The organism is Candidatus Trichorickettsia mobilis (assembly GCF_034366785.1).
GTDB lineage: Bacteria > Pseudomonadota > Alphaproteobacteria > Rickettsiales > Rickettsiaceae > Trichorickettsia > Trichorickettsia mobilis_A.
On record NZ_CP112932.1, the window covers coordinates 1,397,442 to 1,455,112 of the forward strand.

The 57,671-nt window shown below is 33.6% G+C and carries 52 protein-coding genes, 2 tRNA genes and 1 pseudogene (2 of these 55 cut by a window edge); 27 read left to right on the forward strand and 28 right to left on the reverse strand.

Annotation, left to right across the window (positions count from 1 at the left end):
• The 7 genes from atpC to Trichorick_RS06435 all read left to right on the forward strand — a co-directional run.
• Positions 1–203: the 3' portion of an ATP synthase F1 subunit epsilon gene (gene atpC / locus Trichorick_RS06405; RefSeq protein ID WP_323738168.1), read on the forward strand. It extends 205 nt beyond the left edge of the window; the window shows 203 of its 408 coding nt (coding positions 206–408); the start codon falls outside the window, past its left edge; it ends in the stop codon at positions 201–203.
• A gap of 449 nt (positions 204–652) precedes the next feature.
• Positions 653–1,045 carry a nucleoside triphosphate pyrophosphohydrolase gene (locus Trichorick_RS06410; protein ID WP_323738169.1) on the forward strand — a complete coding sequence of 131 codons (393 nt, stop codon included), beginning with the start codon at positions 653–655 and terminating at the stop codon, positions 1,043–1,045.
• 6 nt (positions 1,046–1,051) lie between these two features.
• On the forward strand, positions 1,052–1,357 hold the full coding sequence (locus Trichorick_RS06415; protein ID WP_323738170.1) for a nucleotidyltransferase domain-containing protein: 306 nt from the start codon (positions 1,052–1,054) through the stop codon (positions 1,355–1,357).
• Entirely contained in the window at positions 1,338–1,760 is a 423-nt protein-coding gene (locus Trichorick_RS06420) for an HI0074 family nucleotidyltransferase substrate-binding subunit (RefSeq protein WP_323738171.1), read from the forward strand. Before Trichorick_RS06415 ends, Trichorick_RS06420 begins: the two co-directional genes overlap by 20 nt.
• Positions 1,735–2,022: a DUF167 family protein gene (locus tag Trichorick_RS06425; RefSeq protein ID WP_323738172.1), complete on the forward strand. Its 288-nt coding sequence runs from the start codon at positions 1,735–1,737 to the stop codon at positions 2,020–2,022. Before Trichorick_RS06420 ends, Trichorick_RS06425 begins: the two co-directional genes overlap by 26 nt.
• A 30-nt stretch (positions 2,023–2,052) precedes the next feature.
• Positions 2,053–3,927 (forward strand): molecular chaperone HtpG, encoded by a 1,875-nt coding sequence (htpG, locus tag Trichorick_RS06430; protein WP_323738173.1) that lies wholly within the window; start codon positions 2,053–2,055, stop codon positions 3,925–3,927.
• Positions 3,924–5,030 carry an adenosine kinase gene (locus Trichorick_RS06435; RefSeq protein ID WP_323738174.1) on the forward strand — a complete coding sequence of 369 codons (1,107 nt, stop codon included), beginning with the start codon at positions 3,924–3,926 and terminating at the stop codon, positions 5,028–5,030. Before htpG ends, Trichorick_RS06435 begins: the two co-directional genes overlap by 4 nt.
• A gap of 9 nt (positions 5,031–5,039) precedes the next feature.
• On the opposite strand, the gene Trichorick_RS06440 is transcribed toward Trichorick_RS06435, so the two are convergent.
• A tRNA-Thr gene (locus Trichorick_RS06440) sits at positions 5,040–5,114 on the reverse strand.
• Positions 5,115–5,249: 135 nt separating this feature from the next.
• Between Trichorick_RS06440 and Trichorick_RS06445 the strand changes: the two genes are divergently transcribed.
• Both Trichorick_RS06445 and Trichorick_RS06450 read left to right on the forward strand, forming a co-directional pair.
• Entirely contained in the window at positions 5,250–5,429 is a 180-nt protein-coding gene (locus Trichorick_RS06445; RefSeq protein ID WP_323738175.1) for a hypothetical protein, read from the forward strand.
• 10 nt (positions 5,430–5,439) lie between these two features.
• Positions 5,440–6,501, forward strand: coding sequence for an anhydro-N-acetylmuramic acid kinase (locus Trichorick_RS06450; RefSeq protein ID WP_323738176.1), 1,062 nt, complete (start codon positions 5,440–5,442; stop codon positions 6,499–6,501).
• Here Trichorick_RS06450 and Trichorick_RS06455 read toward each other — a convergent pair.
• Positions 6,461–7,192, reverse strand: a complete 732-nt coding sequence (locus tag Trichorick_RS06455; protein WP_323738177.1) for an alpha/beta hydrolase — start codon at positions 7,190–7,192, stop codon at positions 6,461–6,463. The genes Trichorick_RS06450 and Trichorick_RS06455 overlap by 41 nt on opposite strands.
• A gap of 691 nt (positions 7,193–7,883) precedes the next feature.
• Here Trichorick_RS06455 and Trichorick_RS06460 point away from each other — a divergent pair.
• Positions 7,884–9,188, forward strand: coding sequence for a Na+/H+ antiporter NhaC family protein (locus Trichorick_RS06460; RefSeq protein ID WP_323738178.1), 1,305 nt, complete (start codon positions 7,884–7,886; stop codon positions 9,186–9,188).
• Positions 9,189–9,313: 125 nt separating this feature from the next.
• On the opposite strand, the gene Trichorick_RS06465 is transcribed toward Trichorick_RS06460, so the two are convergent.
• The 6 genes from Trichorick_RS06465 to Trichorick_RS06490 all read right to left on the reverse strand — a co-directional run bounded on the left by Trichorick_RS06465 (position 9,314) and on the right by Trichorick_RS06490 (position 15,834).
• Positions 9,314–9,589, reverse strand: a complete 276-nt coding sequence (locus tag Trichorick_RS06465) for a hypothetical protein (RefSeq protein WP_323738179.1) — start codon at positions 9,587–9,589, stop codon at positions 9,314–9,316.
• Positions 9,590–9,809: 220 nt separating this feature from the next.
• Complete coding sequence (locus Trichorick_RS06470) at positions 9,810–10,670, reverse strand: TIGR01459 family HAD-type hydrolase (protein WP_323738180.1); 861 nt, start codon at positions 10,668–10,670, stop codon at positions 9,810–9,812.
• Between the two features lie 36 nt (positions 10,671–10,706).
• A complete protein-coding gene (gene gyrB, locus Trichorick_RS06475) occupies positions 10,707–13,142 on the reverse strand; it encodes a DNA topoisomerase (ATP-hydrolyzing) subunit B (RefSeq protein ID WP_323738181.1) in 2,436 nt (811 codons plus the stop codon).
• A gap of 85 nt (positions 13,143–13,227) precedes the next feature.
• A complete protein-coding gene (prmC, locus tag Trichorick_RS06480; protein WP_323738182.1) occupies positions 13,228–14,073 on the reverse strand; it encodes a peptide chain release factor N(5)-glutamine methyltransferase in 846 nt (281 codons plus the stop codon).
• 326 nt (positions 14,074–14,399) lie between these two features.
• Positions 14,400–15,146: a tRNA pseudouridine(38-40) synthase TruA gene (gene truA, locus Trichorick_RS06485; protein ID WP_323738183.1), complete on the reverse strand. Its 747-nt coding sequence runs from the start codon at positions 15,144–15,146 to the stop codon at positions 14,400–14,402.
• On the reverse strand, positions 15,127–15,834 hold the full coding sequence (locus tag Trichorick_RS06490; RefSeq protein WP_323738184.1) for a M48 family metallopeptidase: 708 nt from the start codon (positions 15,832–15,834) through the stop codon (positions 15,127–15,129). The genes truA and Trichorick_RS06490 overlap by 20 nt, the downstream gene beginning before the upstream one ends.
• A 121-nt stretch (positions 15,835–15,955) precedes the next feature.
• Here Trichorick_RS06490 and Trichorick_RS06495 point away from each other — a divergent pair, with 121 nt between their 5' ends.
• The 7 genes from Trichorick_RS06495 (at position 15,956) to Trichorick_RS06525 (ending at position 22,571) form a co-directional block, all read left to right on the forward strand.
• Positions 15,956–16,210 (forward strand): ribbon-helix-helix domain-containing protein, encoded by a 255-nt coding sequence (locus Trichorick_RS06495; protein WP_323738185.1) that lies wholly within the window; start codon positions 15,956–15,958, stop codon positions 16,208–16,210.
• Positions 16,211–16,219: 9 nt separating this feature from the next.
• Positions 16,220–16,417 carry a PIN domain-containing protein gene (locus tag Trichorick_RS06500; protein ID WP_323738186.1) on the forward strand — a complete coding sequence of 66 codons (198 nt, stop codon included), beginning with the start codon at positions 16,220–16,222 and terminating at the stop codon, positions 16,415–16,417.
• 129 nt (positions 16,418–16,546) lie between these two features.
• On the forward strand, positions 16,547–17,548 hold the full coding sequence (locus tag Trichorick_RS06505; RefSeq protein WP_323738187.1) for an NAD(P)/FAD-dependent oxidoreductase: 1,002 nt from the start codon (positions 16,547–16,549) through the stop codon (positions 17,546–17,548).
• Entirely contained in the window at positions 17,545–18,438 is an 894-nt protein-coding gene (locus tag Trichorick_RS06510) for a bifunctional 5,10-methylenetetrahydrofolate dehydrogenase/5,10-methenyltetrahydrofolate cyclohydrolase (protein WP_323738188.1), read from the forward strand. Before Trichorick_RS06505 ends, Trichorick_RS06510 begins: the two co-directional genes overlap by 4 nt.
• Positions 18,431–19,195 (forward strand): 3'(2'),5'-bisphosphate nucleotidase CysQ family protein, encoded by a 765-nt coding sequence (locus Trichorick_RS06515; protein ID WP_323738189.1) that lies wholly within the window; start codon positions 18,431–18,433, stop codon positions 19,193–19,195. Before Trichorick_RS06510 ends, Trichorick_RS06515 begins: the two co-directional genes overlap by 8 nt.
• A gap of 81 nt (positions 19,196–19,276) precedes the next feature.
• Positions 19,277–20,212 (forward strand): AEC family transporter, encoded by a 936-nt coding sequence (locus Trichorick_RS06520; protein WP_323738190.1) that lies wholly within the window; start codon positions 19,277–19,279, stop codon positions 20,210–20,212.
• Positions 20,213–20,294: 82 nt separating this feature from the next.
• The gene (locus Trichorick_RS06525; protein WP_323738191.1) at positions 20,295–22,571 is read left to right on the forward strand and encodes an NADP-dependent malic enzyme; all 2,277 of its coding nucleotides are present in this window, start codon (positions 20,295–20,297) and stop codon (positions 22,569–22,571) included.
• Positions 22,572–22,711: 140 nt separating this feature from the next.
• Here the strand turns inward: Trichorick_RS06525 and Trichorick_RS06530 are convergent, their stop codons facing one another.
• Together Trichorick_RS06530 and Trichorick_RS06535 are read right to left on the reverse strand one after the other, a co-directional pair.
• Positions 22,712–23,224 (reverse strand): gamma carbonic anhydrase family protein, encoded by a 513-nt coding sequence (locus Trichorick_RS06530; RefSeq protein WP_323738192.1) that lies wholly within the window; start codon positions 23,222–23,224, stop codon positions 22,712–22,714.
• Between the two features lie 14 nt (positions 23,225–23,238).
• Positions 23,239–24,120 (reverse strand): transporter substrate-binding domain-containing protein, encoded by an 882-nt coding sequence (locus Trichorick_RS06535; protein WP_323738193.1) that lies wholly within the window; start codon positions 24,118–24,120, stop codon positions 23,239–23,241.
• Positions 24,121–24,339: 219 nt separating this feature from the next.
• Here Trichorick_RS06535 and recO point away from each other — a divergent pair, with 219 nt between their 5' ends.
• Entirely contained in the window at positions 24,340–25,062 is a 723-nt protein-coding gene (gene recO, locus Trichorick_RS06540) for a DNA repair protein RecO (RefSeq protein ID WP_323738893.1), read from the forward strand.
• Between the two features lie 4 nt (positions 25,063–25,066).
• Here recO and Trichorick_RS06545 read toward each other — a convergent pair whose 3' ends face one another.
• The 6 genes from Trichorick_RS06545 to ftsA all read right to left on the reverse strand — a co-directional run bounded on the left by Trichorick_RS06545 (position 25,067) and on the right by ftsA (position 34,775).
• Complete coding sequence (locus Trichorick_RS06545) at positions 25,067–25,285, reverse strand: hypothetical protein (RefSeq protein ID WP_323738194.1); 219 nt, start codon at positions 25,283–25,285, stop codon at positions 25,067–25,069.
• A gap of 248 nt (positions 25,286–25,533) precedes the next feature.
• Positions 25,534–27,420 (reverse strand): hypothetical protein, encoded by a 1,887-nt coding sequence (locus Trichorick_RS06550; protein ID WP_323738195.1) that lies wholly within the window; start codon positions 27,418–27,420, stop codon positions 25,534–25,536.
• Positions 27,421–27,572: 152 nt separating this feature from the next.
• A complete protein-coding gene (locus Trichorick_RS06555) occupies positions 27,573–30,203 on the reverse strand; it encodes a tetratricopeptide repeat protein (RefSeq protein WP_323738196.1) in 2,631 nt (876 codons plus the stop codon).
• 359 nt (positions 30,204–30,562) lie between these two features.
• Complete coding sequence (locus tag Trichorick_RS06560) at positions 30,563–32,260, reverse strand: glycosyltransferase family 2 protein (protein ID WP_323738197.1); 1,698 nt, start codon at positions 32,258–32,260, stop codon at positions 30,563–30,565.
• A complete protein-coding gene (locus Trichorick_RS06565) occupies positions 32,245–33,147 on the reverse strand; it encodes a hypothetical protein (RefSeq protein WP_323738198.1) in 903 nt (300 codons plus the stop codon). Before Trichorick_RS06565 ends, Trichorick_RS06560 begins: the two co-directional genes overlap by 16 nt.
• A 389-nt stretch (positions 33,148–33,536) precedes the next feature.
• Positions 33,537–34,775, reverse strand: a complete 1,239-nt coding sequence (ftsA, locus tag Trichorick_RS06570) for a cell division protein FtsA (RefSeq protein ID WP_323738199.1) — start codon at positions 34,773–34,775, stop codon at positions 33,537–33,539.
• 490 nt (positions 34,776–35,265) lie between these two features.
• Between ftsA and Trichorick_RS06575 the strand changes: the two genes are divergently transcribed.
• The 5 genes and pseudogenes from Trichorick_RS06575 (at position 35,266) to Trichorick_RS06595 (ending at position 38,633) form a co-directional block, all read left to right on the forward strand.
• Positions 35,266–35,355 (forward strand) — tRNA-Ser (locus tag Trichorick_RS06575).
• 422 nt (positions 35,356–35,777) lie between these two features.
• Entirely contained in the window at positions 35,778–36,770 is a 993-nt protein-coding gene (locus tag Trichorick_RS06580) for an alpha/beta fold hydrolase (protein ID WP_323738200.1), read from the forward strand.
• Between the two features lie 122 nt (positions 36,771–36,892).
• Positions 36,893–37,369, forward strand: a pseudogene (locus Trichorick_RS06585) (bifunctional transcriptional activator/DNA repair enzyme AdaA); the annotation flags it as partial.
• Positions 37,370–37,399: 30 nt separating this feature from the next.
• Complete coding sequence (locus Trichorick_RS06590) at positions 37,400–37,942, forward strand: methylated-DNA--[protein]-cysteine S-methyltransferase (RefSeq protein WP_323738894.1); 543 nt, start codon at positions 37,400–37,402, stop codon at positions 37,940–37,942.
• Positions 37,935–38,633 carry a DNA alkylation repair protein gene (locus tag Trichorick_RS06595; RefSeq protein WP_323738201.1) on the forward strand — a complete coding sequence of 233 codons (699 nt, stop codon included), beginning with the start codon at positions 37,935–37,937 and terminating at the stop codon, positions 38,631–38,633. Before Trichorick_RS06590 ends, Trichorick_RS06595 begins: the two co-directional genes overlap by 8 nt.
• Here Trichorick_RS06595 and Trichorick_RS06600 read toward each other — a convergent pair.
• The 11 genes from Trichorick_RS06600 to Trichorick_RS06650 form a co-directional block, all read right to left on the reverse strand.
• Entirely contained in the window at positions 38,623–39,516 is an 894-nt protein-coding gene (locus tag Trichorick_RS06600; RefSeq protein ID WP_323738202.1) for a Rossmann-fold NAD(P)-binding domain-containing protein, read from the reverse strand. The genes Trichorick_RS06595 and Trichorick_RS06600 overlap by 11 nt on opposite strands.
• Positions 39,503–40,621 (reverse strand): aminotransferase class I/II-fold pyridoxal phosphate-dependent enzyme, encoded by a 1,119-nt coding sequence (locus tag Trichorick_RS06605; protein ID WP_323738203.1) that lies wholly within the window; start codon positions 40,619–40,621, stop codon positions 39,503–39,505. The genes Trichorick_RS06600 and Trichorick_RS06605 overlap by 14 nt, the downstream gene beginning before the upstream one ends.
• A complete protein-coding gene (locus Trichorick_RS06610) occupies positions 40,618–41,190 on the reverse strand; it encodes a helix-turn-helix transcriptional regulator (protein WP_323738204.1) in 573 nt (190 codons plus the stop codon). The genes Trichorick_RS06605 and Trichorick_RS06610 overlap by 4 nt, the downstream gene beginning before the upstream one ends.
• Before the next feature lie 292 nt (positions 41,191–41,482).
• On the reverse strand, positions 41,483–43,990 hold the full coding sequence (gene mgtA / locus Trichorick_RS06615) for a magnesium-translocating P-type ATPase (protein WP_323738205.1): 2,508 nt from the start codon (positions 43,988–43,990) through the stop codon (positions 41,483–41,485).
• Between the two features lie 230 nt (positions 43,991–44,220).
• Positions 44,221–44,886 (reverse strand): isoprenoid biosynthesis glyoxalase ElbB, encoded by a 666-nt coding sequence (gene elbB / locus Trichorick_RS06620; protein ID WP_323738206.1) that lies wholly within the window; start codon positions 44,884–44,886, stop codon positions 44,221–44,223.
• 447 nt (positions 44,887–45,333) lie between these two features.
• A complete protein-coding gene (locus Trichorick_RS06625) occupies positions 45,334–45,513 on the reverse strand; it encodes a hypothetical protein (protein WP_323738207.1) in 180 nt (59 codons plus the stop codon).
• 97 nt (positions 45,514–45,610) lie between these two features.
• The gene (metG, locus tag Trichorick_RS06630; RefSeq protein ID WP_323738208.1) at positions 45,611–47,140 is read right to left on the reverse strand and encodes a methionine--tRNA ligase; all 1,530 of its coding nucleotides are present in this window, start codon (positions 47,138–47,140) and stop codon (positions 45,611–45,613) included.
• 158 nt (positions 47,141–47,298) lie between these two features.
• Complete coding sequence (locus Trichorick_RS06635) at positions 47,299–48,030, reverse strand: prepilin peptidase (RefSeq protein WP_323738209.1); 732 nt, start codon at positions 48,028–48,030, stop codon at positions 47,299–47,301.
• Between the two features lie 5 nt (positions 48,031–48,035).
• Positions 48,036–48,269, reverse strand: coding sequence for a hypothetical protein (locus tag Trichorick_RS06640; protein WP_323738210.1), 234 nt, complete (start codon positions 48,267–48,269; stop codon positions 48,036–48,038).
• Position 48,270: 1 nt separating this feature from the next.
• Positions 48,271–49,056 (reverse strand): succinate dehydrogenase iron-sulfur subunit, encoded by a 786-nt coding sequence (locus tag Trichorick_RS06645; protein WP_323738211.1) that lies wholly within the window; start codon positions 49,054–49,056, stop codon positions 48,271–48,273.
• A gap of 559 nt (positions 49,057–49,615) precedes the next feature.
• On the reverse strand, positions 49,616–51,811 hold the full coding sequence (locus tag Trichorick_RS06650) for a UvrD-helicase domain-containing protein (RefSeq protein ID WP_323738212.1): 2,196 nt from the start codon (positions 51,809–51,811) through the stop codon (positions 49,616–49,618).
• Positions 51,812–52,482: 671 nt separating this feature from the next.
• Between Trichorick_RS06650 and Trichorick_RS06655 the strand changes: the two genes are divergently transcribed.
• Together Trichorick_RS06655 and Trichorick_RS06660 are read left to right on the forward strand one after the other, a co-directional pair.
• Complete coding sequence (locus tag Trichorick_RS06655) at positions 52,483–53,784, forward strand: hypothetical protein (protein ID WP_323738213.1); 1,302 nt, start codon at positions 52,483–52,485, stop codon at positions 53,782–53,784.
• Between the two features lie 123 nt (positions 53,785–53,907).
• Entirely contained in the window at positions 53,908–55,362 is a 1,455-nt protein-coding gene (locus tag Trichorick_RS06660) for an NADP-dependent isocitrate dehydrogenase (protein ID WP_323738214.1), read from the forward strand.
• Between the two features lie 200 nt (positions 55,363–55,562).
• Here Trichorick_RS06660 and Trichorick_RS06665 read toward each other — a convergent pair whose 3' ends face one another.
• On the reverse strand, positions 55,563–56,006 hold the full coding sequence (locus Trichorick_RS06665; protein ID WP_323738215.1) for a hypothetical protein: 444 nt from the start codon (positions 56,004–56,006) through the stop codon (positions 55,563–55,565).
• A gap of 430 nt (positions 56,007–56,436) precedes the next feature.
• Between Trichorick_RS06665 and pdhA the strand changes: the two genes are divergently transcribed.
• Entirely contained in the window at positions 56,437–57,414 is a 978-nt protein-coding gene (gene pdhA / locus Trichorick_RS06670) for a pyruvate dehydrogenase (acetyl-transferring) E1 component subunit alpha (RefSeq protein WP_323738216.1), read from the forward strand.
• Positions 57,415–57,416: 2 nt separating this feature from the next.
• A protein-coding gene (locus Trichorick_RS06675) for a pyruvate dehydrogenase complex E1 component subunit beta (protein WP_323738217.1) crosses the window boundary here: on the forward strand, positions 57,417–57,671 show its 5' portion. Its footprint extends 726 nt past the window's final position; the window shows 255 of its 981 coding nt (coding positions 1–255); the start codon lies at positions 57,417–57,419; the stop codon falls past the right edge of the window.

Here is a 57,671-nt window from a genome sequence, read left to right on the forward strand (position 1 = left end):
GTATAGCACAAGTAACAGAAACAGCAGTAAATATTCTCACTGAATTTTCAGTTAATTTGGCTGTTGAACAAAAAAATATAATAATAGAAAAAATTAATAATTATAAGGCTGAGTTAGCAAAAGCTAATGATCAGCTTTATATGGATCTAATTTGTAGTAGTATTGCTAGATATGAAGCGATATTAAGAGATATTCGTCAGTAAATTGGAAAGTTTTAATAAACTGAAAGAAATGAAACGAGCAGTTGCCCCGTGTCTGAGCTGAGACCAATATATGCTCGAAGCAATCCAGTATAAACATTTCATTTTCTGGATTGCTTCGCCTTCGGCTCGCAATCTGACCCATCCTCACGAAAATTGTTGCTAAGTGTGGATATATCAGGTTCCGAGCACTTAGTTTAGTGTTATCTCGAACACAGCAAGTCATCCCGAATAGACGATGTCATCCCGAACTTGTTTCGGGATCTTATGAAATCCCGATGAGATCCCGAAACAAGTTCGGGATGACTTGTTGTGTTCGGGATAACATCGTCTGTTCGGGATCGTCCACACTTAGCAACAATTTTTGTGGGGATGAGTCAGTTCAGGATCACTAGTTATGAGCAACGCTCACGATAATTAATTCTCAAAATATAATTCTCAAAATAAAGCTCATGAAACGTTTTGAATTTAAGAAGCTTATCAGAAATAAGTTGCCTGTTAGAATGATTGAAGAGAGAGTAGTTATTTACCCTAAGACTCTTAGCTATGAAGAATTTTGTCAAGCACTAAGGCATAAACTTATTGAAGAAGCTGAAGAAGTATCGCAAGCTCAAGAAGTAAAAGATATTATAGTTGAATTAGCTGACGTTTTGGAAGTAATCCATGCTTTAGCTGAGGCTTATCAGCTTTCTTTTAGTGATATTGAAAAGACAAGATTATCTAAGCGTGAGATAAATGGCTATTTTGATCAAGAAACTTATATGGATTACATAGAAGTTGATGAGAATAACCATAAAGTTATCCAATATCTACTAGATAAAAATAGACCGTATAAATTTAAGTAATTAATAATGATAGTGGCAATCAAGGATTATCAGTTTTTTAAAAAACTAATACAACTTCCTGTCATACAAGAAATATGGTTATTTGGTTCGCGTGCACGTGGTGATAATCAGGAGAGAGCGGATATTGACCTAGCTATTTATTGTCCTGATGCTAGCAATAACAATTGGTTAACAATTTTAGATATTATTGAGGCTGCAGATACGCTTCTTAAAATTGATTGTATTAGACTTGATGAGTTAACTGATATATCACCAATTAAGAACTCTATTATCAGTCAAGGAATAAAAGTTTATGAGCGAACCCAAGATTAAATTAGCTTTTGTAAAACTACAAAAAGCACTATATGCGCTTGAAATTATTGCTAAAAAACCTTTAGATGAAGATCGCCGGAATATCGATGCGACCATTCAACGTTTTGAGTTTACAATTGAGCTTTTCTGGAAACTTTTGAAATCTATCTTAGAGAGTAAAGGAGTTGAAGTTCAATACCCAAAAGATGTATTACGAGAAGCATATAAAGGATATCTTATTGATCATGAAGAACAGTGGTTACAAATGCTAAAAGATCGAAATCTTACTTCTCATACTTATGATTATGATGAAAACTTGGCTGATATTATTTATCAAAGAATTCTTACTTATGTTCCAGTATTCAAAGAGACTTACGTAAAGCTAGCAGATAAATTTAATGACGAAACTATTGATCGGTCTTAAGGTTAAGGCGAGCGCAAAATCTAATGCAATTGGCAATTATATAGAAATTAATGGTAAAAATTATTTGCAACTTTCTATTCAAGCAGTGCCGGAAGACGGGAAGGCCAATAAAGAGATCGTTAATTTTTTGGCAAGTGAATGGAAGATTGCTAAAATAAATTTAGAAATTATTAGAGGATCAACTAGTAATTTTAAAATTTTAGCAATAAAAAATATTGCGCCCGACTATTTAAATTTGATCTTAAAGCACTATATGAAGTAAATCTTAAGTAACTAAATTAGGTGCAATATTATGTCTCAGGAAAAAAAGAAATTTGATGCAGAAGTTGGTAAGGTTTTACATTTAATGATCCATTCTCTTTATACTAATAAAGAGATTTTTATGAGAGAGCTGATCTCAAATGCATCAGATGCCTGTGATAAATTAAGGTATTTATCACAGCTTGATCATAGTTTAATTGCAGATGATAGTAATTTTAAAATTACAGTCAAAGTTGATAAGGATAAACGCACTATTACCATACGTGATAATGGTATTGGAATGAATAAATCGGATTTAATCGAAAATCTCGGTACTATTGCTCGCTCAGGAACACAAATGTTTGCTGAACAACTATCTGGTGATGTTAAAAAAGATAATTTATTAATTGGACAATTTGGAGTTGGTTTTTACTCTGCTTTTATGATAGCGGAGGCTATTACCGTGACTTCAAGAAAAGCCGGAGAACAACAAGCTTATGTTTGGCATTCAGATGGTGTAGGGGAGTATACAGTAGATGAGGCTGAAGTAGAATTTTTGCGTGGTACTGAGATAGTATTACAGGTTAAGCCTCAGGAGGATACTTATCTAGATCACTTCCGCTTAAAACATATAATTAAGAGTTATTCTGATCACATCACTGCTCCAGTATATTTTGTTGATGCGCAAAATAATGAGGTGCAAGTCAATTCTTGTTCCGCTTTGTGGACAAGACCTAAGTCAGAAATTACTAAAGAGCAATATCAGGAGTTATATAAAAGCTTGTCATATGCAGCAGATGAGCCATGGTTGATTATGCATAATAAGAATGAAGGAGCTGCTGAGTTTACTAATTTACTATTTATTCCATCTAGTAAGACTTTTGATTTATTTCATCCTGATCGTAGGCGCCGAGTAAAATTATACATCAAGCGAGTGTTTATTTCGGATGAAAATATTGATTTAATTCCGCATTATCTCAGATTCTTACGTGGTATAGTAGATTCAGAAGATTTGCCGCTTAATATTAACCGTGAAACATTACAGCATAATGCAATAATTGAAAAAATAAAATCAGCCATCACTAAACGAGTGATAAATGAATTGAAAAAGAAAAAAGAAGAATCCCTAGAAGAATATCTCAATTTTTGGACAAATTTTGGTGGAGTATTAAAAGAAGGCTTATGTGAAGCGATGGCTGATCATGATAAATTACTAGAAGTTTGTGTATTCAAAAGTTATCAACTTGATAAAATGATTAGTCTTGATGAATATATCAGCCGCTGTAATCCAGAACAAAAAACTATATACTACTTAAGTGGAGATGATCCAGTTAAGTTACGCTCTAGCCCACAAATTGAAGGATTTATCAGTCGAGGTATAGATGTATTATTATTTACTGATACTGTTGATGATTTTTGGGTAAATGTAAATAGTAAATATAAAGACTATGAGATAAAATCAGTTACAAGAGCAGATATTAATTTGGAGACATCGGAAACTCAAGAAGCAACATCAAACACTAATAACCAAGATAATGAAGTTACAGAAGATTATCAGCAGTTGATCCAATATTTTAAGCAGATATTAGGAGATTTGGTGCGTGATGTAAAAATTTCACGAAAATTGACAGCAAGTCCTGCTTGTCTTGCTATTGGTGATGGGGCAATGGATATACGGATGGAACGGTTTTTAATAGAGCAGAAGCAGTTGGTGGCAACAACAGCAAAAATACTAGAACTCAATCCTAAGCATCCAATTCTTGAAAAAATAAATCAAGATGTGCTGTCTGATAAAAATAATTATGATAATGAGGAATTAGTTAGGTTGATTTTTGATCAAGCTTGTATTATTGAAGGTGAACCTGTGAATGATGCTGGAGAATTCGCTAAGAGGCTAAATAATGTACTACAACGAGTTATACTATGAGATTACTTTATATTATATTTTTTTATATTATATTTTCTCCCTTTTTGACACTAGCTCAAGAACAACAGCAAAAAGAAAATGATGTCATTATCCTAGGTCAAGCAGTATATGATACAATCTTTAAAACTACTGAACGAGAGCTACTGCCATTTGTACAAGCTCAGGAAATGTATATTGGAGATTCTAGGAAAGTTTCTTATAATGTGATTCAGGAATTAGAGCAAAGTTTTGTTCCTATTATGACTGCTCCTGGTGGTAGTGCTGCAAATATGGCTTATGCTTTAGGTGTGCTTGACGCAAAGGTTGGTTTTTATTCAGTATCATCAACAGATGCTTGGGGGACGGAGTTTGTTAAATCTTTAACTAATGTTGGGGTCAAGGATTTTACCAGATCTATTGAGAATGCAGATCAAGATGATAGTAAAACTATCTCACGAGTATTGGTCTTTATTACTCCTACTAATGCTGAACGCACCATGTTTGCATATGATGGAATATCTACTGATTTTAATAAAGTTGAGTTTGATTTTTCTGAAGTGCAAAATTACAAAGTTGCTTATATAGAAGGGTATATTTTTAGTGATCTGAATAAAAAATTCATTTTTAATTTTATTAAATTTGCTAAATCTTTAGGATTGAAAATAGCTTTTAGTCCTTCCAGTACACATTTAATAAATTCTTATCGAAATGATTTTATAAAAATAGCAAACCAATCAGATATATTATTTACCAGGCCAGCAGAAATATCAGCTTTATTTGATGGAGCTGAGAGTGAACATTCTCTTAAAAAATTAGCTGCTAAAATTAATACCATTGTTATGACTATGGGTGAAGAAGGGGCGGTTATTGTGCAGGGAGCAAAAAGAATTACTATTCCACCAATGATTCAAGATAAGAAGAACATCATCGATACTACAGGTGCTGGAGATGGATTTGCTGCGGGGTTTTTATATGGATATACACATGGGTATGATATAGAGAATAGTGGTAAATTAGGGGCATATATAGCCGCTGCTGCACTCAAACAATTATCAGCGAGACCAAGCAAAGAGATGATTCAGAAATCAATGTCTGAATTCCTCAACTCGACAAAAGTACAATAGCCATAAAAATGGTGCCGCTAGAGAGAATTGAACTCTCGACCTCATCATTACCAATGATGCGCTCTACCACTGAGCTATAGTGGCTTTGATTTTGACTTATCGTTCTTTGCCAATTGGAGTGTATTTCTGTCATATATTTACTGATAGGTCAAGGAGAATTTAAATAGCGACTGTTCCTATTATAGTATTTTTTCTAAATTTATGAGTTTTTGAATAATTATGACATTGCAACCACAAAATAAATCACCTAAAGTGGTTAAACGTATAAAAAATTTATCTAATGCTTTACAAAAAAACTTACAAAGACGTAAGCACAGTAAAAAAAATATTGAGCAAGAATCATTAGAGACTGTTTTGGAAGTAGATACGCACTTTCAAGACAAGTCCCCTCTTAAATAAGGAGAAATAATTGTTAGCCATAGGATTAATGAGTGGTACAGCTCTAGATGGTGTGGATGCTGCCTTGATAGAAACTGACGGGGAATATTATTTTAAACGCATTGCAAATTTTCATCTTTTTTACCCTGCAGAATTCCAAGCACGTTTGAAGTTATTAATTGAAACTAAGAATAATTGGTTACAATTGGAGCATGAACTTACCATATACCATATTAATTGTGTTTTAGCATTATTAGATAGAGAGAGGATACCGGCTAATCAAATAGCGGTAATTGGGTTTCATGGGCAAACAATATATCATAATCCAGCTCAAGGAATTACTTGGCAGATAGGTAATCCCCATTTGTTAGCTCAACGTACTAAGATTAATGTTGTCAGTGATTTTAGGAGACGAGACATCGCTTGTGCAGGACAAGGGGCGCCATTAGTTCCTATATTTCATCAATGTTTAATGCAAAATGAGATAAAACCGGTAGCAGTATTAAATATAGGGGGAGTAGCAAATGTAACTTATATTGACGAATCCATGTTACTTGCGTTTGATACTGGTCCAGGTAATGCTTTGATCAACGATGCGATGCTAAGATACTATAATAAGTTATATGATGAGGATGGGATAACTGCAAAGAATGGTGTAGTGCAACAACAGATAGTTTCCAGCTTGTTAGATGATGAGTTTTTTGCTGAACTTCCTCCTAAATCTCTAGACAGAAATTATTTTAGTAAAAACGAACAATTATTTAACCACCTTGATCCTGCAGATGTTATTGCTACTTTAACAAAATTTACGGTATCTTCTATAGTCGCTGGATTAAAGCATTTGCCTGCCATGCCAGAGAAGATATATGTTTGTGGTGGAGGGGTGCATAATAGCGCCATACTAACAGGTTTGCGAGCAGAGATTGGCGATATAGTTTTTAATATTAAAACCCTCGGTCTAGATGCAGACTTTATTGAAGCTCAAGCTTTTGCCTATCTTGCGGTTCGTAATTTGAAGCAATTGCCTAGCACTTTTCCTTCAACTACTGCAGTTAATCAAGAAACACTTTCTGGCGTTTTGTTTCTTGTATAGTTTCTTCAATATCCCTGATATTTGATTGTACAAATTGCTGGTTATTTGATTGGTTAGAGAATTTTAATTGCAGAAACTCACCTAAAACTTGAGTTAATTCTTCAATTTTATTACGGAAAAAATGATCTGCTCCGTTAATTAGCTTATAATCTACTTGTATATGTCTTTGTTTTGATAATTTATTTGCTAGTTCTACGACTGCTTCTTCTGAAACTATACTATCCTGATCTCCTTGGACTATAAGACCTGGAATTGGACAAGGAGATAAAAATGAAAAATCATATTTATTTACAGGTGGAGAAATTGCTATAAAATGATTAATTTCTGGTCTACGCATAATAAGCTGCATAGCAATCCAAGCGCCAAATGAAAACCCTGCTATTAAATTTATATCACTATATTGGTTATTTATTTGTAACCAATCAAGAGCTGTGGCAGCATCAGTCATTTCACCAATGCCATTATCAAAGGTTCCTTGTGAACGTCCAACACCTCTAAAATTGACTCTAAGCACGGTGAATCCATGCTCTACTAAAGTTTTATAGGTATTATATACTACTTTATTATTCATCGTGCCGCCATATAAAGGATGGGGGTGTAGTACCAACGCAAGAGGCGCCTTTTTGTTGTTGGATTCGGTATATCGTCCTTCAATGCGACCTGATGGACCATTAAAAAAAACCTCTGGCATAAATAATCTGTATCCTTAAATATTTTACATTTTTTTAAAGATTAATTGTAACATAGAATTAATTAATAAGCAATAATTTTACTAACCTAAAGCCTTATGATAGTATTAAGTTAATTTTATTTAATACTAAATAAAATATAGTAAATTAGAATCTACAATAGATATTGCTTGACTTATTATAATAAATAAAGTTAGAATAAAAGCACATTCTTATAATATAGAAATTATATCCAATGATTTCCTGGTCAGTAATTCTTCTGTTTCAATATCCTCAATTTCGAATGTGTATTTCATATTAAATACTAAACCTTTCTACATGAATTAATGGTAAATACTGATCAACTTCGCTAGTAGGGCAAAAGTGATCTAGTGATGACTTGAGTTTCTGTCATAACTCCTCGCAATTATGCTTAAGGAGCGTGGCTAGATTGACTCAATTTACTGTAATATCTAAGAGCCTGTCAGATCAGTAGATATAAGAGAGGAAGTTTTAGGAAAAACGAAGTCGAGTACCGCAAGCAGTCTTTTGGTTTGTTTCGGAACTTCGACTGCGTTTTGAGTGAGCAAAATTACCTCTTATATCTACTGATCTGACAGGCTCTAAAGTAGAGTCGTTTTAATTCATGAGTTGTCGGTTTATTTTAAAATTTTATAAATTTCTAATTATCATATATTAGCGAGTGTTTTGGTTATGCATATATTAATTAATTTTTTACCAATATTATTTTTTGTACTACTTTATGTAGGTAGTGGAATATACTATACTATTATTGGTGTAGATTACGCTTTTTATCAAGTTTCACCGATTGTTGCAATTATTCCAGCAATTGCACTAGCTTGGTCGTTGTATCGCGGCACCACTGAAGAAAAAATGAATTGTTTTCTTGATGGAGTAAGACATCGGGATATCATCACCATGTGTATAATATTTTTATTATCCGGGGCATTCGGTGCTGTAACGAAAGCTATTGGCAGTGTAGATGCTACAGTAAATTTAGCATTATCTTTAGTGCCAGCACAGTTTTTGCTAATTGGAGTGTTTATTACAGCAGCTTTTATTTCAACAGCAATTGGCACCTCTATGGGTACAATTGCAACAATCGCTCCTATTGCTGCTAATTTAATAGAACATGGTGCTTTTTCAGCGGAGGTTGGTATGGCTACTGTGGTTGGTGGAGCAATGTTTGGTGATAGTTTATCAATCGTTTCTGATACTACTATTGCAGCAGTAATGTCACAAAAGGCTGATCCGAAGGCAAAATTTAAGCTTAATGCAATAGTTTCTCTTTTTGCCTCAATAATTACGATTGTTATTTTATTATTGTTAAGTAATGACCATCATGGTAGTGCTATAATTTCTGGAAGCGAGTATAATGTTATTTTAATTACGCCTTATATTTTACTAATAGCATTACCTTTATTTGGTACAAATGTATTTGTTTGCTTAGTGGTTTCTTTGATATTTACTTGGATTATTGGCTATATAAATCAAGACTACAGCGTAATTAATTTTAGTAATGATATAGTGAAGGGTTTTGCTCATATGCAAGAAATTATGTTACTTTCTTTAATGGTTGGTGGACTATCAGGTTTTGCCGTGAAAAGTAGTAAAGATATAGCCCTTTATTTATCTGATATCATTCGTAAGAGAGGTAATAAACGAGCAGCACAGTTTGTAATTGCCAAAATAGTTTCAGTTTTTGATTTGCTATTTGCCAATAATACTGTTGCAATTATTTTTAGTGGAGAAATAGCAAAAGATATAGCGGAGAAGTACAAAATCCCTCCACACTATAGTGCTACCTGGCTGGATATTTTTTCAATAGTATTTCAAGGGATAATACCATATGGAGCACAAATATTATTAGTAAGCTCATTAGCCAATTTATCACCGGTCAGTATTATACCGCATGTATATTATTGTTATATTTTAGGTATAGTGGCAATTGCTTATATTATTTGGGTTCCTATACCAAAGAAGATCTCTGAAAACTAAGCTTATCTTCGCTCTGTTAAATTATGATATGTTAATTTAACAGAGCAAAAGGTTGTATACTACTCATTCCGGCTCAAAGCCGAAATTGGTATTATAGAGTGTTCAACTGTTTAACTTACTCAACTCTAAACTTCCTGGTGAAAATGATCAAATATACATGCACCTAATATTTCTCCAAAGCTCGGTGCTGGAATATTAGGAAAAGCGCTAATAATTTCATTACCAAATAACGCTGTTTCTGCATCATTTATAATATGTTGTGTGCTAATTAGTTCGTTTATAAATGGATTGCTGATTATATTTTCTGAAGTATATGACGACTTGTTTAATATTTCTAGAAAATTTACTTCTACTCCTCCTTTTATTATATGCGGTAAATGCAATTTTTTTTCAACATTCATAGCATATGTAAGTAAACAACGCTCTATGACGCTCATGTTATGGGATTGAAAAAAATTATCTAATTTATTAGAACCTCTGAATAGATCACCTTGCCAAGTTACATCATCTTCGGAAAAAAAACAAAATGTTGTGTTGCTAAACTGTTGAATAATATTTGGATCACCTTAATATAATATCAATATTCAAGAAGAGTTTTTTATAGTAAATTATTAAATTATGTTATTCTGTAAGCTCAATAACAAAATTTGGTTGGGCTTCAAACTTAGTTGCGCTCAGATCTATGCTATGTAACTTATCTTCTATAGTAGAGTATGATTGATGAAATTTTTTGGCATTACCGGTTAAGACTAAAGCTGAATTTATGCCAACTCTATTAGCTCCTAAAATGTCAGTTTCAAAAGTATCACCGATCATAAGAATACGATTCTTAGGCACTAATGGTAATTTAAGTATTACTTGATTATATATTTCAGTGTATGGTTTTCCGGTATATATTACTTTACCGCCAAGTTGTTCCAGTTTTTGAGCAAAATATCCAGCGCAATATCTATAGGATTCCTGCCTTGGAATTATAATATCCGGGTTAGCGCAGATATTTATTATTTTACGTGATACTGCACTCTCCAATATTTGGTCAAATTGATTTATATCCTCTCCCTCATCACGGTATAAGGTTAATAATAAAATATTAGCATCATTTATTTCGGTTGTAAGCTGACAATTCAGTTCTTGAGTAATATCATCATTACGATCAGCTCCTAAATGATAAATTATCGGCAGCTCTATTTCAAGTTTGGTGGTACTATTTTTTAGTAGCTGCCTAGCAGCTTCTCCTGATGTTATTACCATTTCTGGAGTTGTTTTAATACCCCATGAAGTTATTATTTTATGTGACCATAATTTTGAACGTGGGGCATTGGAGACAAAAAACACCTGCTTATTGGTAGAAACTGCGTTAACAACATCAACTATTCCTGGATATAATTGATCACCCTCAATAATGACTCCCCATAAATCAAATAAAAATACATCATAATCATCTATGACTGAAAAAATATTTTTATATTGTAATTGATGCATAATTTTTCCTTTATACTTCATTTTATTTCAAGTTGACTAAACGTCCAAATTCACTACATTCAAAGCATTTTCTTGTATAAATTCACGTCTAGGTTCTACTACACTACCCATCAAAGTTGAGATAATTTCTTCAGCATCATCTGTTTCATCTACTTTTACTTGTAATAAGGTGCGACGGATTGGATCTAAAGTAGTTTCCCATAATTGTTCAGAATTCATCTCACCAAGCCCTTTGAAGCGTTGTATGGTTATACCTCGCTTACTATGACCGAGAAGAGTATGTAGTAATATTGTCGGTAAAATAATATTCTTATATTCTTGTGATTTTATTATCAATTGCACTGGTTTAGTAAAAATATCATGCAAAGCTAAAGCAGAGTTTCTAATTTTTCTAAGTTCTACTGAATTGACCTGTTCATGCGATAAAGTCCTACTTTCTTTTAATCCTCTAACCAAGCGGAAAAATTCAATATAATTATCCCCCATCACTACTTGCCAATCTGTCTTATCTGGTTCAAGTTCTCCAAGGTTTAAAGTACTGGTGCAAGCAATAATCTGTTCTTTGTTGCCTACATCAAATAAATTATTATCCAGAAAATTATTTATAGCCAAACATTCTAGAATATTTTTAGGGAATTTTATATTAACTTGATCTAGAGCTGTAACAAATTTTTCTATTTGAGCAATTATTTGTTGTAATTCCTGATCCTGAACCAGATTACCGTCAGCTAATAATAAAGCAGAATCATTAATTACTGACTTAATTAAATATTCTTGAAGGGCTTGCTCATTTTTTAAATAATACTCAGTACTGCCTCTTTTTGCTTTATATAGCGGTGGTTGGGCTATGTATAAATAACCTTTATCCATTAATTCTCGCATATGACGATAAAAAAAAGTTAATAATAATGTCCTGATATGGGAGCCATCAACATCAGCATCAGTCATAATCACTATTTTATGATATCTAAGTTTTGCAATATTAAAATCATCATTACCGACACTGGTTCCAAGTGCAGTAATTAAAGTGCCAATCTGTTCAGAACCGAGCATTTTATCAAATCTTGCTCGTTCAATATTAAGGATTTTTCCTCTTAGCGGTAAGATAGCTTGATATTTTCGATCACGCCCTTGCTTTGCAGTGCCACCAGCTGAATCTCCTTCTACAATAAATAATTCTGATTTTGCCGGATCTTTTTCTTGGCAGTCAGCTAATTTTCCTGGCAAACTTGATATTTCAAGCGCTGATTTTCGCCTAGTTAATTCTCGTGCTTTTCTGGCGGCTTCCCGAGCAACAGCAGCTTCGATTACTTTGTTAATAACGATTTTAGCGTCATTAGGATGTTCTTCCAACCATTGTAGCACTTTAGTGTATGTGGTATTTTCAACAGCTGTTCGTACTTCTGAGCTAACTAACTTATCTTTAGTTTGTGATGAAAATTTAGGATCCGGCACTTTAACTGATAATACGCAAGATAGACCCTCTCTAATGTCATCACCGGAAAAACTTATTTTATTCTTTTTATTTAGACCATTAGTTTCTATATATCCACTTAAAACTCTGGTTAATCCTGCTTTAAATCCTATAAGGTGAGTACCGCCATCACGTTGTCTGATATTGTTAGTGAAGCATAGAATATTATCATGATAGGAATCATTCCATTGCATGGCAAGCTCTACAGTAATGCCAGTCTCAGGAGTATAGGTAGTTACTGATATGCAATTATGTAGCGCTACTTTTGCTCGATCTATATATTTTACATAAGCAGTAATACCGCCTTCTGATGCGAATTCTACTTGTTTTGGTTCACTACTACGGTTATCAATCAATAAAATTTGTACCCCGGAATTTAGGAAAGCTAATTCCCTTAGGCGATGTTCAAGAGTAGTAAAATTGAAATCTAAATTACTAAAAGTATCTTTTGATGGGTAAAATGTGATCTCTGTTCCTTTTTTATCTATAGCTTCACCAATTATTTTAAGAGGAGCTTCGGTCTCACCATTTTTAAAACGCATAAAATATTCTTGGTTTGATCGCCAAATACGTAATTCTAGCCACTCTGATAACGCATTGACTACCGATACACCAACACCATGTAAACCACCTGAAATTTTGTACGAATTTTGATCAAATTTTCCACCAGCATGTAATTGAGTCATAATTACTTCGGCAGCGGAAATACCTTCTTCTTCATGAATATCTACTGGTATACCTCGGCCATTATCACGTACAGTTACCGAACCATTACTATTTAAGATGACTACAATAGCATTACAGTGACCTGCTAACGCCTCATCAATAGCATTATCCACTACTTCATAAATCATGTGGTGTAGTCCGGAACCATCGTCGGTATCACCAATATACATTCCTGGTCTTTTTCTGACAGCATCCAGACCCCTAAGCACCTTAATTGAGTCAGCGCTATAATTATCTGCTTTATCTATTTCTTCGTGGTTGTTATTTGACATATTTTTAACACTTTTATACAATCAACATTCTTGCATCGGATTATATACAAGAATCATGAAAATAACAGTGTTTTCAAGAGATGATTTAATTAAAGCAGATTGCTCGTGTATGACCTGCCAGATCTTGATAAGTTTGATATACATTATAACCAGCTGTATTAAATATTTTAATAACCTGTTCAGCTTGCGAATAGCCTACCTCAAGTAATAATTTGCCATTTGGTGCTAAAAAATGTTTTGCCACTCCTGCAATTGCGTTATAGCTGGAATATCCGTCATTATCAGCAAATAAAGCTAATGTAGGTTCATGAAGTATGGTTTCGGGGGTCATAATGGAAGTTTCGTAATCAGCTATATAAGGTGGATTACTAACTATCAAATCAAATTTTTGTGGAGCAATATTGTGAAACCAGTCGCCATGAATTAATTTCAATCGGTGCGCTACATTGTGAATTTCAGCATTATTAGTAGCAATTTTTATAGCATCAATACTTATATCTATGGCCGTTGCTATTGCAAATGGTAGTTGTAGTAGTAATGTAATGATGATACAGCCACTACCAGTACCAAGATCAAGTATTCTAAATAGTGATGTCAAGATCTCTGGCGTTAACGCTAGTGCAGCATCGATTAGAACTTCAGTATCTGGTCTAGGTATTAATACTTTATTATTGACAGCGAATTTATAACCATAAAACTCTTTGTAACCAACAATGTACGCTATAGGTTCAAGTCGCATACGTCTTTTTATTGCGTTAAAAAATATTGTTAGCAATTCGGTTGATAATTCTTGGTGCTCAGCGGCAAGCAGATACTCCAATGGTTGATTTATCGAATGCCCAAGCAAAATTCGAGCCTCTAAATAAGTTGATTTTACTCCTGCTCGCTGCAATTCTTGGCTAGCATAAGCAATGGCTTGACTGATTTTCATAATTTATAATTGTGTGATAATAACGTGCTTTTCAAATATCTAAGGTCATCCCAAACACCAAAAGTCAATGCCGAACGCCCAAAGTCATCCCGAACTTGTTTCGGGATCTTATGAAGTTTTGACGAGATCCCGAAACAAGTTCGGGATGACTTTGGGCGTTCGGCATTGACTTTTGGTGTTTGGGATGACATTTCGGTGTTCAGCAATGATAAGCCTTATTGACTTTTTTGTTAACTTTATGGTAATTTTTTATAGTTATATAAATGATATTATAATATGTCAACAATAATTATTATTATATAACTGAAAATAATAATGAGAAATGTTTAATAATCTACCTTAATAAAATACAATCCTTTGGCTGGAGCAGTAGAGCCTGCTGCTTCTCTCTTTTTAGAATCTAAGACTGCTTTAATATTTTCTGGTTGCCATTTTTCTAACCCTACTAATACTAAACTACCAACAATGTTACGTACCATATGATGTAGAAAAGATGGAGCAGATAAATAAAAATTAATCTGTTCTTGGTCACATTTGATTATATCGAGTTTAGATAAAGTTTTAATTGGTGATTGCGCTTGGCAATGTTTAGCTCTAAAAGAAGTAAAATCATGTTGGCCTAATAAATAAGATACACCTTGTTGCATTGCTGATATATTTAATTTATGTCTAATCCACCATGCACGTTCTGCGTCTAATATTACTTGGCCAGGTCTATTGACGATTTTATAGATATAGTGACGTTTTATTGCTGAAAACCGAGCATGAAAATCGCTCGTCACATTTTGACAATCTATAATTGCTACTGAATGTGGTCTCATAAAATGATTCAGAGAGCGCATAATTTGGTGCGGATCACGGTAGTTAGTTAGATCAAAATGCGCTACTTGACCTAAAGCATGAACTCCAGCATCTGTTCTACCGGCAGCAATAACAATGGTGTTTGTTTTAGTCAGGCAGTAAATTGCTTCTTCCAATATTTGTTGAATAGATAAACCATTAGCCTGGCGCTGCCATCCAGCTAGTCCGGTTCCTAAATATTCTATAGTTATTTTATAACGATATTGCTGCATTTAAATAGTAATTCAATAAATGTCCATTTTTTCTAAGCCATAGCTTAGATAATGAATAATCAGGCTCAATTGTAGATACTAGATGCCAAAAATTTTTGCTGTGATTCATTTCCTTAAGATGGCACATTTCATGGATTACTACGTACTTTAGAACTTCTTCAGAAGCAAAGACAAGCCGCCAATTAAAAGATAAATTGCCTTTACTAGAGCAGCTTCCCCATTTACTTACATTAGAAGTAATTCTGATTTTATTGTAGCGTAGTTTATATTCAGCTATTATCGGTGCTGCCAATATTACTATTTTTTGTAATAATAGATGTTTTAAGAAATTTCTTAAAACATCATGGTAGCTGTCATCTCTTGAATATACCTCAATATACTCATGCTGCAACTTGACCGAATTATCATCGGCTTGATGGTAAATTACATTATATGACTTACCAAAAATTGGAATAATATTGCTAGGAATTTGTGATGCTATAGTGGTTTTTTGTAGTTTTCTTCTAATCCAATGTTCTTTACTTAATAAGAACTTATGACCTATTTCTGCTTTTATCCCAGATGGTAGCACTAATTCTACCAATGATTTATAAGTAATCCTTATACCAATTCTTTTTGCTTTTTGACTTTCCCGGACTGGAACTTTTAAGGCTTCACCATGTTGCTCGAGAATAATATAATTTGACATTCATTGAACTTTTTAACCAAGCAATATAATCTAATAATCTCTAATGATCAATAACCCTCTCGCAGAAACTACATCATACTGTTTTTGAAAAATAAAATAATTTATTATATTATATCAGATAATGATAACTAATATAATAAATATTAATATGAGAACAATTGTTGATATACCTGATGCACAAATTAAAATTTTGTATCAGTTATCTAAAAAGAAAAAATTATCAAGGGCTGAAATTATAAGACAAGCTTTAGCTATTTATATTGTTAATGATGCGGAAAGTAAAAAGAGTTATAAATTTGCTTTCGGTATATGGAAAGAAAAGCAAGTTGATAGTTTATCATATCAACAGAAATTACGTAGCGAGTGGGATAAGTGAACGCAGTGTTTGATACTAATTACTGTAATAAATCTTAACGAAGAAGTCGCAGAAGGTGTTATAGTAATTAGAAGGGATTACAAAATCAAACTACCAGAAGCTATAATATGGGCAACTGCTAAACATACTAACAGTCTGTTAATAACTAGGAATATCAAGGATTTTCCTGCGCAAGCATCTGATATAAAAGTATCATATACTATATAACAATTAAGAGCTAAGATTGTATAGTACTAGCTGATCAGCCATATAGCCATGCGACCAATCGTTCTTTACACAAAATAAATAATTTGTTATGTATAGTGTTTGTTCTATAATTTTATCTGGATATGCGATATGCACACTACTGATGTTGTTATTATTGGAGCGGGACCTGTAGGGTTGTTTGCAGCCTTTCAGGCCGGTATGTTGGGTATGCGTTGCCATATTATTGATGCGTTGGAGCTACCAGGAGGGCAGTGTTATGCGCTATATCCAGAAAAACCTATTTATGATATTCCAGGTTATCCTAAAATTTTAGCAGCAGATCTAATTAAACAATTAGTGGATCAAGCGACGCCATTTAATCCTGTATATCATTTAAATCAACGAGCCACAGAGCTTATTACTACAGACAATAGTTTTATCATAAAAACTTCTGAAGAGTTAACTATACAAGCTAAGGTTATAATAATTGCAGCAGGAGCTGGTGCATTTGATTTTAACAAACCACCACTAACAGGAATTGAGTTGTTTGAGAACAAATCGGTATTTTATTTTATAAAAAATCGCAATGATTTTATTAATAAGAAAATTATAATTGCCGGGGGAGGGGATTCCGCGGTAGATTGGGCAATTTCTCTTGCTGAGATTGCCAATAAAGTTTATTTGTTGCATCGACGTGATAAATTCAGAGCAGCGCCGGAGAGTTTAAGACAAATTAAACAATTGGCTGATGCTGGTAAAATTACAATTATCACCGGTTATCAACTTGATCGGTTAATTGGTAGCGATGGTTACCTGGAGGCGGTAGTAGTCAAAGATCTAGATGGTAATCTTAAGACCATAGAAGCAGAGATGTTGTGCCCATTTTTTGGGTTAGCACAAACGCTTGGGCCAATTGCTGAATGGGAATTGCAGTTAAAATCTCATCATATAGCAGTAACATCGCCGCACTGTATGACTAACATCAATGGAATTTATGCTATAGGTGATATTGCGACATTCCCTGGTAAGCTCAAATTAATTCTTACTGGTTTTTCAGATGCAGCGCAAGCAGTGCATCATGCATATGCACGTGTATTTGATGGTAAGGCATTGCATTTTGAGTATTCAACAACCAAGGGGTTGCCAAGATGAAGCAATATCCATCTAATATTATTGATGGTAAACAGTATGCTGCTTTAATGTTAAAAGAATTGACGGAAAAAGTTAAGCTGTTAAAGCTCTCGTTTAATATTGTGCCAACAATTGCAGTTATTTTAGTAGGTGATAATCCGGCAAGTATAATTTATGTTCGCGGTAAATTAAAAGCGGCGGCTGATTGTGGTATGAACGCAGCTACCGTAAATTTGCCGTCAACGGTTACTAACGCAGAACTGCTAAATTGTATTACGGCATTAAATGACGATGATACTATATCAGGTATAATCGTGCAATTACCGTTGCCAACTCATATTGATCAGAAAAATATTGCTTTAGCGATAAGTCCGGATAAAGACATTGATGGGTTTCATCCATTAAATGTTGGGTGTTTATATAATAGTGCAATTTTTGATGGTTTTATTCCTCCCACTGCTTTGGGCTGTCTTGCTTTAATAAAAAAATGTGATGTTGTGCTAGCTGAAGCACATGCCGTAATTATTGGTCGTTCAAATATAGTGGGAAGGCCGCTTGCTGCATTGTTGCTTAAAGAGGATTGTACAGTTACAATCTGTCATTCTAAAACCAAGAATTTACAAAATATTACCTCTCAAGCCGATATAGTTATCTCTGCAATTGGAATTCCTGCGAAGTTATCTGCTAAATATTTTAACCCTAATGCAATCGTAATTGATGTTGGTATTACCAGACTATCTGCTGATAACTCAAAAATAGTTGGTGACGTTGATTTTTTTAATGTGTATGATAAGGTACGTTTTATTACCCCAGTTCCTGGAGGGGTTGGTCCGATGACCATTGCTTTCTTACTCTCAAACACCTTAAAAGCTTGTTGCAGGCAGCATCATCTTACTGATTTATATGTATAATTCAATCAATGCTCTCAAGACACTAATCACTGAAGCTGGTCAAATAGCTTTAAAGGTAAAAGATTCCGGTATTATTGTTAATTATAAAGCAGATAATTCTCCAGTTACCAATGCTGACCAGGAGATTAGTCAGTTTATTTATCAGGGCTTACAAATGATTGCCCCGGAAATAACGGTTATTTGTGAAGAACGATTTAAGCAACAATTGACTACTAATATTTTCTGGTTAATAGACCCTATAGATGGTACTAGAAGTTATATTAGGGGAGAAGAGAGCTATACTGTGAATATAGCTCTAATTAAGGATAATATTCCCATTATCGGCTTAATTTATCAACCAGCTACTTCTAAGCTCTATTATACTGATAGTAATCACGGTCTATGTATTGAGCAAAATCAAGTGTTGTTAAAACAAAATCAGCGCGCATCAGGAAATGATCAATATGTTGCTGTTGTGGGAGCTCAGGATTTAGATGAAAATACTAGTATCTTTTTGCAAAATCATAATGTTAGAAAAATAACAAATATTTCAAGCTCAATCAAATTATGTTTAATCGCAGAAGGAAGTGCTGATATATACCCCAAATTTGAACAAACAATGGAATGGGATATTGCAGCGGGACATGCTTTAATAATAGCTGGTGGTGGTAATATTACCGATCTACATGGACAGCAACTGATGTATGGTAAGCATAATTTTGAAAATCATCATTTTCTTGCCTTCAGTAAATACTGGCTTAATGATAAGTCTATTTAAGCAGAACTTTGCTTAAATATTAAAATTGTGATACTATGCGAATGTCCTTTAAAATTCAGCGCAATTCTAAAACATCTTACAATGCAAGATATACTCTTCAGCACTTTGCCAATTTTTTTGATTACTCTTATTGGCAGTATCATCAAAAGAAAATGGTTGGTTTCAGAGGAGTTTTGGCGAGGTTTGGAGAAGCTATCTTATTTTTTATTATTTCCTGCATTATTGTTTAATTACATTTCAACAGCTGATTTAAAATCAGTATCACTATTCAAGTTAATATTAGGATTAATTATCTCTACGAGTATTATATCTATCGCCTTAATCATACATCGTAGGCACACTAATGGCGATAAAATACAATTTACTTCAATCTTTCAGGGTTCAATACGTTATAATAACTATATATTTTTTAGTGTAAGTAATGCATTGTTTGATGCTTTTGGTCTGACGATAGTTGCGGTTATTTCTTCATACATGATTGTTTTTACCAACTTGTTATCTATATTAGTGTTTGCCAGCTTTATTTCCAATGAGAAAAATGAAAAACATCATGGTTTAAATTTTGTAATATTATCATTAAAGCTTATTTTAACTAATCCCCTTATTATCTCTAGTATTCTAGGTTTTATCTTTAATTATGCCGAGATAGAGCTAAATCTTGGGGTACAAAAAACCATATCGAGTTTTTCTGATTCAGCATTAGCCATTGGAATGTTAAATGTTGGAGCTAGTTTAAAATTTGTGGCATATAGAAAATACTATCGTCAAATATTGTTTACTAGCTTAATCAAATTGGTGTTGCTACCAATAGTTACATTTATTGTGCTGTGGTTAATGTCTATCAATGATTTGGAAAGATCAATTGGCATATTATATAGTTGTATACCTTGTGCTAGTACAGCTTATGCTTTATCTCGACAGCTTGGTGGAGATCCAGAGTCAATGGCATCAATTATTACATTTATGACTATTTTTTCAGTAGTATCGTTATCTATTTTAATGTATATTTTAGGTTGATTTTATATGTACTAAAAGTAAATAATTAATATAAAAATAAGAGAATTTACTGCAGCATCTAAAAATATAAGAGGTACAGCATATGAATGAAATAAACAAGTCAGAATATGAAAAGGCACTAAAATATCATGCTCAAGATAGAGCCGGTAAAATTGCTATTGTTCCTACTAAGCCTTTAGTTACTCAACAAGATTTGTCGCTTGCTTATACTCCTGGAGTAGCAGCTCCTTGTCTTGAAATAGCAAAAAATCTGGATAATATTTATAAATATACTGCTCGCGGTAATGTGGTTGCGGTTATATCTAATGGTACAGCGGTACTTGGTTTAGGTAATTTAGGTGCTGCTGCTTCAAAACCAGTTATGGAAGGTAAAGCTGTACTATTTAAAAATTTTGCTGATATTGATGCAATTGATCTTGAAGTTGACACTACCGACCCGGAAGAATTTATTAATGTAGTAAAATATTTGGGCTATAGCTTTGGTGGTATCAATTTAGAAGATATTAAAGCTCCTGAATGTTTTATTATCGAGGAGCGCTTAAACAATTATATGCAGATACCGGTATTTCATGATGATCAACATGGTACTGCAATTATCGCTAGCGCAGGATTAATTAATGCTGCTTATTTAACAAATCGTAGCTTTGCTGAAATGAAGATAGTAGTTAACGGAGCAGGGGCTGCTGCACTTGCTTGTATAGAATTATTAATAGCATTAGGTGCCGTCAGTCAGAATATTATACTTTGTGATACCAATGGCGTGGTTTATCAAGGACGTACCGAAGGAATGAATAAGTGGAAAGAAAAATATGCCATTGATACTAAATTACGTACTTTAACTGAAGCAATGAATGGTGCCGATGTTTTTCTTGGTTTGTCTGCACGTGGAGCGGTAACAGAAGAAATGGTTGCTGCTATGGCTTTAAATCCTATTATTTTTGCTTTGGCTAATCCTGAGCCTGAAATTACACCAGAAAGTATTAAAACAGTGCGCAGTGATGCCATTATTGCAACCGGTCGTTCTGATTATAACAATCAAGTAAATAATGTGATGGGGTTTCCTTATATTTTTCGTGGAGCATTAGATGTGCGTGCTACTACTATTAATCAAGAGATGAAAATCGCAGCAAGTCAAGCCTTGGCAGAATTAGCCAGATCTCCTGTTCCAGATGAAGTATATAAAGCTTATCCTGATCGTAAAATGTGTTTTGGCCCGGAATATATTATTCCAGTACCGTTTGACCCACGATTAATTAGCACCATTCCTGTTGCAGTGGCTGTTGCTGCTATAGAGAGCGGAGTAGCAAAGATTACTAACCTTGATTGCAAGGCTTATAAAGCTGAATTAATGAGTAGGTTAAATCCGACATCTAGCTATATGAATTTTTTATTTGAAAAAATTCATAAGCATCCTAAAAGAATTGTTTTTGCTGAGGGTGAGGAGGAAGAAGTAATTAAAGCAGCAATGATGATGCGTGATGATGCTCTTGGCTACCCTATTTTAATTGGACGTGCTCATAAAATTACTGCAATACTACATAATATGGGAACAGAACATAGTTTGGAAGGTATTTCAGTAATGAATGCAGCAATTAATCCAAATCTCAAAAAATATATTGATGCTCTTTATAGTAAATTACAACGTAAAGGGTTTTTATATCGCGATTGCGCCAAATTAGTTAAAACTGATCGTAATGTGTTTGCTGCATGTATGGTAGCTAGTGGCGATGCAGACGCAGTAGTTACTGGCCTAAATAAGAGTTATTTTAATAATTTTGAGGATATTAGCAAAGTAATACAGCCAAAGGTTGGCAATAGAATTTTGAGTTATTCAATAATGCTTGCCAAAGAACATCAAGTGTTAATTGCTGATAATGCTGTTAACGAGTTGCCGTCTTCTCAAGAATTAGTAGAACTTGCTATACAAATGGCTGGAATTGCTAGAAACATGGGTTATCATCCACGAGTTGCTTTATTATCATTCTCAAATTTTGGTAATCCTATGCGTGAAAAAGCTAATCGTATTCAAGAGGCAGTTAAAATACTCGATAATATGAAAGTAGATTTTGAATATGATGGAGAAATGTCGGCTGATATTGCCTTAAACCCAGAGTTACATAAAATTTATCCTTTCTGTCGTTTGTCCGGTTCAGCTAATGTATTGATAATGCCGGATCTACATTCGGCGGCCATTGCTACTCAATTGTTACAAGAACTAGGGGCGGGGGTATTTATTGGTCCAATACTGAATGGGTTTGAGTATTCTGTGCAAATTGTGCCTATGGGATCCAGTGCAAGTGAGATTCTAAGAATAGCTGCTTTTGCGGCCATTGAAGTGATAAATAATGGTGTTAAATAGGGGCTGTTGTGAATATAATAAGTTAATAAGAGTGGCGTCACGAGTTTAAGAGATCGTCATTGTGAGGAGTGAAACGACGAAGCAATGACAGTGGTTGTAGCTTTGTATGTAGTGTACTAACAGTAACTAGCTCACTGACTCTAGCTATATAGGTTGGCAAGTTTGACATAATTCTCATTAGTAGCGTGCATATGTTCTATTTCCGTTTCAGTAATGTAGCGAATAAATTTTGCCGGAACTCCTGCCCACAACTCTTTTGATTTGATTAATTTATTGGGTGTAATTAATGCGCCTGCAGCTACAAATCCGTATTCTTCTACTACGACATCATCCATTACGGTTGCGCGCATGCCAATAAAAGCATTGTTTTGTATAGTGCAGGCGTGGATAAGAGCCATATGTCCTATAGTAACAAAATTACCAATTTTTACTGGACCGTTAAATCTGGAAGTATGAATCACGGTACCATCTTGAATATTAGTATTTTCTCCTATTATTATAGGGGCAACGTCACCGCGTAATACACTGTTGAACCAAATACTTGATTTTGTTCCAATAGTTACTGCACCAATTATTATACATCCATCAGCAATATATGCTTCTTGATCTATATTAGGAGTGGATTCTTGATATGGAATAATTTTAAACGACATAAGACATAAGAAAATTATTGAGCAATTTGGTATTTGTTTTTTAAACTAGTAAGATCACCTATAGTATCAATTGAGATCATGCCGTCTTCTAGCATTTTGATATATTCAGCGGCTTTAGCCGAGCTAGCAGAGAAAGCAATGTATATTGGTACGGAATTTTCTTCTATTTTACCACAGTTTTTAATTTTTGAGTTTAAGTTATTGCTATCTAAATAATAATTTACTACTTCCTGGCATCCAATATACACGTCAGAAGTCTTGTCGACTATACTGTTTATGGAGTCAGCTACTGCATCAATTCCGCTTTCTACTACAAAGGACCAAGGATCACGTAAATAATTGGTAGTAATATACTGCTGTATTGAAGCATTGTGTATATCATAATCAAGTACCATGGCAATTTTTTTGCCCGCTAATGATTCTGGTTCATCATATACCCAATCAGTACCAACTCTAGTGAATACACTGTTTACGGTAAGCGCTTGAGGGGTAGTTGAAGTAATTAAATCTCTGCCGCCAATATCGTTAATACCTATCACTCCATCTATTTTACCTTCTTCTACTGCTTTTAAAGCATCAGCCCAAGGCATTAGTTTATATTCTACCTTGATTCCATAAATCTCAAAAATCTTTTGTGCCATTTCAACTAGATATCCAGGGTTTGGATCTTGAGGATTACAGCTATAAGGACAACGATTATCGGAAGCCAATATTATAGTAGGCATTTCGGCTATAGCTCTGTTTATAGGTATAATAAAAACTACTATGCAAATTATAAATAGGGCTTTTGTATAACTACTTAAAATAAGGTTATATAAGAACTCTATCATTAATTTCATAATACTATACAATGGTATTTGTGGCATGCTGGTAGATTTTACGACATTAATAGTCATGGTACCAAACTTATTGTCTTAGTGAAAAATATACGGTAAGTTATTCATTTAAGTAAGCTATAGTAGGATAAAAGGTATAGAGGTTCAATAATCTTCTAACAAAACTTACTCTGAGAGGTGATTTTGTTGAAAAAATTAAGCAGGGAATCCTCATATATTTTGCTGCTTTCTTGTTTATCAAGTTTTAAAAACTATTCTAGAATTAGCGTTGCAGATGATATGAATTTTCAGGATATCGGCATAATTATTGCAAAAAAACCTTTGAAAGAGCATAGTAGTATTATTTTATTATTTACTAAAGAGCATGGTTTACATTCAGGAGTAATTTATGAGGCTTCATATAAATCACGTTCTATCTATCAAATAGGGAATTTGGTAGATTTTCACTGGAAAGCAAGATTGATAGAGCATATAGGCAGTTCAAAGTGTGAATTAATAAAATCGTATAGTAACTATTTTATAAGTAATAAAACTAAGCTTTATGCTTTTAACTCGATAATTAATATTATCACTTTTGCTTTTCATGAACGTGAACCACATAATAATTTTTTCCTACCATTAAAGCAATATTTGGATAATTTGGCAATTAGCTTTAATTTTTTAGAATATATAAAAATTGAATTAGAAATATTAAAACACTCAGGCTATGAGCTACAATTAGAGCGTTGTGCAGTAACTAATGCTAACTATGATCTGACTTATGTTTCGCCAAAGTCAGGTAAAGCCGTGTCAACTAGCTCAGGAGCAAAATATGCTGATAAGCTATTGCCTTTACCAAAGTTTTTATCTTCTGCTATTCCGGTTGTGATAGATGAGCAATCAAAGCGGCAAGCTCTAGAGCTCACTAGTTATTTCTTCAATCGATATTTTTTTCATAATGTTCAACTGCAGTCAGTCGCTAGAAATATGTTTATCGAGCACATATTGTGTACAAAAACTTAATCTTCTATTCTTCATGCTTCCCAGTGCCAGTGAAATAATCAATAGCATTACCTATAGCACATACGGTAATTGCTAAAACTCCTGCTGTTGCAACAGGATAAGTATGATATTCTGGTTCGTCAGAAGTAAGATTATCATATGTTAAGTAACTCATTAGAGCAGATAAGGCAACAAAAAAACTGCTATAGCCTATAGCTTGAGTAGCTGAAGTAAATGATCTCATATGTTTAATCTAATGTTATTTATATTAACATATAATCGCATTTTTTAATATTTTGTCAACATTATTATTTATAATATTATTTTATCGACAGCGAGCAAAGTCCCATGCAGCTTAACCTGCACAGGACATCAGCGTTATTCTAGCGAAAGCCAGAATCCAGTTTTCTACTTTCAATTAGCTGATAAAAACCTAGTAGATTTATGGATCGCAGTCTTTGCTGAGATGACATCGTGGTTGAGTATGAAGCATTAATTTTCATTAACCTCCAATATTTCGCCTGATACTGACACTTTTATTTCTTGTTGATTATCTGATATAACAACTTTATTTTCAGGTTGAATATCTATATTTTCTGATTGAATCTCTATATCTTCATCTTCTTCACTAATATTCCCTTGATCTTTTTTATCAATAATTTCTTTAAGTTTCTGAGCAATATAAAGTTTTTTGGCATTATCACAAATTTGGGCTATGAACTGATTTGTAAGATATTCTGGATGATTATCGATGATTCTTATATTCAAGTCAGGATATAATTCGATAAATTTCTGAATGGATGCAAAATTTACAGAATTTGACGTTTCTATTCCTTCACGTAGTGCGTTAAAAGCTAATATTCTAACTATTGATATAACATCAGGAATTTTAGATAAGTTATTACCCAAGACACTATTCATTAAATAATCTTCTGTCAAATAGCCTTGCAATGTCTTGCTATGCATTGCTGACCAATCGCCCTTACTCGCTAATGCTTTTATTGGGTTAAATATACTTGTTTCAAGTCTAGCCTTTATCAATGGGATAATTGCCTCTTCAAAAAATCTATTATATTCTGCATTTTCTACTATTTGTGTTCCAAGCAATTTTTCTGTATATATGTGGGAATTTATTAATGAAGTTTGCAAAAGCTTACCATCAACAAAATATTCCGGATGAGTTTTTATTATTTCTTGGATAAGATCTGGATATTGTTGACAAAATATTGCCGCAGTTAATGGATTTTTATTATGGCTACCCATTATACCTAGGTTAATTGCTTCAAAACATAAACCTAAAGCTATTTTATAATTTTCTTCACTACATAATTCTCTTAATGTGTATTTTAAGTATCCCTCTTCTAAATACCCGGCTACTCCATAATCAATGTCTTTTACAACAAAATAACGTACATCATGCCATTTACCATTTGCCGCAGCTTTCTGAATTGGGTTTAAAATACTTTCTTGCAGTAATTGCTTAATTTTAAGTACTGAATAATCGGTGATACCTTTTTGTAAGATTAAAGAACGCGCTTCAACCTCAAAGCTATTTTCTTTACTGTTTTCTGATGATTCCTGCATAGGAGCTAGCTCAAATTTTTTCATGACATAGGCTGCTTTTTTTGACAATTCACTAGCCTTTTCTTGATCTCCTAAACTAGAATATATATTACTCATATAATCTAGAGCTTGAAATACAAGATGAGCATTCTCAGAAATATCAGCAAAATTACAAACTTTATTATATGTGAGTTCAGCACACTTTAAACCTTCAATTTTTGTATTGTAGATTTTGCTTTCTGTTCCCAATTTTGCTAAAGTTAATTGCGCTTCAAGCACATCTAAGTGAGGGGACTCAAAATTACTTTCTCTCTGTTGAAGAGAATATAATGCTAACTTGAATCCTTCTTCTAAATCACCGTAATTAGTTATAATTTTGTTTATTAAATTTTTAACTGTAGTAACTTGTTCACTACATTCTTTAAGATCTTGATATAATTTATTGGCTGATTCTAAATGGCTAACAGACTTTTGAAGTCGCAAAAATTTCATCTCCTTTACTTCATTTTCTACAGGATTATTATAAATATCTTCACCCATTGCCGCTAAACAACCTGCTTTAAGCTTTACTATATGGTTGAATGACTTGTTTGCATCATGTTCAGCCTCAAAAATTCTAATCTTATCTAAAATATTTTTAAAAATTGTTTCTCGAGATTCAAAATTTTTAAAATTATCTAAAAATGGCTGCAAAAATCCCTCTGATGCAAGTTGACCAATGTCAATTTTTAAAATCTTTTTTTGCAGCTGATCAAAATCCTGCTCACTCTCAGTTGTAACTAGAACTAATTCTTTTAAAGTTTTGTCCTTTGCCATACTACCTTCCAAATAGAATTACGTTGCAATATTGTGTATTGTTCATTAAATGTAAGTTAATTTTTTCATTATTACAACAAAACTACATTTCCGATAAAAAAACAATCAACATGTGTGATAAATAATATCTTGGCTTACAAATATGTCTTTAATCACATTACCAAACAATTACAAGGGTTTGCTTGTTCTGTTGTGAGATGACGTTGAGCTGAGCTTGATACACTAGGCACGATTAATCTACCATTAACTATGATTTCTGAAAATTGTACATCTAATGATTTAGTTAGATCTAGTTCCTGATAATTCTTATATAAATAACCCAATAGCAGACCAACATCAGCAAAGGCCAGCTGTTTTTCTGGAGTATCGTAAAGATCAGGGGCTGTTCCTACCAAACTACTCAATTTCTTTTGGATCCATAAAATAGCACTATGTGGTTGTGATTTTAAACTCTCACAATTTAATATTTGATCCTTCTTGGCACCGACTACTGCTATTACTGCTTTAGCAATACCGATACTCAAATGCGCATCAGTAGAATAAGTTCTTACCAAACTATTAATTATATTTTGCCGTTGTGATAATATTTCATTTTTATAAGCATGATAAGCATCAGTAATTATTACATCAATCAGCTTGATTGCTCCACCTAACAAAGGAACACTTTCAATTAATTTAGCACCATAATTTGCTGCCTTGGTTGCTAGCGTGCTGACGCTAGTTACCACACTCAATGCAGTACTACCAACTGCTTTTGCTTGCTCGACACGATCACTTCCTGTATCACCTCGAATTAATCCGGTTTCCATATTTCGATAAGCACCAATATAATTTAACAACACCCAATAGGCAGTAGTATAATAACCATATAGCTTTGGCGTTGCTTTAAGTGATCTCAATATTTGATTGACCTCCGCCATTTCTTTAACACCAGCTTCATCTAGTACTTCGTGTATCTTTTTAACCTCAGTCTCTAATTCTATATTTTTAGCCGTTAGTGCCTCAAGCTGGCGCTGCATTTCTAAAAATTTCTCAGTCAATTCGGCAAGACAGTTTACATCTAACGCTTGGTTAGTGCTTGTATCTAATGCATCAACAGCGTCATTAACCGCTAGCGTTTTTTCTTCTTTAAATTGAATAAATTGTTGGGTAATATCATTAATTTTTTCCTGCGCAGCAACATTACTTACGTTAAACGTTCTAAGCTTTTGTAATTTTTGTTCAAATTCGATAGCATTTCCTTGTAACTCTGTTAATTTCTTTAACAACAAATTACGGTCATTATCTAACGTTATATTAATATATTCTAAATTCTCTTGATCCAAGTTATCACCAAACTTACTCTTTTGTACTAAACCATAAGCATAATTAAAATCTTCTAGAGCTTTTGCACTATTACCTAGGCGATTGAAGAGTCTACCACGATTGCAATAATATAGGACATCATCAGGAGCTAGCACAATTGCCTTATCATAACATCGTATTGCCTCATCTATCTCACCTAAAGCAGCAATCGTACTGGCCTTGTTGTTATAATACACTGCCTCATTAGGATCCAGTTCAATTGCCTTCTCATAACATTTCAACACTTCCCTTGTCTTACCTACTAATCTAGACAAAGCAACACCCTTATTATAGTAACATTTAGCGCTAGGTTCTATTCCAAGTTCTATGCTAATTGTAATTGCTTTGTCATAGCATTCTATTGCTTCAGCAAATCTACTTAATGCCGATAAAACATTAGCTTTATTGATATAAGCAGTAACACATTGGTCATCGTCCTCGATCACCTGATCGTAGCATTTTATTGCTGCCTCAGACTCACCCAAAACATTAAGAGCAATACCTTTGTTAATAGCAGCTCCAGGATTATGAGGATTTGACTCTAATACTCGCTCAAAATAACCTACTGCTTCCTTATCTCTGCCAGTTTTAGACAGAGCAATTCCCATAAGATTACAAGTATCAGCATCAGTAGGATCTAACTTAAGTACATTCTCAAAACATACCACTGCTTTATTATACTCACCAAGTTCACACAGAGTGACACCCTTTTTAAAGTGATACATTGGCTTTTCAGGATCACACCTAATTGCTGCGATATAACAACTAAGTGCCTCTTGAAATTTACGCGATTCAAATAAAGCAAAACCTTTATTATGATAAGCTGCTCCATTATCGGGATCAATCTTAAGTGCTTTATTATAAAAAGCAATTGCATAATCAACATTACCTAAATCAAAATAAATGGCGCCTAAATTTATGTAAGCATCAACATAATTACTGTTAAGACTAATCGCATTAGTATAATAACTTACAGCTTCTGTTTTTCTACCTTCTATATAGAACTGATTACCCTTATTAAACCAAAATTTTGGATCTTGTTCATTCTCTTCAATCATCCCACCACGGAGACGTGGTTGGAGATCCAAGCTAAAATCACCGTTACTTAAAATACTAGCTCTAGCATAAGTGGTTGCAGCATTTGTGATATGCTTAAATTCTTCTACATTAGCTACACTTCTTAGTACTGATGGCCAATTTTCTCGCGTAAGATCATGACACATATCCTGACCTCTATCGTATAGATATGCGGCAACAGCATTTGACGGCGAATAAGTAAGTACTACCTGCTGTTGTTCGTTTATAGGCAAGATTCGCGTAATATCATGTGGCAATGATGTTTTGACTGAAAGCGATGAAAGCGATGGTTGTTGTTTTAGCTGCTGTTTAGAAAAATTGTTATTATGATTTTTATGATCAATTAAATTTAACTTACTCATAAATACCTCATCTCCATAATTTAATAACAAAATCAGCTATTCTCTAACAAAGATAATATTTTTACCTTAGAGTATGCCATTTGCTAAACCTAATATACCATAAGTTGTATTTTCAACAACTAAATTATATTAAAATATGAATTATAAATTGTATCTCATACATTAATAACATTTGTGCCAAAATATCAAATGTCATCTAGTACTCATCATAATATAATAGTGAAAATACTCAGGTTTCTGACGAAAGTAGAAATGACATCGAGAGAATTAAAAAAAATCGTGAATTAACTGTTCACAGAGACTAATGCGTATGGTTCATTGAACACTCTCAGAATATTTTATTACAAAGATTAGTTAATTCAAGAATCTTGATCAACATTTATAAGTAATTTGTCATTATCCTGAGTGCTGATGCCATGCTGAGTTTTATTCCAGGCAAAGGGTTTTCTAATAATTTCCCACATCGCTTTATAGCTAGCCACGCTGTGCAAGATAAAATACAATGGCCAAAATATTAGTCCTAAATAATCAAGCAAATGAAATCTTTTTTTGTTTTCAGATTTATTATTGGCATATAGTGCATATAAAGCAGCGCTATAGCTATACACCAAAGCAAAAAAACTATTGATTAACCATAAATAATCAATAGTTGGGTTGCTATTAATGATTACTATAATGATCAGCCAGGGGAAACAATAAAAGCTGTAAGTAGAAAGTCCAATAAAAATATAAGTTACAATTATTTGCAAGTAAGTAAAGGTAGTTCGTTTAGGTTTATAAGCAACAAAAATAGCGAATGTTTGAATGAATCCTTTGATCCAACGTGATCTTTGATTAATCCAGTTATCAATTGTAATTGGGGCTTCTTCAAAAGTATAGGAATCAATTATATGAGTTTTATAGCCATGTGCATATAACCTAATACCAAGCTCTGCATCCTCAGTGACATTATATGCATCCCAATATCCAATTATGCGCAAGATATCTGCTTTAAAGTGATTGCTAGTTCCACCTAAAGGTACCGGAAAATTGTATAAGCTTAAGCCTTTAAGCAAATATTCAAACCAAATAGTATATTCTATACTGAAAAATTTAGTTAATAGGTTTTCATGAGCATTATAAAAACTTAGTTTTGCTTGGATACAAGCAAATTCTTTAGGTAATTGTTGAAATGCGTTTACTACTTTTAGCAGTTGATCTGGTTCGGGCTGGTCTTCAGCATCATAAATTGTAACATATTCTCCTCTAGCATAGGTAATAGCATAATTAAGAGCTTTTGGTTTAGTGCGGGGGATCGAGTATGGTACGATCAGTACCTGGATATAAAACGGCAAATTGTAATTAGCTAAGAGGTTTACTAATAAATAATCATCTGCTTCAATAATTATTTTTATATCTAGTAGATGCTTGGGATAATTTAAAGAGACAAGGGAGTTGATTATCGATTCAAGTTTTGCTGCTTCTTGATATAACGGCACTAAAATTGTATATGTTGGCAATTTGATCCTGCTGGCTCTATCATTTTGAGATAGTGGAATTAAAAGATCGCAATTGTTAATTATTGATTGTTTAAACAAAAATATCTTCAACATATTTTGAGTAAAATAACAAAGATTATTCAATAAATGAAAGATAGTAGTAGATTCAAATAAACATGAGAAAAACAATATGTTAAAGCCTATAGTTATCTTTAAAAAATTAATATTTTTTGTAGTTGGAGTAAAAGTAATAAAATCTAGCCAATATTTAGCTTTAACGGTATTTAAATGGCTAAAATTTTGCTCTAGAATTAAATGGAAATCATGTTTTTTAATTAATGTAATTTTTAATGTAGAATTCAGTAAATTAGGTAAGATATTACAATTATTTACAGCAATAAACTGTTGACCATTATGATCAATATAAACAAAAAAGCCTTGATTAACATACTTAGCAATATTTTGATAATTTATAACTTTAATGGAGGTATTGGCATCAATGATCTTAATACCATGCTTTTGAGATACTATATTTATAGTTAATTCATTATCTAAGTTATTGATTATATTTCTGTCCATATTGAAAATACTGTGCCAGATATTTTATAGTTCTTATAATTTAAACTACGGTTCCAAAAATATCCAAAACTTATAGTAAAATTATTTTGCCTTACAGTATCAAAATTAATTTCTTTTGCAATTGAAAGTTGTTCATAAATAGTGTCATTATAGGTAGAACCATAATTATTTCGAAGATAATATTTAGAAAAATTGGTTAGCATAAGGCCATATGGTAATTTAATACTCTCAGAGACTGTAAAACTATAATAACGTTTTTTATGGGCGTTTGAACTTATTCCATGACCAAGTGCAATTGCACTATCCACAATCAATGTAAACTTACCTCTAGTAGAGGTGGTGCCGGTTAGAAGTGCAGTTTCATAAAATAACTCCTGAAACGTTGTTGATTCTTTATGAATACAAATTTGAGGTTGTATTGAAAAAATATAAGAATTACGTTCTAACAGCTTGAATTTAGCGAATATATCTGCTGAATTTGCATAGGAAGCTATATATTTTGTGGATCCTGAATCAAATTTATTGTCTTTGTGTAGCGCTTTGATACCAAAGCTTATCTTATTGTTTAATAAGCCATATTCTACCGATGAGCTGTACATTTGTTCGTCATTATACGAGGTAAGTAGAGCTGCTGCTTTACTCAAATAATCGATATCTTTTTGTATTTCTAAGTATTGAATTGAATTAGGAGAAAGTTTGTTCTTGTATCGATATTCTGTCAGTGAATAAATAATTTCTTGGATCTCTCTGAATGTTTTTGCTCTACTTTTTTTATTTTTTATAGATCGTTGATCTATGGTATGCACAGCAGCATGATATTTATAGTTGCCAGCTTGTGGTAACCAGGCTGAGGCTTTCGTTGTGTTATGATTAGCAATAGTGAACATGATTATTGCTAGATAGATATTTCGAAGCATAAAGAAATTGGTATACTCTGCAAAATGAGTTAGGCTTTGTGAACAAAATTTTATGGAGATTATTTATAATGGTTTTTAGTTGAAAAATAATAAAGATTTTGCAGGAATAGCTTATCTATTTCAAAAAATCTTTGTTATTTTGCAGACAAAAAATACATAAATAAGCCCATTAAAACTTTGTACGCAATACCTAGGTATTGCGTAGATAGATATAGTTTGAGCTTGTCAGATCAGTAGATCGAAGAGGTAATTTTGTCGTCAAAATTTGTTTTCGTTCCTAATATACCAAGAATATACTACGGTACTTTACTTTGTTTTTTCTAAAAATTCCTCTCTATATATACTGATCTGACAGGCTCTTAGAGATTGGCCTTAAGCCATATTAAGGTTTTTTTAAACCAGCTACTATTTTCGTTAATATTATGAAGATTCAAAGAATTTTTTTGTTGCCGATGAGCGTGATCAGTAACCATACCAATAGCAGTTGCATACATTTCGAGGTTAGAGGTTTCGATTTCAGCTAAACCATTAGGTTTACTGATACGTACCGGTCTTTCAAAAACAGTACTTGCAAGCTCTCTAATTGATTTAAGTGCAGCACCGCCTCCGGCCAATACTATCCGTCGTGCAATTAAATAATCAACAGCTGCTTGATCACATTGCTGCTTAACCATAGATAAAATTTCTTCTATTCTTGGATTAATTACAGCAGTTAACTGACTTACGCTAATAACCATATTAGGATTATATTGATTATCAGGTTCAAACTCTTCGATGCGTAAAGGTATATCTGGTTCAAAAGGTGAGAGTAGGGCGCTACCATATAGTATTTTTAGCTTTTCTGCGGTATTTATATTAACGGAGAATACTTTCGCTATATCATTGGTTATGTGCCAACTTCCTATAGTGATATAATTAGAATATATTAATTTATTAGCCAGAAAAATTCCAACGGCAGTAGTTTTTGCACCTATATCGATAATGATAGCTCCAAGATTTTTTTCATCATTTGATAAGCAGGCAATGCCAGTGGCATATATTGATAAGATAATATTACTTACTTCAATATGACATTTAGCCAAGCAATTGGTCAGGTTAATTAATACGTTTGAGCTAGCAGTAATGATATGTAATCTACAACTTAATTCTTTACCAAACATTCCAATCGGATTTTCAACAATATGATGATCATCGATTAAAAATTCTACTGGAAAATAATGGATAATTTCCTGATCTTTAACTTTAAATTCTACTAACATTTTTTGTAATAGTTTTTTAATGTCCTGTATGGTTATCTGCGATCCAGAGAGTTTAATTTTATGATTTGTATAATGCGATTTGGTGCCAGCTCCTGATAATGAGATTGATATTCGTTTAATATTTTTGTTACAGTCTTTTTCGATAGCATAAATAGCATTAATAATACTAGATTCAGCGGCTTGTAGGTCAGTAATAACACCTGATTTAATACCAACGGCATGATGTAAATTATGACTTAATATTTTAATTTCACTTTTTTTATCAATATGTGCCGCTATGGCTGCAATTTTACTGCTGCCAAGGTCAAGTGCCACAAAATTCAATAATTTAGCTTTCATATTTAATATTGTTCTGGATAAATATTAGATCAGCTTGTAGAAGTATGTATTGTTAGGTATTTAATATAGATTAACTATGCTTAACATTCAAGAAGCTTCTATCAAAATAAAGATCATAAGTAGAATATTTCTAAATAATAAGCTAAAAAAGGACTCAGTTAACTTTGTGTTTTAACTAATTTTAAAAATTTAATCGCTATTAATATTGAGATATAGCTTAAATCAATAAGGTAGTAACTTTTTTGCTGTTATTTGTGAGTTCACGGTTTTTGAAAATACTTTCTAATATCGTCCCTGCAATATGTCATACCTACAATATATGTTTCAGTATTGTATTAGGTTCACAACTCAGTTCCAGAACAACACTTACAAACAACAGCAAAAAAAGTTACTACCTTATCGATTCAAACTATAAGTGCTGGTAAAGATAAATTTATAATGAAACCATTTTCACTTGCAACATTTTGCAGAATCTGGTATGTATCCTCTTGGATAGGTGTCCGAGTGGTTTAAGGAACTAGTCTTGAAAACTGGCGTGCGGGCAACCGTACCGTGGGTTCGAATCCCACCCTATCCGCCAGCTTTCTTAAAGAGAACTTTTCTCACGTCTTTTTTTAGCATCAGCAGGCCTCAAAACCTCAGTATCCATGAGCTTTCCAGCGTTTTAGTGTTGCATTAGACCCGTACCTTACTTTCTCCAATTTCATCATTTTACCCTCTCTATCTCCGATACATGCGAACACTCCCGATGAAGGTACGCATGTCCTCAAACCCTCTATTTACCTGAGTTTTAAAGGTTGATCCTTTTTGCGGCCTTCATTTTTAGAGAATAAAAGCCGAAGTAGCGATGGGGATTCGAAACGGAGAAAATGAGGTAGATCAAAGGATGGAAAGCAGTTTCCACTATCCTTCCAACAAGAAATATGTTATGTTTACATATGTTATGCGCCTCTCTTTTTTATTGTGGGGTTTAGCAATCAGAAATTCTTATAGAGGTTGTAAATGGGCATCATTCGTAAATTACATGTTTTAGTCGCTTGTACGCTGCTTTTATTCGCAGTTACCGGATGCCACAACATTAAAGATAACAATGCTATCAGTAGCCATCAGCAGGTATCTCCATTAAAATCAGGATACATCTCTGTTGAGAGCGGTAAATTATTTTATCAAAGATTTGGAAAGGGAGATCCAACAATAGTAGTGCACGGTGGCCCTGGCTTGGATCAAAGTTATCTGTTGCCTCAAATGTTAGAGCTCGCTAAAGATCATGAAGTGATTTTTTATGATCAAAGAGGTTCTGGGCGTTCTTTAGAAACTAGTATCGACCCTAAATATATAAGCAGCGACCAATTTGCCAAAGATTTAGAAACACTAAGATTAGAATTAGGTTTAAAAAATGTAGCTATTATTGGCCATTCATGGGGCGGTTTTCTATCCATGAATTATGCTATTAAGTACCCAGATAATGTTTCATCTTTGATACTAGTTAGCTCGGCTCCGGCTAATTATGAAGACCAAAAAGCTTTTGCTGATGAGTTTAATAAAAGAACGCAAGGCATAAAACATAAGATTGATCCGCTCTTCAATGACAAAACTCTGAGCGCACTTAACAGGAAACAAATCAACCAGGCATATCGTGATTTATTTTCTGTATACTTTAAAGAAGCTTCAAACGTCCATAAATTAACATTAGATATGAGCAAAGAATCTGCAATTGGTGGATTTAATGTATTATCACTTATGTTAAAGACAACGTATTTTACTCCTGATTCTAATCTAGTACCAGCCTTAGGTAAGCTTAATGTGCCAACTTTTTTAATTATACACGGCAATCAAGACATTATTCCTGTTGGTAGTGCGCTAACTATACAAAAAGCTATCCCAGGCTCTAAAGTTGTGTATCTAAACGATTGTGGGCACTTTCCTTACATAGAAAAGCCAAATGAGTTCTTCTCATCTATTAGGTCCTTTTTGTCTGAGGTGGGGAAGCAATAAATTTTTCATATAAAAAATCAATGCCTGAATTTCGGTCGCACGATTTTCTGGAATCGTTATAGTAATCCTATAGTGATAAGTGATTACACTTCTAGCTCAAGCGACATTAATGTAGGATATAAATGATAACAGACGCTCAAAAACAAGAATTCTATCAAGCACTTCTTGATAAGAACGCACACTATGAGGGTGTATTTTTTGTAGGAGTTCAAACAACAGGTGTATTTTGTCGTCCAACATGCCCTGCACGCAAACCAAAATTTGAGAATTGTGAATTCTATAAAACAGCACAAGAAGCATTGATAGCATCGTTTAGGCCATGTATGCGCTGCCGCCCACTATCTCATCCAGGTCAAGTATCAGATTTAGTTCGTACCCTCGTTGATGCCGTTGAAGCTGATCCATCAAGGCGCTGGAAAGATCGTGATTTTGAAGAGTTGTCAGTAGATGCATCAACGGCGCGTCGTCAATTCAAGAAAAGGTTTGGAATGACGTTTGTTGAATACGCGAGATCAAGACGGATGGGTCTTGCGATGAAACAAATACGCGCAGGAGATGCTGTAATTGACGCTCAACTGAATACAGGGTATGAATCCAGCAGCGGGTTTCGAGATGCTTTTTCTAAAATTATGGGAGCTGCACCTACAAAATTTACCCAACACAATAAAATACTCAAGGCATCTTGGCTTGATACAAAGCTTGGCCCTATGATTGCAATTGCAGATGATGCCGGTCTTTACCTTTTAGAATTTATCGACCGGCGCGGTTTAGAGCGTGAGGTTGAAAGGCTTAGACTCAAAACAAAAGTAGCTATTATCCCGGGCGTTACTGACCCAATCAACTCCATTAGACTTGAACTGGAGTTTTATTTCGATGGAAAGCTTAAAGTATTCAAAACACCGCTAAATCTTCTGGGTAGCTCCTTTCAAAGGAGCGTTTGGGAGGAACTCATGCGCATTCCTTATGGAAACACACGAAGTTATATGGCGCAAGCAGCATCTATTGGCAAAAATAGAGCTTATCGCGCTGTTGCAAATGCTAATGGTGCCAATCAACTGGCGATTATCATACCATGTCACCGCATCATCAATAGCAATGGTGATCTTGGCGGATACGGAGGTGGTATCACACGCAAAAAATGGTTGCTTGAGCATGAGGCAAGCCATGTCTAATGCAATACAAAATTTGAAGAAAACGTTACACGCCTCTATTGATTCAACTCCAGAAAAAGTATCAATTTACTTTAAAACAAGCCCAAGAAGTTATGCTGAGCACGATAGCTTTATAGGCGTGACGGTACCTACTTTACGAAAAATTGCAAAAAGTTTTTTATATGTAACCCTGGAAGATTTAGGTCTTTTGATACAATCAAAAATCAATGAAGAAAGATTATTAGCGCTTATTATTTTAGCTGCGCAATACAAGTCTGGAGCCCTAGCCCAAAAAGAAGAAATCTATCAATTTTATGGAACCAATATACGCCATATCAATAATTGGAATTTGGTGGATAGTTCTGCGCATCTTATTATAGGGGCGCATCTTTTTGAGCGAGATCGTGATGTCCTTGAAGAATTAGCAGCGTCTCAAAACTTATGGGAGCGCAGAATAGCAATTGTCTCAACCTGGTATTTTATCCGTCAATCTGATTTAGAATGGACGTTTAAGATAGCCAAATTATTACAAAATGATTCACACGATTTGATCCATAAAGCTGTGGGCTGGATGCTCCGCGAAGCAGGCAAAAAAGATGAGGCTCGATTAATCTCGTTTCTTTGTGATCACGCAAAACAAATGCCTAAAACCATGCTAAGGTACGCTATGGAAAGGCTATCTAAAGAGCAGAAAGAAGAAATCAAAGCCTAGACAATACGAATTCTGCCATAGCTACGTCCTGTGCCCCAATACCGGAAAAATCTGCAATTATTATTTTGGCATTTTCAGCAATACCTGATTTTAGTACTGCGCCTAGCTCCATCAGCGCATCTTTAGGAACAATACCTGCTTTTAATGCCCTGGAAACATCACCAAATTTTGCCGCTTGCATTTTGCTATCAACAATCACTATATCAGCTTCAGAGAAAAGCTGTAGCGATATCTCACTTTTATGTTCATCATCGCTACCAAGCCCAATAATCGCTTTATTTTTGCTTTCTGGAATAGTGTGAATGATAAGCTCGAGAGAGGCGGTAGTCGTAAAAACTACATCGCATTTTGCTATTAAATCTTCTGCACTGTTGCATGCAAACTCACCAATAGCTAAAGCTTTAGCTTTATTGCGTGCATAGAGCATAACGTTGACTTGAGAGTATTTTATTATTAACAATTCATATAACTGTTTGGCCAGATTACCGCCACCAATAATTCCAATATTTTGAGCCTTCCACGGAATTAGATCGAGTATAATAATCCCTGCAATTGCCGTTCTGAGAGTTGTTAAATAACCTTTATCTTGCAGTATAGCCTTCAGCTCACAACTGGCTACATAAAAGATGAGCATCGTCCCATTATTACCGAATTTACTACTGCCAGCTATTTTGATCGCAAAATTTGAACTGCCTTGCCTATAACCACCTTTAATATGACAATCACTTTCTTCTTGCAGAAAAATAAACTGCATAGGCAAAGGCACATCATACAAACCGGCAGAATAATCCATAAAAGCAGTTTTTTGAGAATTGATTAGTTCTTCAAGATCGCGCGCTATGCTGATGCTGTTTTGGATCTGATCAAGGTTAAATATTTTCATGATGCAAAAATTCTTTTAACTGATCAAGACATTCCAGCATGTTTTTCCTACCAAATCCTATACGGAAATGGTTACTCTGATAATCATATATAGATGCAGGCATTAGAAGCACGTTTTGCTTATTTACTAATCGTTCACAGAAAGATTCAATAGAATCTTTGCTTTTATATTTCACAAAGCCAATACATCCTCCTTGTGGGCGAACCCATTCAAAAAGATTGCTGTATTCTAAGAAAAATTGGTCGAGAAGTTTGAGGTTATCAGCAACAATTCTGTTATTACGCTCTAAAATTGTTTTTTTAGATTTAAGTGAAATCAGGCTCAAAATTTCAGCAGGCGCACTATTACAGATAGAAGTATAGTGCTTCATTTGTTCTATTTTTTTGAGTATCGCTTTATCTTGGGATGCAATCCAACCAATCCTGAGGCCTGCCATACCAAATGCCTTACTCATAACACCAAGAGATAAAGCTTTATCATAGATGCATGCAGCAGGAGATGCCAATGGATTATTTGGAGCACCAAGCAGCCTATAAACCTCATCGGAAAATAGCCAAATACCTTTAGCTTGGCATATATCTATAAGCCTTTTTAGCTCTTCCTCTTCTATCACTTGGCCAGTAGGATTATGCGGAAAATTAATGATAATACACTTTGTATTTGGTTTTATTGCATCGTAGGTAGCGTGTAAGTCAATTCGCCAAGCATTTTCTTCTTTCAGCTGTATTGCTGTAATATTGACACCCTTGGATTTGGGGATTTCAAGTAATGACTGATAGCAAGGTGTTAAAACAATAACGTGATCGCCTTCTTCAATTATAGCATTTAGAGCGCAAAATATACCTTCTTCAGCACCTGCAAACATCAATATATTTTCCGCGTTAAACTCATTATATAATTCCTGCGCTACAGTTTCGCGTAAGACTGGAAGGCCAGGAGCCTCAGTATAGCCAAGACGTAGATGATTCCATAGATCCCGCTCTTGCGCATCTGCCATAGCTATAATCTCGGACATTGCAAAACTCTCTGCATCAGAACAACACAGCAGATACTTCGCTGAAAACTCATAACGAGCCAGGTACTCCTCTAATTTAAAAACATTCATTTATTCCTCCATTCTTTTAAATATTTAAATATGGTAGCTCTGCCTAACCCTAGGACTTTTGCTACATAATCTGCTGCATTTTTCTCACTAAATGCACCAAGCTCAAATAAATGCTTTACAAGAGCCTTCTTGTCATTTTGGGACAAGTGATCAAATGAAAGGTTATTATTTTGTAGAAAGCCATGAATACTGATGTGCAATTTTTCCTGCCAGTCATTAGCAAAAAGAGACTGAGGTTGATTGCACATCTGTAGTAATGCGCTACTTAAATCCTGCATCTTGTTAAATATTGAAACATCGCAATTGATGCAAAGCATCCATTTTTCTTCAAGTAACACTGAAATAGATTTGATAAGCCGTCCATCAAAATTAACCTTAGGATAGACTATTTGATCTATATGCTTTAGCTCATCTGCATCTAGCAAACTTGCATCACCTACTTTGCGCTTAGAAAGCTTGCCATTAATATAAGTAATACTGTTTTGATTGATATCATGGATGACGACTTCAATCAAAGGATCCATAAGCCGCACAATAGCATCACATAATGGAATGTAACTAGATAACATTGTCTATACCTCATAGTCTATATAATGAAGTATTATACACTATTTAGTACGGGTTATCAAGAGAGGTAAGACTAAAAAGTCTATATAAAAACTGTGAGGAACTTACTTACTATGGTGGTTCCTTTTGTCTAGACAAAAGGAACCACCATACAATCTCTATGAATCATACAAAACGTAGACACTCTACTATCGCTTACAACATACCTGTATTATTTGAACAAAATTTATTGTCAATCGCATAATTCAGTGTCCGGAAAATTAGTGCAAGATCACAATCAGTTGGTAGCTAAAATTAAAACAAGGGATGTTTTCTTAGAAATTTTATTTTTATTATTTGAACAATAAAAAGGTACGTACTCACCACTCCTACAATAAATGATAATAAATAGTTATTTATAGTTACAAAACCAAGGTACTTAGCAAATGGAGCGCAAGTTAAAATAAAAGCCAGAATAATTACTAGTATTGCAACTAGAATTAAAGCCAATGAAGGTTTAGAACTAAGTAAATCATTTTTTGTTCTTAGTATAAATATTACTAATATTTGAGAAACAATAGATTGTAAGAACCAAATAGTTCTAAAAAGTTCTGGTTCAACCTTGAATACATAAAACAAAACATAGAAAGTAATTAAGTCAAAAATTGAGCTTAGAGAACCAAAAATCAACATAAATTTATATATTGGTTTTATTTTAAGCTGATGTGGTTTTTTTAGATAATCTTCTTCAACGTTATCAAAAGGGAGAGGAATTTCCGAGATGTCGTATAAAAGGTTATTAATAAGAAGCTGTAGTGGTAGCATAGGTAGAAATGGAAGGAATGGGGCAGCTAAAGCCATGCTAATCATATTACCAAAATTTGAACTGGTAACCATCATTATATATTTCATAATATTAGCAAACGTTTTTCTACCAATAATCACTGCTTTGTATATTCCATTAAGGTTATCATCAAGCATTATTATATCTGCAGATTCTTTAGCTATGTCTACTGCTCCTGCTACCGCTATGCCTACATCTGCTATATGCAGTGAAGGAGCATCGTTGATACCGTCTCCCAAATAACCAACTACATTCCCACGTTCCTTAAGTGAGAGAATAATCCGGCTTTTTTGCGTTGGCGATATCATATAAAATAAATTAACATATTCTATTTTGGCACTAAGTGTAGCGTCATCCAAGGCTTGAATTTCAGCGCCGCTTAACGACAAATCAATTTTAAGATCAAGCTTGTCGCATACATCTCTTGCCACTAGCTCACTATCACCAGTTATAACTTTTATCTGAATGCCATTTTCACGCAACAAACCTAAAGCTGGTTTAGCAGTGGATTTTGGTGAATCAACAAAAGTTATTAGCCCTGCAAAAATAAGCTCATTTTCATCTGCTATAGTGTATTCATTTTTTAAGTTATCTATTATTTTATATGCTATTGCTAAAGTCCTATAACCTCGTCTGAAATAATCTCTATAACTATTTTGCAATTGCTGTTTAGCTTTTTGATCTATAACTCTTACCTCATCTGATACCTTATAATAATTACAGCTAGTAATTACGGTTTCCGGGCTACCTTTCGTAACAAGCATTCTTTCTTTATTATTTTCTACTATAACTGATAATTTTCTTCTTTCAAAATCAAATGGCAGTTCATCAATTTTCTGGTAATGACTTACATCGAATGTTTTATGTGATATTATAGATTTATCCAATGAATTATGACCTTGTTGAAAGTAGCTATTTAAATAGGCAAACTTCATAACCTCTTCATTACTCACTCCATCAAATGTAACATATTCTTTTAATTTAACTGCTCCTTCAGTTAAAGTACCGGTTTTATCAGTACATAATATATTCATACTTCCTATATTTTGCATGGCTATTAATTTCTTAACTATCATTTGCTCTTTAGCCATATTTCTTACTCCTACAGCCATGGTAACAGTTGAAATCATTGGTAATAATTCAGGAGTAAGGCCAACAGCCAAGGCAATAGCAAAGATAAATGATTCCAGGAGTGTTTTATGAAGAATGAAGTTAACCAATAATACTAATAGAGTACACAAAGTACTAATACGCATTAAAAACAGCCCTAAATCTTTTATCCCAATCTCAAATGCTGTAGTATGAGTCCTAGAAGCAACGGTCCGGGCTATTTTTCCAAATTCTGTATCAAGTCCTATACGACATACTATTGCCTTGGCTGTACCTGATATAGCAACACTACTCATAAATAACATATCAGCAAAATTTATAGTATTGTTATTATAATTAAGGTCTAAATCATATGCTTCTCCTGTAAAAGTAGATTTATTTACCGATAAATTCTTTGACTCAATTACTCTACAATCCGCAGGTATGATATCTCCTGCAGCCAATAAAATAATATCTCCTGGCACCAATTGATCAGCATAAATTTCTTGCTTTTCATTGTCTCTGATTACTGTACACTTTAAAGCAACAAGTTTTTTTAAGGATTCAATAGTATTAAAAGCTTTGTATTCCTGATAAAAATCAAGAGTTACACTTACAAGTGTAATTAAGGAAATAACAATAAAACTAGGAGTGTCTTTTAAATATAGAGAGATAACTCCAACTACTAATAATAGTAGTATTAATGGATTCTTAAAACGCGATAAAAACTGAATAATCAATGTATATTTTTTGGAGCTTTTAATTATATTAGAACCAAATCTCTGAACTAGCTCTTTGGCTTCATTGGTACTTAACCCATTATAATTATTAGTATTAATACATTGCTTTAACTCGTCCATAGATATTTCCAACCAAGAAATATCAATCATATAATCTTATCTCCCATATTATACTTCTAATCTTATTTGATTTAAGTTTAGCTTCAATTAATAATAACAAACTTTTGTAATTCACCAGGGTAAGTGTAGTGGTTTGTTTTCGAAATGATATTGGATTACTTCGATTATAAATGGTCTCAAGCAAGATGGGTTAATTATCACTTTATTTCCTTAACTTGACGCGTATGGTTTGTTGAACGTTCTCTACTGATGTTTTGCCTTCATTCAACAATAGTGTTATTATGCATCTTAAGGATTTTATTAACTAACTTACTAATTCCCCTATGTATTTGAGTTGCCGAGGCGTTTAACATAAAAGCAGGAGTAGTGACTAGTTTATTTTCTTTATCTATAACTATATCTTCAGCTAAACAAATTTCCTCTATTGCATCCAATTTAGTAATAAGTTCATTTTTGTCACCAAGAGTAATTCTAATTTTAGCATGATTTTTTAATACTGCTGCTAAAATCGCAGGGGCAATACATATTCCTCCAATAGGTTTTGATGATCTATGAAACTCGATAATGATCTTTTTCAAGTCTTCGATTACTGTAACGTTTTCATTTTTAAAGGCTAAATCAGATAAATTTGTTGCTGCTCCAAAGCCGCCTGGCAATATTAGAGCATCAAAATCTTGTACCTGCAATTTATTTAGTGCTTCAATTTTTCCACGAGCAATACGTGCCGATTCAACAAGTACATTCCGCTCTTCAGCAACTTCTTCTTTAGTTAAGTGGTTGATGACAGAATGTTGTTTTTGATCTGGAGCAAAAATCTTAGTATCTACATTATTTTTATCTAGCTCAAGTAACGTAAATACTGTCTCAAAAATTTCGGCTCCATCCAAAGCACCACAGCCTGAAATTACTACAGCAACTCTTATCATAATTTCCTCAATTTAATTATTATATTCTTAAATGCAATTTTTTAGTACACATTATTGGTATAGTTAACATGAGCATAACTCCCGGTCTTATCACAGTTGATAGTACCGTTTAATTTACATGTAATATTTAGGATATCTTACTTATAGCCGCCAATAATTTTTTACTAATATATAATTTCGTCATAAATTTGCTTGAGTCAAATACAAAATCAGTGATTCACGTGAGTATGATTAATCATGAAAAAATTGCGGTAGTCTAAGAGGCTGTCAGATCAGTAGATCTAAGTGGTAATTTTGCTCACTCAAAACGCAGGCGAAGCTCCGCAACAAACAAGAGACTGCTTGCGGTGCTCGTCTTCGTTTTTTCTAAAAATTCCTCTATTATATCTACTGATCTGACAGCCTCTAACATTCTGGTTTTCAGAAGAAGCAATAGCCAAATGCTAACTAAAACCGTGGAACTCTTTGAGCTACTCCACGATTAATACTATCAACATTATAACTTATAGAATCTTTTGGATCAGCTTTTTGCTTAACAATTTCTTCTTTGACTAGTGGCTTTGTTGTGTTGCTGCAGCCAAACAAAAATAATAATGACGCTATAAAAATTATGGATCTTTTACTCATATAATATTACTCTGATAACTTTGTTAATACCTCTATAGTGTATATATGGGTTTTTTAGTTGTCAAGTAAAGTTACCTTAACTAAGTTTAGCAAGATATTATCCTATTCTAGGAAAAACAGGTGTTGGAGGTAATAACTCACTACTAGAGGCAATCGCATAATTTTTATTTAGGTAAGTAAAGCTTCTTTGCGAAGAGGGAATTCCTAATTGATTAAGCATTATGTTAGCTGACCATGGAGTAAATGGTTGTAACATAATAGCAATAAATCTTAAGGTCTCAAGTAATACAAATAATACTAGTTTTGTTTGATTAATATCCGTAAGAACTAGTTTCCACGGGGCTTGTTTATCAATGTAAATATTTGCTTGTTCACTAAGAATTATTATATTATTTAAGACATTATTTATTTCAAGTGATGCCATTAATATTGCGTTAGACTGAGGCATCTGTGCTGCCATTACCAGAAGGGGTAAATTATAGGCTTGTTCAAGTTGATTTGAGTCAATCTCGGGAACTTTGCCTGCCATATATTTATGTACCAAGCTACTAGTACGCTGCATTAAATTTCCTATTTTATTAGCCAGTTCACTATTGACTCTGTTAATTAGATTCTCCGGTGAATAATTACCATCAGCGCCAAAGGTAATTTCGCGCATTAAAAAATACCTTACTTGATCGACACCAAATTCATTGCTAAGCTTGAAAGGGTCAATGACGTTACCAATAGATTTTGAAATTTTTTGTCCCTGATTAGTCCACCATCCATGAGCCATAATAGATTTTGGCGGTTCTAATCCAGCTGCCATTAAGAATGCCGGCCAATATATAGCATGAAACCGTAAAATATCCTTACCTACTATGTGAGCATCTGCCGGCCAATATTTATGATATTTGCCTTCCTGATCCTCGGGATATCCAAGTGCTGAAATATAATTAATGAGCGCATCAAGCCAGACGTAGATTACGTGTTTTTCATCATTAGGTACTTTTATTCCCCAACTGAAGCTAGTACGAGATACTGATAAGTCTTGTAAGCCGCTATTAACAAAATTGATGACCTCGTTACGTTTAGATAATGGTCTGATAAAATCAGGATTAGCTTCATAAAATGCTAATAATTGATCTTGCCATTTGGATAAAGCAAAAAAATAACTTGGCTCACTTACCCACTCAACATCAGCACCTGTCGGAGCCTTGCCTTCAGCAGTTAGCTCTGTTTGATCATAAAATGCTTCATCACGAACTGAATACCAACCATCATATGTTCCTAGATAAATATTACCGCTATCTTTTAATCGTTGCCAGAATTTCTTAACACTTTCTTGATGTCGAGGTGAGGTGGTTCTAATAAAATCATCATTAGAAATATTCATTACTGTCATTAATTTATAAAAACTTGCCGAGGTTTGATCGGTAAAGCTTTGTGGATCAAGCCCAGCCTTAGCTGCAGATTTTTCAACTTTCTGACCATGTTCGTCAGTGCCGGTCAAAAACATTACGTCAAAACCGCTTAAGCGCTTAAATCTTGCAATAACATCTGCTGCAATAGTAGTATAAGCATGACCTATATGAGGTACGTCATTGACATAGTATATTGGGGTAGTAATATAATATTTATTATTCATTAGACCTCTTGTACAACTATAGCTGGTTTATAATTTTGTCGTCAAAATTTGACTCAGGTTCTTATATACTCAAAGACACTTGCGATCCTCGGCTGCATTTTTGTCTGAAAAATTCTGTAACCTTCTAGGTTATACAGGAGATCTAATGTACTTTTCCATTATGTTTGATTCAGAAATAAAATAGCATCTGATATTGTGATACAGAAGAGAGTGAGAATACTTAATGAATATAAGTCCAATTGTTTCCAAAAACTCCATAAAATACATAACATTGTAATAATTAGCATATACAACGTTAAGTCTTCCTGGGAGCACCAAACGCTGGTTAACATTAATATATTAATTATACATTTAGAACGAAAAGTGTCATTAAATTTACTATTTAATAAAAATAAACTAATAATAAAAGCAATAGATATAGTTGATAACCATAATATAATGGTTTGTTCAGTTAAAGTGCGGTAAATAGCGCCCCAAAATAACATAGATATTGTAATTATTTGTGGTATAGCCTTATGTTCGCGATAAATAAGTATATTCAATAAGCAACTGACTCCAAAGCCAAATATCAATATATATAAATCGGTAATTCCATTAAATAAATAAAAGCAGCTATTGGAAAGAATGACTGCGCTGATTTCTAAAATAAAATATTGAGTTGGAATATTAGAATTACAGTAGTTACATTTCCCAAATGTACTAAACCAGCTTAACAATGGTAAGTATTCATGAGGCTTAAGTAAATGACGACAATAAGAACAGAAGGGAGGCTGATCGCAGTTTTGATTAATACCGCAAATAGTAATATTACGTGGTAAACGATAAAATATGGTCGTAGCAAAATTACCGATAAGTAATCCAAAAACTGTAACTATTATATATTCTAGCATTAAGCTTATATTTCTTCACCAAGCTTAGCATTAGCGAGATCTGCATCTGATTTTTCTGATGCTTGTCCAAGTATTACAGTTTCATAATTGTAGAATTTGCTTAGTTGTTCTTGTATTTGTGCTAGTGATTTTATTTGGTAGGTATATGATGACAATACTGTCCCCGACACTGTACCATTGTTATTTGATAAACCTTCAGTGTTTTCTGTTTTATTATTAGATTGATGAACTTTTTTCATTCTAAGCACCTTGGCGTTGAACCATTAATTTTTTGATTTCTGAAATGGCTTTTGCCGGATTTAGTCCCTTAGGACAGGTTTTTGTACAATTCATAATAGTATGACAGCGATATAATTTGAATGGATCTTCTAGATCATCCAGACGTTCACCTGTGTATTCATCTCTAGAATCAGCAATCCATCTATATGCTTGTAATAATACTGCCGGACCTAGATATTTTTCACTATTCCACCAATAGCTTGGGCACGAGGTAGAACAGCAGGCACACAATATACATTCATATAACCCATCCAATTTCTCGCGATCCTCCGGAGATTGTAATTGTTCACTTCCTGCTGGTTTTGGACTATCAGTTTTAAGCCATGGTTGGATGGATTCGTATTGAGCATAAAAATGCGTCATATCGGGTATCAAGTCTTTGATAACTTGCATATGTGGTAATGGATAAATTTTAATATCTCCTTGAATCGAATCTATTGGCTTAATGCAAGCTAACGTATTTGTACCATCTATATTCATAGCACAACTGCCGCATATACCTTCACGGCATGAACGTCTAAAACTTAAAGTTGAATCTAGCTCATTTTTAATTTTTATTAAAGCATCAAGTACCATCGGACCACATTGATCTCTGTCGATTTCATATGTATCCATTTTTGGATTTTCTTTTGTATCAGGATCATATCTATAAATCTTTAATTTTTGCGGAGTTTTTGCAGCATCAAGGCCAACATGCATTTTTCCTTCTAGTATTTTTGAGTTTGGCGGTAGCCTAAGTTCAGCCATGATTACCTTTTTAAGTATATTATATAACCAATAGATCTTTCATTTTCTTGATACAAGATCTTAACCTCAATAATAGCATCCTAGTTTAGTAATTCAAGTTTATGTTGTAGACAGCTTAAAATTTATATTAGTGCAGTAACAAATAGATTCCACTAGATTCCACATTTAGATTGAATTAAGTTACGCGAGTTGTCAATTAACAATTTAGTTATAACTGAAACAGTAGACTTCTTGCATAACCTAGAAGGTTACGGAATTTTTCAGACAAAACTTGTCTCCGTTCCGCAAAGCAGTCTCTTGTTTGCTGTGGAACTTCGACTGCGTTTTGACAACAAAATTACCAACCAGAATAGATTATGCAAGAGGTCTAGTGGAATTAGCTAATAAAATAAACCATGCTCTGAACTTGTTTCATGATCTCATGATAATGAAAGGAGATGCTAAAATGAACTCAGTATAACTTCATAAAATGACTACGGACTCTTATACTTTATATACTTTACATCAGTATCTTATCATCAAAATCTCTATTATGATTATTATAATTCAGTAAGCTATGTCAATTACTTAAAAAGTCTTTCTTGATTTTTTTAATAGTTTTGTCATTTGTAAAAACTACTTCTAGAACATCATCTATTTGACGTATTACTACTCCAACACCAAATTTAATATGTGTAACTTTGGAGCCTGGTCGTAGTATATTTTGCTCGGCTGTAAGAAGAGGTTCTGGTGGTTTTGACAGTTGATTAAATTTACTGTCCTTATATGGTTGTGGCGGTGATATACCGCTTTTTTTACTGACATAATTTAATTGGTTGGTTGAAATTGACCGTATGCAAACTTCTTCAGCTATTTCTGCCAAAAACCTAGAAGGTAATGAGTCTAGTATTTCATTATACATTCTCCGTCGTTCAGCAAAGGTGATATATAATAATTTTTTAGCTCTAGTAATGCCAACATAGGCTATACGTCGTTCTTCCTCTAAACCTTTTTCTTCTGTCAGTGATTTTTGGTGAGGAAATATACCTTCTTCCCAACCAGGTAGAAATACAACTTCAAATTCCAATCCTTTAGCAGCGTGTAGGGTCATTACACTGATTGCTCCACCAAAATTTGACTCTAATGAGTCATTGGACATCACTAAGCTAGCATGTTCCAGAAACTCATATATATTATCAGCAACCGCTATAGCACTGAGCATTTCGTTGATATTTTCTATACGAGTGCGAGATTCCTCAGTTTTTTCCTGTTTTAACATCTCAAGATAACCAGATTCAGCCAATATTGCTGACGTCACAGTTACTGCTGATTCATTTTGCATTCGTTGTGCCCACTCAGTTATTTGCGTAGTTAGTTGTTCTAAATTTTCTTGAATCTTATTTTTGAAAATTTGTTGTGGTAGCATTTGTTTAATGGCACACAACATTGAAATATTATTAGTTGTTGCATAGTCTTTGATAGTTTTAAGTGTAATATTGCCGATCGCTCTTTTAGGAATGTTAATAATACGTTCTAAAGCCAAATTATCATTATTGTTTAAGGTAATTCTAATATAAGCCAGGACATCTCGTATTTCCATTCTTTCATAAAATCTGACTCCACCAATGATCTGATATGGCAGAAGCTTATTAATCAGAGCTTCCTCAAAAGCTCTTGTTTGAAAACCGGCGCGGACTAATATTGCGATCTGATTTGCTTGATAACCATAAGTTGACATTAGTTTTTCAGTTTCGCTGACTACAAATCTTGCTTCTTCTAAATCATTCCAACAGGAAATAATTTTAATTTTTTCCCCGGTATTATTTTCTGTCCATAATGATTTGTCGTGGCGATTTTTATTATTGTTGATTAATCCTGATGCCGCAGCTAGGATCTCTGAACTAGAGCGGTAATTCTGTTCAAGCTTAATCACTGTGGCATTAGCCCAGTCGCGTGAGAAACGCATGATATTGCTTATTTCTGCTCCACGCCAGCTATATATGGATTGATCTTCATCGCCAACGCAGCATATATTCCTAGAATTAGAAGCTAACATTCTAGTCCATAAATATTGCACAGCATTGGTATCCTGATATTCATCAATCAAAATATATTTAAATTTGTTTTGATAATATTTCAACAGATCAGGGTGATTGATAAAAAGTTCATTGTTATAAAGTAATAGATCGCCGAAATCTACGGCATTGGCCGCGATTAGCTGGTTTTGATAGGTAGTATAGATATTTTTTGCTACTTTTTGTACATCAGATTTTAGATCATTATTTGAAACCTTAGCTGGTAATAAACCTTGGTCTTTCCAGCGAGCAATAATGATTTGCAGCAATTTAGGAGTATAGGTTTTAATATCAATCTCACTAACAATTGCGATATCTTTAATTAACTTAGTTTGTTCATCCTGGTCAATAATAGTAAAATTAGTGCTTAGATTAGAGTCAAAAATACTAATATGGCTACGGAGAATTTTTGCTGCAATCGAATGAAAAGTGCCGATATTAAGACCATAACAGTTGATCATACCGCAAATACGTTCGTGCATTTCTTTTGCAGCTTTATTAGTAAAAGTTACTGCTAATATATTTTGTGGCTCTGCTAATTGCTGACTTATAATATTAGCAATTCTGGTGGTTAATACTTTAGTTTTACCGGTGCCTGCTCCAGCTAGTACTAGGAGCGGACCCTCAGTATGAAATACTGCCGCACACTGCCTGTCGTTTAAATCATTGGCTAAAAGTTGTAAATCTGTAGAAATAGTCATAAAATTTTTTATTTGAAAATATTTATATACTCTTCATAAATGAAAAGTTGTTAGTAACTAAAAGACGTCTGAGCTTAGTCACTGTAAGCTTTGTGGTAATCCAAAATAAGCGGCTTTCGGCCATTTATCTGTTGCTTCGTCGCGCCTAGGATCCTCGCAATGACTAGTACTAGCCTAGCTAGCTGTGTAATAAGGCCATACAGCGCTCAGCTCAGCTCAGACGAGTCATGACAATTTTTCATTTACAAGGAGTATACACATTTTTATTCTGACATTGAAATAGTTAGCTTCGTGTTAGTTTCACATAATCAATAGCGCTTATCATAATTAACTAAATAATTAAGTATGATAGATAATCAAAGCATATAAGTAAATTATTTTTGACACATAAAAGTATTAGTGCCTTTTCCTTTCTTTGGCCAATCAATAAATTTTATTAACCATTATATACAAATCTAAATATATTATATATTATTATATAAAATACTTGTAATAATATTTATTATAATTATAATAATGCTAATTTTTCTTAATACTTTCTAAGGTAATGTAGTTTTTATAGAAAGCTTAAAAATTACATATTATTTAATAGAACATTAAATAATTAATATTAAGTGAAAGTTAATTAGAAAAATATTAAAATAACCTTAGTAATTAAAAAAATTAATCAAATGAAAAAATTTAAAGAAAACAAAAAAAATATCGATAAACTCGAATCTCTATCGATAACTTTTATTAAAGCATTAAAAGAACATAATAAAAAGCAATCATTAAATAAATTTACAGAAGAATTGTGTAGAGAATCGCAATATATTAATCAGTTGCAAGCATTTGACTGTTTTTCAATGATTAATCACATTTTAATTAATCCAGAAAATTCACATAAAATATTGCTTAATACATTATTTCAAACACCAGCATTTACCAAAAAATTATTGCAATATTTAGATTCGGGAAATGCTCATGAAATTATGTGTACAAAAAATGCCATTAAACAAGCGCTAAAGAAATGCCCTGAGATAATTGAAAATTTAGTAACTTCAATCACCTCGGTTAGCTCATTAGAAAATATCTTAAAAATTTTGAATTTAAAATTATTGGAACAGCAAACAGAGTTGGAACAGATATTAGTAAAATATGATTTTTCTCCAGAGTGTCAATTAATATTAGAAGAGGCATTAATAGCAACTAATCCTAATTATATAGGTAATGCACCAACTATCCTTGCGAAAACTGAGATTCCAGTTATTCAAAAGATTATCAATAATATACATACTAATTGTGACATGAGTAATAGTATAGAGAAGATAGTAGAGAAAATTACCAAGGTTTATAATTTGCACCCAGTTATGCAAAAAATTTTTGAGGGAGCTAGTGATTATAAAATATATATTATGGATCTCGAAGAGGGTATAGCTGGTCATAGTAATTGTTTGGGAATAACAACACCGAATGGTAAAGTACATATTGTAGCTAGCAAAGAAGCTCTAGCCGGTGATGATAAAGCTCTAACAAATTTTGTGGGTTCAATTGTTCATGAATTAGTGCATGCAGCTTGTTATGAGTTTTTTCATAACAATGCATATCCTTATTCTGCATCATATTCAGAAACAACACCAACAATAAAGTTTGTAGAGACACTACCGTTGTTGATTCAGTTGTTTGGTCATATCATTGTCGATAATTACAATAAATCCAGTTATAATGCAGAAGGTATAGCTTATTTTATTGGTCAGTATGTTGAAACTTGCCTTACATTGGGAATAGAGGCATCGAGCTTTGAAGAGTTTGCGAGTCTACATTATAGTCAAGCAATAACGACAGATCAAACATATATAGACCTTTTTAATTATCTGGATCATAATTTTATCATGAGTATAGATGATACTCTCAATAAAAGTAGTGTTAGTAGTTATGAAAGTAGCATAACTGGAGCTATCGATATCTACAATACTTTTGATTGTCAGTTTTAAGGGAGTAGATGACGACTTTGACACACTATAATCTGCGCTCTTGCTGTTTTATCTGATTTCACTTTATAGAATTTAGATCCATATGTTATCCTATTAATAGCTTAATTATTTTAGAGGTAAAGTATGTCGGAATTTACACCAGTTACTGTAGCAAGAGGCGATGGTATCGGTCCAGAAATTATGGAAGCGGTTTTACGCATTTTAAAGGAATCAGAAGCAAAAATACGTATTGAAGCTATTGAAATAGGAGAAAAACTATATCAGAAGAATTATACTTCTGGTATTGCTGGAGATACCTGGGAATCGCTAGCTCGCACCAGAGTGTTGCTGAAAGCTCCAATCACCACTCCACAGGGTGGTGGTTATAAAAGCTTAAATGTTACCTTACGTAAAGCACTGTCGCTTTATGCCAATGTACGTCCTTCAATCTCCTATCATCCATTTGTTGAGACCTTGCACCCCAAACTGGATTTAACTATTATTCGTGAGAATGAAGAAGATTTATATGCTGGAATAGAATATCGTCATACTCATAATATGTATGAATCGATAAAACTAATTAGTCGCGTTGGTAGTGAGAAAATTATTAGATATGCTTTTGAATATGCGATAAAAAATAACCGTAAAAAAGTCACTTGCTTTAGTAAAGATAATATCATGAAATTTTCTGATGGTATTTTCCATAAGGTATTTGATGAGGTTGCCAAAGAATATCCACAAATTAAACCTGAACATTATATTATTGATATTGGAACAGCAAGGTTGGCAACAGCACCTGATTTGTTTGATGTGATTGTAACATCAAATTTATATGGTGATATTATTTCTGATGTTACATCGGAGATTTCAGGTTCAGTTGGACTTGCTGGCAGTGCTAATATAGGAGAATACTATGCAATGTTTGAGGCTGTGCATGGATCAGCGCCTGATATTGCAGGTAAAGATATAGCTAATCCTTCAGGATTGCTAAATGCTGCAGTAATGATGTTAGTGCATATTGGACAAGGTAAAATAGCTGCTACTATCGAGAATGCTTGGAAAAAGACCATAGAAGACGGAATTCATACTACAGATATTTATAATGATCAAACTAGCTCTAAAAAAGTAGGAACGCAAGAATTTGCAGCAGCAATTATTAAAAGATTAGGTGAGGTACCAACTACCTTAAAAGCAGTAGATTATTCATCAACACCAAAATTAGAACAATCTACTAAAGTTTACACAATTAATACCAAAGAAATTAAGGTGTTAGTTGGAGCAGATATTTTTGTTGCTATGAATGTATCATCTGCTCATGATGTTGCTGCTAAAATTCAAAGCATCAACTTACAAGGTCTGGAATTACAAACTGTAGCTTGTAAGGGGTTGAAGTTATGGCCACGAGATGAGCGTTTTGAATTGTTGTCTGATCATTGGTGCTGTCGTTTTGTAGCTAAAACAGCGGGTGAGACAATCAAGCATGTAACAATAGCTAAATTACTTGAGGCTTTAAGTTTAGCTGATATTGATTTTATTAAGGTAGAAAATTTGTTTGAGTTTGATGGTAAGAAAGGATTTTCGTTAGCTCAAGGAGAATAGTATAGTATTATGAGAGTGGTCAATGAATTATAAGCATTAAGTTAAGAAAAAGATACAATACAAAACAGCCTTGCTTGAGTATCGCTTCGTCTGAGCTGAGACCATTTATGGTTGAAGCAATCCAGTAAAATATGTTCGTTTATTTCTTGGATTGCTTCAGGTTTTGCGTCTCGCAATGATGACAACAATTTATTAGATCTCTAAATCAATTCAGTGTGAGAATTGTTCACTTTGTTCTGCAGTTGACTTAAATGTATCGTTGATGCAGAAAGCAGATTCGGTATTTCATCTCTATAAAAAAATAAAGTAGATTTAATTTTTTGTTGCTTCTCTTGATAAATTTCCTGATATATGCAGAGTTTGATTAGCTGTATTTTCAGGAGAGTACCGATGAAACAACAAGACAAAATATTCTCAGCTAAGAGGTAAGTTTCTGGATCGATAATTATTGTTAGCGGTTGTTGCTGTTCTTTTATTAATTGCGTAAGTATATCTAGAGCGATTGTACTGTTTTTATGGTCGTTATAAATGGTTTTTATAATTTCTAGCCCATACTCACTACAACTAGCATTGAGATTTTGTAAAGTTTTTTTATTAATATCTAAAAATGATTTATTTAAAAAGATTATTGCTTTGTTTGACATGATAAATTATCCCCATATAGATTATAAATAAAATCTGACCACCAAGAGTAATTTTTGAAAAAATCCTGGTGATCGGGGAGGTAAGAAAACTGCTAACAACAGTCTATGATGACCTTTAAGCATGGCTCTGGACATACGCCACCATCTCCCCGACCATAAATAATAGTCGAGGATTAGATCGTTTAACGGTTAATGACACCGTGTTAGAAAGAAGTTCTTACACTCCTAGAATAGCCGGTTGCTATTCTTACGCTGATTTTAAACAAAGCTATCTATAAGTCAATTGATTTTGTAGCTCACTTATGAGCATTTGCTTGACAATTTTGGTATCGATAGTCATATTGTTACTAACTTTTTGAAGAGTGCTTGCGCGTCTCAGGTGAGCGGTTTAGCGGTGCGGTCATCCAGATTTTTACTTAAAAATATAAATATGATTAATATTAAAAAGCATAAATTAAATAATACGCAATATTTGCAAGCATATGAAACAATGCTGCTACTGAGACGTTTTGAAGAAAAATGCGGTCAGTTTTATGGTATGGGATTGATAGGAGGTTTCTGTCATTTATATATAGGCCAGGAAGCAGTAATTACCGGTATAGATATGGTTAAATTACCTAATGATAGTACTATTACCAGTTATCGCGACCATGCTCATATCATTTTATCCGGTACTGAACCCAAATATGTGCTAGCAGAATTAATGGGCAAGAGTGGTGGATGCTCGAAAGGTAAGGGGGGATCTATGCATATGTTCAATGTTGCCGGTAGATTTTATGGCGGTCATGGGATAGTAGGGGCGCAAGTGCCAATCGGTACCGGACTTGCTTTTGCTGAGAAATATTTGGAGTCGACAAATATTTGTTTTACTTTCCTAGGTGATGGTGCAGTTAATCAGGGGCAAGTATATGAAGCAATGAATATGGCTGCATTGTGGAAATTACCGGTTATTTACATTATTGAGAATAATGAATATTCAATGGGTACCTCGGTTAAGCGCTCTACTGCGATGACTGATTTATATAGAAAAGGTGAATCTTTTGGTATTCAAGGATGGCAAGTGGATGGGATGAATGTTGAGACTGTATATTCTGTCGCTAAACAAGCGGCAGAGTATGTAAGAGATGGAAAAGGACCGATTATTCTAGAAATGAAAACCTATCGCTATCGTGGTCATTCAATGTCTGATCCTGCTACTTATCGTAGTAAAGATGAGGTTGAACAATATAAAGATCGCGATCCTTTGACTGAAATTAAGCAGAAAATTTTAGACAAAAAATATGCCTCAGCAGAAGATTTAAAATTGATAGAAAAAAAGGTAAAAGAAATAATTCAAGAGACAGTAAGTTTTGCAGAACTCTCTCAAGCACCTGCAGAGCATGAACTTTATAGTGAAGTGTATATTTAAGTATGAAACAAATTACAGTACGTGAAGCATTACGTTTGGCAATGCGCGAAGAAATGCTAAGAGATAATAATGTATTTATTATGGGTGAAGAGGTTGCCGAATATAACGGAGCTTATAAGGTAACTCAAGGATTACTCGATGAATTTGGTTCTAAAAGAGTGATCGATACACCGATAACTGAGCATGGTTTTACCGGTCTTGCAATTGGCGCAGCTTTTGCCGGACTTAGACCTATTGTTGAGTTCATGACTTTTAAT

Excerpts from the sequence above, each read along its gene's own strand:
- Trichorick_RS06410 (WP_323738169.1), top strand. The coding sequence starts at position 653 with ATGAAACGTTTTGAATTTAAGAAGCTTATCAGAAATAAGTTGCCTGTT.
- Trichorick_RS06415 (WP_323738170.1), top strand. The coding sequence starts at position 1,052 with ATGATAGTGGCAATCAAGGATTATCAGTTTTTTAAAAAACTAATACAA.
- Trichorick_RS06420 (WP_323738171.1), top strand. The coding sequence starts at position 1,338 with ATGAGCGAACCCAAGATTAAATTAGCTTTTGTAAAACTACAAAAAGCA.
- Trichorick_RS06425 (WP_323738172.1), top strand. The coding sequence starts at position 1,735 with ATGACGAAACTATTGATCGGTCTTAAGGTTAAGGCGAGCGCAAAATCT.
- htpG (WP_323738173.1), top strand. The coding sequence starts at position 2,053 with ATGTCTCAGGAAAAAAAGAAATTTGATGCAGAAGTTGGTAAGGTTTTA.
- Trichorick_RS06435 (WP_323738174.1), top strand. The coding sequence starts at position 3,924 with ATGAGATTACTTTATATTATATTTTTTTATATTATATTTTCTCCCTTT.
- Trichorick_RS06445 (WP_323738175.1), top strand. The coding sequence starts at position 5,250 with ATGACATTGCAACCACAAAATAAATCACCTAAAGTGGTTAAACGTATA.
- Trichorick_RS06455 (WP_323738177.1), bottom strand. The coding sequence starts at position 7,192 with ATGCCAGAGGTTTTTTTTAATGGTCCATCAGGTCGCATTGAAGGACGA.
- Trichorick_RS06460 (WP_323738178.1), top strand. The coding sequence starts at position 7,884 with ATGCATATATTAATTAATTTTTTACCAATATTATTTTTTGTACTACTT.
- Trichorick_RS06465 (WP_323738179.1), bottom strand. The coding sequence starts at position 9,589 with ATGAATGTTGAAAAAAAATTGCATTTACCGCATATAATAAAAGGAGGA.
- Trichorick_RS06470 (WP_323738180.1), bottom strand. The coding sequence starts at position 10,670 with ATGCATCAATTACAATATAAAAATATTTTTTCAGTCATAGATGATTAT.
- gyrB (WP_323738181.1), bottom strand. The coding sequence starts at position 13,142 with ATGTCAAATAACAACCACGAAGAAATAGATAAAGCAGATAATTATAGC.
- prmC (WP_323738182.1), bottom strand. The coding sequence starts at position 14,073 with ATGAAAATCAGTCAAGCCATTGCTTATGCTAGCCAAGAATTGCAGCGA.
- truA (WP_323738183.1), bottom strand. The coding sequence starts at position 15,146 with ATGCAGCAATATCGTTATAAAATAACTATAGAATATTTAGGAACCGGA.
- Trichorick_RS06490 (WP_323738184.1), bottom strand. The coding sequence starts at position 15,834 with ATGTCAAATTATATTATTCTCGAGCAACATGGTGAAGCCTTAAAAGTT.
- Trichorick_RS06495 (WP_323738185.1), top strand. The coding sequence starts at position 15,956 with ATGATAACTAATATAATAAATATTAATATGAGAACAATTGTTGATATA.
- Trichorick_RS06505 (WP_323738187.1), top strand. The coding sequence starts at position 16,547 with ATGCACACTACTGATGTTGTTATTATTGGAGCGGGACCTGTAGGGTTG.
- Trichorick_RS06510 (WP_323738188.1), top strand. The coding sequence starts at position 17,545 with ATGAAGCAATATCCATCTAATATTATTGATGGTAAACAGTATGCTGCT.
- Trichorick_RS06515 (WP_323738189.1), top strand. The coding sequence starts at position 18,431 with ATGTATAATTCAATCAATGCTCTCAAGACACTAATCACTGAAGCTGGT.
- Trichorick_RS06520 (WP_323738190.1), top strand. The coding sequence starts at position 19,277 with ATGCAAGATATACTCTTCAGCACTTTGCCAATTTTTTTGATTACTCTT.
- Trichorick_RS06525 (WP_323738191.1), top strand. The coding sequence starts at position 20,295 with ATGAATGAAATAAACAAGTCAGAATATGAAAAGGCACTAAAATATCAT.
- Trichorick_RS06530 (WP_323738192.1), bottom strand. The coding sequence starts at position 23,224 with ATGTCGTTTAAAATTATTCCATATCAAGAATCCACTCCTAATATAGAT.
- Trichorick_RS06535 (WP_323738193.1), bottom strand. The coding sequence starts at position 24,120 with ATGACTATTAATGTCGTAAAATCTACCAGCATGCCACAAATACCATTG.
- recO (WP_323738893.1), top strand. The coding sequence starts at position 24,340 with ATGAATTTTCAGGATATCGGCATAATTATTGCAAAAAAACCTTTGAAA.
- Trichorick_RS06545 (WP_323738194.1), bottom strand. The coding sequence starts at position 25,285 with ATGAGATCATTTACTTCAGCTACTCAAGCTATAGGCTATAGCAGTTTT.
- Trichorick_RS06550 (WP_323738195.1), bottom strand. The coding sequence starts at position 27,420 with ATGGCAAAGGACAAAACTTTAAAAGAATTAGTTCTAGTTACAACTGAG.
- Trichorick_RS06555 (WP_323738196.1), bottom strand. The coding sequence starts at position 30,203 with ATGAGTAAGTTAAATTTAATTGATCATAAAAATCATAATAACAATTTT.
- Trichorick_RS06560 (WP_323738197.1), bottom strand. The coding sequence starts at position 32,260 with ATGGACAGAAATATAATCAATAACTTAGATAATGAATTAACTATAAAT.
- Trichorick_RS06565 (WP_323738198.1), bottom strand. The coding sequence starts at position 33,147 with ATGTTCACTATTGCTAATCATAACACAACGAAAGCCTCAGCCTGGTTA.
- ftsA (WP_323738199.1), bottom strand. The coding sequence starts at position 34,775 with ATGAAAGCTAAATTATTGAATTTTGTGGCACTTGACCTTGGCAGCAGT.
- Trichorick_RS06580 (WP_323738200.1), top strand. The coding sequence starts at position 35,778 with ATGGGCATCATTCGTAAATTACATGTTTTAGTCGCTTGTACGCTGCTT.
- Trichorick_RS06590 (WP_323738894.1), top strand. The coding sequence starts at position 37,400 with ATGGGAGCTGCACCTACAAAATTTACCCAACACAATAAAATACTCAAG.
- Trichorick_RS06595 (WP_323738201.1), top strand. The coding sequence starts at position 37,935 with ATGTCTAATGCAATACAAAATTTGAAGAAAACGTTACACGCCTCTATT.
- Trichorick_RS06600 (WP_323738202.1), bottom strand. The coding sequence starts at position 39,516 with ATGAAAATATTTAACCTTGATCAGATCCAAAACAGCATCAGCATAGCG.
- Trichorick_RS06605 (WP_323738203.1), bottom strand. The coding sequence starts at position 40,621 with ATGAATGTTTTTAAATTAGAGGAGTACCTGGCTCGTTATGAGTTTTCA.
- Trichorick_RS06610 (WP_323738204.1), bottom strand. The coding sequence starts at position 41,190 with ATGTTATCTAGTTACATTCCATTATGTGATGCTATTGTGCGGCTTATG.
- mgtA (WP_323738205.1), bottom strand. The coding sequence starts at position 43,990 with ATGATTGATATTTCTTGGTTGGAAATATCTATGGACGAGTTAAAGCAA.
- elbB (WP_323738206.1), bottom strand. The coding sequence starts at position 44,886 with ATGATAAGAGTTGCTGTAGTAATTTCAGGCTGTGGTGCTTTGGATGGA.
- Trichorick_RS06625 (WP_323738207.1), bottom strand. The coding sequence starts at position 45,513 with ATGAGTAAAAGATCCATAATTTTTATAGCGTCATTATTATTTTTGTTT.
- metG (WP_323738208.1), bottom strand. The coding sequence starts at position 47,140 with ATGAATAATAAATATTATATTACTACCCCAATATACTATGTCAATGAC.
- Trichorick_RS06635 (WP_323738209.1), bottom strand. The coding sequence starts at position 48,030 with ATGCTAGAATATATAATAGTTACAGTTTTTGGATTACTTATCGGTAAT.
- Trichorick_RS06640 (WP_323738210.1), bottom strand. The coding sequence starts at position 48,269 with ATGAAAAAAGTTCATCAATCTAATAATAAAACAGAAAACACTGAAGGT.
- Trichorick_RS06645 (WP_323738211.1), bottom strand. The coding sequence starts at position 49,056 with ATGGCTGAACTTAGGCTACCGCCAAACTCAAAAATACTAGAAGGAAAA.
- Trichorick_RS06650 (WP_323738212.1), bottom strand. The coding sequence starts at position 51,811 with ATGACTATTTCTACAGATTTACAACTTTTAGCCAATGATTTAAACGAC.
- Trichorick_RS06655 (WP_323738213.1), top strand. The coding sequence starts at position 52,483 with ATGAAAAAATTTAAAGAAAACAAAAAAAATATCGATAAACTCGAATCT.
- Trichorick_RS06660 (WP_323738214.1), top strand. The coding sequence starts at position 53,908 with ATGTCGGAATTTACACCAGTTACTGTAGCAAGAGGCGATGGTATCGGT.
- Trichorick_RS06665 (WP_323738215.1), bottom strand. The coding sequence starts at position 56,006 with ATGTCAAACAAAGCAATAATCTTTTTAAATAAATCATTTTTAGATATT.
- pdhA (WP_323738216.1), top strand. The coding sequence starts at position 56,437 with ATGATTAATATTAAAAAGCATAAATTAAATAATACGCAATATTTGCAA.